This window comes from Meiothermus sp., from assembly GCF_037443965.1.
GTDB lineage: Bacteria > Deinococcota > Deinococci > Deinococcales > Thermaceae > Meiothermus.
On sequence record NZ_JBBINI010000001.1, the window covers coordinates 1 to 56125 of the forward strand.

Annotated in this window: 54 protein-coding genes and 4 tRNA genes (1 of these 58 cut by a window edge); 15 read left to right on the forward strand and 43 right to left on the reverse strand. The window is 63.3% G+C overall.

The window, feature by feature from the left end:
* Positions 1–80 precede the first annotated feature (80 nt).
* The 15 genes from WKI89_RS00005 to WKI89_RS00075 all read right to left on the reverse strand — a co-directional run bounded on the left by WKI89_RS00005 (position 81) and on the right by WKI89_RS00075 (position 15770).
* A complete protein-coding gene (locus WKI89_RS00005) occupies positions 81–1223 on the reverse strand; it encodes an Eco57I restriction-modification methylase domain-containing protein (protein WP_337867161.1) in 1143 nt (380 codons plus the stop codon).
* The gene (locus WKI89_RS00010) at positions 1213–1869 is read right to left on the reverse strand and encodes a DNA methyltransferase (protein ID WP_337867162.1); all 657 of its coding nucleotides are present in this window, start codon (positions 1867–1869) and stop codon (positions 1213–1215) included. The genes WKI89_RS00005 and WKI89_RS00010 overlap by 11 nt, the downstream gene beginning before the upstream one ends.
* Before the next feature lie 152 nt (positions 1870–2021).
* Complete coding sequence (locus WKI89_RS00015; RefSeq protein WP_337867163.1) at positions 2022–2498, reverse strand: hypothetical protein; 477 nt, start codon at positions 2496–2498, stop codon at positions 2022–2024.
* Positions 2499–2985: 487 nt separating this feature from the next.
* The gene (locus tag WKI89_RS00020; RefSeq protein ID WP_337867164.1) at positions 2986–3909 is read right to left on the reverse strand and encodes an arginase family protein; all 924 of its coding nucleotides are present in this window, start codon (positions 3907–3909) and stop codon (positions 2986–2988) included.
* 68 nt (positions 3910–3977) lie between these two features.
* The gene (locus WKI89_RS00025; protein WP_337867165.1) at positions 3978–5024 is read right to left on the reverse strand and encodes a phosphotransferase family protein; all 1047 of its coding nucleotides are present in this window, start codon (positions 5022–5024) and stop codon (positions 3978–3980) included.
* 15 nt (positions 5025–5039) lie between these two features.
* Entirely contained in the window at positions 5040–6233 is a 1194-nt protein-coding gene (locus tag WKI89_RS00030) for an acyl-CoA dehydrogenase family protein (RefSeq protein WP_337867166.1), read from the reverse strand.
* Between the two features lie 40 nt (positions 6234–6273).
* A complete protein-coding gene (locus WKI89_RS00035) occupies positions 6274–6819 on the reverse strand; it encodes a Uma2 family endonuclease (RefSeq protein WP_337867167.1) in 546 nt (181 codons plus the stop codon).
* A 67-nt stretch (positions 6820–6886) separates the two neighbouring features.
* Positions 6887–8632: an acyl-CoA dehydrogenase family protein gene (locus WKI89_RS00040; protein ID WP_337867168.1), complete on the reverse strand. Its 1746-nt coding sequence runs from the start codon at positions 8630–8632 to the stop codon at positions 6887–6889.
* Between the two features lie 509 nt (positions 8633–9141).
* Positions 9142–9345, reverse strand: coding sequence for a nucleoside deaminase (locus tag WKI89_RS00045; RefSeq protein ID WP_337867169.1), 204 nt, complete (start codon positions 9343–9345; stop codon positions 9142–9144).
* Positions 9346–9661: 316 nt separating this feature from the next.
* On the reverse strand, positions 9662–10336 hold the full coding sequence (locus WKI89_RS00050; protein WP_337867170.1) for an ankyrin repeat domain-containing protein: 675 nt from the start codon (positions 10334–10336) through the stop codon (positions 9662–9664).
* Positions 10336–10740, reverse strand: a complete 405-nt coding sequence (locus WKI89_RS00055) for an ankyrin repeat domain-containing protein (protein WP_337867171.1) — start codon at positions 10738–10740, stop codon at positions 10336–10338. Before WKI89_RS00055 ends, WKI89_RS00050 begins: the two co-directional genes overlap by 1 nt.
* A 6-nt stretch (positions 10741–10746) precedes the next feature.
* Positions 10747–11412: a hypothetical protein gene (locus WKI89_RS00060; RefSeq protein WP_337867172.1), complete on the reverse strand. Its 666-nt coding sequence runs from the start codon at positions 11410–11412 to the stop codon at positions 10747–10749.
* Positions 11413–11546: 134 nt separating this feature from the next.
* Positions 11547–12719, reverse strand: coding sequence for a thiolase family protein (locus WKI89_RS00065; protein ID WP_337867173.1), 1173 nt, complete (start codon positions 12717–12719; stop codon positions 11547–11549).
* Positions 12720–12864: 145 nt separating this feature from the next.
* Positions 12865–13479, reverse strand: a complete 615-nt coding sequence (locus WKI89_RS00070) for an SGNH/GDSL hydrolase family protein (RefSeq protein ID WP_337867174.1) — start codon at positions 13477–13479, stop codon at positions 12865–12867.
* Entirely contained in the window at positions 13479–15770 is a 2292-nt protein-coding gene (locus WKI89_RS00075; RefSeq protein ID WP_337867175.1) for a 3-hydroxyacyl-CoA dehydrogenase/enoyl-CoA hydratase family protein, read from the reverse strand. Before WKI89_RS00075 ends, WKI89_RS00070 begins: the two co-directional genes overlap by 1 nt.
* Before the next feature lie 154 nt (positions 15771–15924).
* Between WKI89_RS00075 and WKI89_RS00080 the strand changes: the two genes are divergently transcribed.
* Together WKI89_RS00080 and WKI89_RS00085 are read left to right on the forward strand one after the other, a co-directional pair.
* Positions 15925–16332, forward strand: a complete 408-nt coding sequence (locus WKI89_RS00080) for a PD-(D/E)XK nuclease superfamily protein (RefSeq protein ID WP_337867176.1) — start codon at positions 15925–15927, stop codon at positions 16330–16332.
* Positions 16333–16340: 8 nt separating this feature from the next.
* Positions 16341–17141: a Dam family site-specific DNA-(adenine-N6)-methyltransferase gene (locus tag WKI89_RS00085; protein ID WP_337867177.1), complete on the forward strand. Its 801-nt coding sequence runs from the start codon at positions 16341–16343 to the stop codon at positions 17139–17141.
* On the opposite strand, the gene WKI89_RS00090 is transcribed toward WKI89_RS00085, so the two are convergent.
* The 25 genes from WKI89_RS00090 to hemL form a co-directional block, all read right to left on the reverse strand.
* Positions 17128–17694, reverse strand: coding sequence for an NUDIX domain-containing protein (locus tag WKI89_RS00090; protein WP_337867178.1), 567 nt, complete (start codon positions 17692–17694; stop codon positions 17128–17130). The two genes, WKI89_RS00085 and WKI89_RS00090, sit on opposite strands and share 14 nt — an antisense overlap.
* Positions 17695–17699: 5 nt before the next feature.
* Complete coding sequence (gene guaD, locus WKI89_RS00095; RefSeq protein ID WP_337867179.1) at positions 17700–18992, reverse strand: guanine deaminase; 1293 nt, start codon at positions 18990–18992, stop codon at positions 17700–17702.
* Positions 18993–18998: 6 nt separating this feature from the next.
* Positions 18999–20744 (reverse strand): adenine deaminase, encoded by a 1746-nt coding sequence (gene ade, locus WKI89_RS00100; RefSeq protein WP_337867180.1) that lies wholly within the window; start codon positions 20742–20744, stop codon positions 18999–19001.
* Positions 20745–20851: 107 nt separating this feature from the next.
* A complete protein-coding gene (locus WKI89_RS00105; protein ID WP_337867181.1) occupies positions 20852–22000 on the reverse strand; it encodes a BMP family ABC transporter substrate-binding protein in 1149 nt (382 codons plus the stop codon).
* 47 nt (positions 22001–22047) lie between these two features.
* Positions 22048–22920: an ABC transporter permease gene (locus WKI89_RS00110; protein ID WP_337867182.1), complete on the reverse strand. Its 873-nt coding sequence runs from the start codon at positions 22918–22920 to the stop codon at positions 22048–22050.
* Between the two features lie 8 nt (positions 22921–22928).
* The gene (locus WKI89_RS00115; protein WP_337867183.1) at positions 22929–23339 is read right to left on the reverse strand and encodes a TA system VapC family ribonuclease toxin; all 411 of its coding nucleotides are present in this window, start codon (positions 23337–23339) and stop codon (positions 22929–22931) included.
* Complete coding sequence (locus WKI89_RS00120) at positions 23326–23562, reverse strand: hypothetical protein (RefSeq protein ID WP_337867184.1); 237 nt, start codon at positions 23560–23562, stop codon at positions 23326–23328. The genes WKI89_RS00115 and WKI89_RS00120 overlap by 14 nt, the downstream gene beginning before the upstream one ends.
* A 54-nt stretch (positions 23563–23616) precedes the next feature.
* Positions 23617–24672 carry an ABC transporter permease gene (locus WKI89_RS00125; protein ID WP_337867185.1) on the reverse strand — a complete coding sequence of 352 codons (1056 nt, stop codon included), beginning with the start codon at positions 24670–24672 and terminating at the stop codon, positions 23617–23619.
* Positions 24669–26165: an ABC transporter ATP-binding protein gene (locus WKI89_RS00130; RefSeq protein WP_337867186.1), complete on the reverse strand. Its 1497-nt coding sequence runs from the start codon at positions 26163–26165 to the stop codon at positions 24669–24671. The genes WKI89_RS00125 and WKI89_RS00130 overlap by 4 nt, the downstream gene beginning before the upstream one ends.
* Positions 26166–26199: 34 nt before the next feature.
* Positions 26200–27039, reverse strand: coding sequence for a xanthine dehydrogenase accessory protein XdhC (gene xdhC, locus WKI89_RS00135; RefSeq protein WP_337867187.1), 840 nt, complete (start codon positions 27037–27039; stop codon positions 26200–26202).
* Between the two features lie 51 nt (positions 27040–27090).
* Positions 27091–27477, reverse strand: coding sequence for a type II toxin-antitoxin system VapC family toxin (locus WKI89_RS00140; RefSeq protein WP_337867188.1), 387 nt, complete (start codon positions 27475–27477; stop codon positions 27091–27093).
* Positions 27474–27704 carry a type II toxin-antitoxin system Phd/YefM family antitoxin gene (locus tag WKI89_RS00145; RefSeq protein ID WP_337867189.1) on the reverse strand — a complete coding sequence of 77 codons (231 nt, stop codon included), beginning with the start codon at positions 27702–27704 and terminating at the stop codon, positions 27474–27476. Before WKI89_RS00145 ends, WKI89_RS00140 begins: the two co-directional genes overlap by 4 nt.
* A gap of 31 nt (positions 27705–27735) precedes the next feature.
* A complete protein-coding gene (gene xdhB, locus WKI89_RS00150; RefSeq protein WP_337867190.1) occupies positions 27736–30054 on the reverse strand; it encodes a xanthine dehydrogenase molybdopterin binding subunit in 2319 nt (772 codons plus the stop codon).
* Positions 30051–31436, reverse strand: coding sequence for an FAD binding domain-containing protein (locus WKI89_RS00155; protein WP_337867191.1), 1386 nt, complete (start codon positions 31434–31436; stop codon positions 30051–30053). The genes xdhB and WKI89_RS00155 overlap by 4 nt, the downstream gene beginning before the upstream one ends.
* A gap of 337 nt (positions 31437–31773) precedes the next feature.
* On the reverse strand, positions 31774–33066 hold the full coding sequence (locus tag WKI89_RS00160) for a M20 family metallo-hydrolase (RefSeq protein WP_337867192.1): 1293 nt from the start codon (positions 33064–33066) through the stop codon (positions 31774–31776).
* 249 nt (positions 33067–33315) lie between these two features.
* Positions 33316–34065, reverse strand: coding sequence for a (S)-ureidoglycine aminohydrolase (allE, locus tag WKI89_RS00165; protein WP_337867193.1), 750 nt, complete (start codon positions 34063–34065; stop codon positions 33316–33318).
* Between the two features lie 25 nt (positions 34066–34090).
* Positions 34091–35455: an allantoinase gene (locus WKI89_RS00170; RefSeq protein ID WP_337867194.1), complete on the reverse strand. Its 1365-nt coding sequence runs from the start codon at positions 35453–35455 to the stop codon at positions 34091–34093.
* Positions 35456–35464: 9 nt separating this feature from the next.
* The gene (locus WKI89_RS00175; RefSeq protein WP_337867195.1) at positions 35465–36784 is read right to left on the reverse strand and encodes an allantoate amidohydrolase; all 1320 of its coding nucleotides are present in this window, start codon (positions 36782–36784) and stop codon (positions 35465–35467) included.
* A 93-nt stretch (positions 36785–36877) separates the two neighbouring features.
* Complete coding sequence (uraH, locus tag WKI89_RS00180) at positions 36878–37234, reverse strand: hydroxyisourate hydrolase (protein ID WP_337867196.1); 357 nt, start codon at positions 37232–37234, stop codon at positions 36878–36880.
* 9 nt (positions 37235–37243) lie between these two features.
* Complete coding sequence (locus WKI89_RS00185; RefSeq protein ID WP_337867197.1) at positions 37244–38560, reverse strand: urate hydroxylase PuuD; 1317 nt, start codon at positions 38558–38560, stop codon at positions 37244–37246.
* A gap of 113 nt (positions 38561–38673) precedes the next feature.
* Positions 38674–39165, reverse strand: a complete 492-nt coding sequence (gene uraD / locus WKI89_RS00190; RefSeq protein ID WP_337867198.1) for a 2-oxo-4-hydroxy-4-carboxy-5-ureidoimidazoline decarboxylase — start codon at positions 39163–39165, stop codon at positions 38674–38676.
* Between the two features lie 2 nt (positions 39166–39167).
* Positions 39168–39932, reverse strand: coding sequence for an ABC transporter permease (locus WKI89_RS00195; RefSeq protein ID WP_337867199.1), 765 nt, complete (start codon positions 39930–39932; stop codon positions 39168–39170).
* Positions 39929–40732: an ABC transporter ATP-binding protein gene (locus WKI89_RS00200; RefSeq protein ID WP_337867200.1), complete on the reverse strand. Its 804-nt coding sequence runs from the start codon at positions 40730–40732 to the stop codon at positions 39929–39931. Before WKI89_RS00200 ends, WKI89_RS00195 begins: the two co-directional genes overlap by 4 nt.
* Positions 40733–40784: 52 nt before the next feature.
* A complete protein-coding gene (locus tag WKI89_RS00205; RefSeq protein ID WP_337867201.1) occupies positions 40785–41804 on the reverse strand; it encodes an ABC transporter substrate-binding protein in 1020 nt (339 codons plus the stop codon).
* Between the two features lie 187 nt (positions 41805–41991).
* Complete coding sequence (gene hemL / locus WKI89_RS00210; RefSeq protein ID WP_337867202.1) at positions 41992–43314, reverse strand: glutamate-1-semialdehyde 2,1-aminomutase; 1323 nt, start codon at positions 43312–43314, stop codon at positions 41992–41994.
* A gap of 169 nt (positions 43315–43483) precedes the next feature.
* Here hemL and WKI89_RS00215 point away from each other — a divergent pair, with 169 nt between their 5' ends.
* Genes WKI89_RS00215 through hemG form a run of 10 tightly spaced genes read left to right on the forward strand, consistent with a single transcriptional unit; the run spans position 43484 to position 53323 of the window.
* Complete coding sequence (locus WKI89_RS00215; RefSeq protein ID WP_337867203.1) at positions 43484–44653, forward strand: NAD(P)-binding domain-containing protein; 1170 nt, start codon at positions 43484–43486, stop codon at positions 44651–44653.
* Positions 44646–45548, forward strand: coding sequence for a hydroxymethylbilane synthase (hemC, locus tag WKI89_RS00220; protein WP_337867204.1), 903 nt, complete (start codon positions 44646–44648; stop codon positions 45546–45548). The genes WKI89_RS00215 and hemC overlap by 8 nt, the downstream gene beginning before the upstream one ends.
* On the forward strand, positions 45533–46213 hold the full coding sequence (locus tag WKI89_RS00225; RefSeq protein WP_337867205.1) for a uroporphyrinogen-III synthase: 681 nt from the start codon (positions 45533–45535) through the stop codon (positions 46211–46213). Before hemC ends, WKI89_RS00225 begins: the two co-directional genes overlap by 16 nt.
* The gene (gene hemB, locus WKI89_RS00230) at positions 46201–47238 is read left to right on the forward strand and encodes a porphobilinogen synthase (RefSeq protein ID WP_337867206.1); all 1038 of its coding nucleotides are present in this window, start codon (positions 46201–46203) and stop codon (positions 47236–47238) included. The genes WKI89_RS00225 and hemB overlap by 13 nt, the downstream gene beginning before the upstream one ends.
* 10 nt (positions 47239–47248) lie before the next feature.
* On the forward strand, positions 47249–48388 hold the full coding sequence (locus WKI89_RS00235; RefSeq protein ID WP_337867207.1) for a HAMP domain-containing sensor histidine kinase: 1140 nt from the start codon (positions 47249–47251) through the stop codon (positions 48386–48388).
* A complete protein-coding gene (locus tag WKI89_RS00240; RefSeq protein WP_337867208.1) occupies positions 48385–49110 on the forward strand; it encodes a response regulator transcription factor in 726 nt (241 codons plus the stop codon). Before WKI89_RS00235 ends, WKI89_RS00240 begins: the two co-directional genes overlap by 4 nt.
* Positions 49107–50162: a uroporphyrinogen decarboxylase gene (hemE, locus tag WKI89_RS00245; RefSeq protein WP_337867209.1), complete on the forward strand. Its 1056-nt coding sequence runs from the start codon at positions 49107–49109 to the stop codon at positions 50160–50162. Before WKI89_RS00240 ends, hemE begins: the two co-directional genes overlap by 4 nt.
* Positions 50159–50941: a chlorite dismutase family protein gene (locus WKI89_RS00250; RefSeq protein WP_337867210.1), complete on the forward strand. Its 783-nt coding sequence runs from the start codon at positions 50159–50161 to the stop codon at positions 50939–50941. Before hemE ends, WKI89_RS00250 begins: the two co-directional genes overlap by 4 nt.
* A 23-nt stretch (positions 50942–50964) precedes the next feature.
* Positions 50965–51951: a ferrochelatase gene (gene hemH, locus WKI89_RS00255; protein ID WP_337867211.1), complete on the forward strand. Its 987-nt coding sequence runs from the start codon at positions 50965–50967 to the stop codon at positions 51949–51951.
* The gene (gene hemG / locus WKI89_RS00260; RefSeq protein ID WP_337867212.1) at positions 51944–53323 is read left to right on the forward strand and encodes a protoporphyrinogen oxidase; all 1380 of its coding nucleotides are present in this window, start codon (positions 51944–51946) and stop codon (positions 53321–53323) included. Before hemH ends, hemG begins: the two co-directional genes overlap by 8 nt.
* Positions 53324–53532: 209 nt before the next feature.
* Here hemG and WKI89_RS00265 read toward each other — a convergent pair.
* The 3 genes from WKI89_RS00265 to WKI89_RS00275 form a co-directional block, all read right to left on the reverse strand.
* Positions 53533–53608, reverse strand: a tRNA-Arg gene (locus tag WKI89_RS00265).
* A gap of 209 nt (positions 53609–53817) precedes the next feature.
* Positions 53818–53893: transfer RNA gene (locus tag WKI89_RS00270), tRNA-Gly, on the reverse strand.
* Between the two features lie 37 nt (positions 53894–53930).
* Positions 53931–54007: transfer RNA gene (locus WKI89_RS00275), tRNA-Pro, on the reverse strand.
* Between the two features lie 116 nt (positions 54008–54123).
* Here WKI89_RS00275 and WKI89_RS00280 point away from each other — a divergent pair.
* From WKI89_RS00280 to WKI89_RS00290, 3 genes are all read left to right on the forward strand, one after another.
* A tRNA-Lys gene (locus WKI89_RS00280) sits at positions 54124–54199 on the forward strand.
* Positions 54200–54458: 259 nt separating this feature from the next.
* Positions 54459–55784, forward strand: coding sequence for an HD-GYP domain-containing protein (locus tag WKI89_RS00285; RefSeq protein WP_337867213.1), 1326 nt, complete (start codon positions 54459–54461; stop codon positions 55782–55784).
* Positions 55785–56111: 327 nt separating this feature from the next.
* Positions 56112–56125: the 5' portion of a DUF815 domain-containing protein gene (locus WKI89_RS00290; protein WP_337867214.1), read on the forward strand. The gene runs 1051 nt beyond the window's last position; only the first 14 of its 1065 coding nucleotides appear in the window; the start codon lies at positions 56112–56114; its stop codon lies off the right edge, out of view.

Genomic DNA, 56125 nt, shown 5'->3' on the forward strand with positions numbered 1-56125 from the left:
GGCCCGGTCGTTTGCAGGTTTCCTGGCGCGGGTGAACCTGATTCTGCTGGTGCACAACCTCATCCGCAGCCGTCTTCTGCTCAGGATGGCGGGGGTGGAAGGGTAGACTGCAGGTAGCACACGAAGGCATATGTTACACCCGTACTCCCATACATCTTGACTGAACCAGAGAAAGGATGATCTCTGCCTTTTGCATATGTACGTAAGCCAAAAGGTTTCTGCGAGCTTACTAGTTTACTAAAACTATCTTCTTCAAAGGCACGCACCTTACGAAAAATTTGAATAGCCTCGTTGTATCGAATGAAAGTGTCACACCCATCCTCCAGCAAAGGACGTTGCAGTGTTGAAGAATTACCCTCTACAATGTTGGTGATCTTGCAGAGGCCTTTATTGTCTCTATCCCATAGGAAGTAGCATACTCCCCCGCTCAGATCAATTCCCGGAAAACATTCCGCTGCATCTGGGAAATCAACAAGAATTCGTAGAGAATGGTCGTTCAACATGGATTTCCGAAAACTGTCCAAGGCCCGTCCACCTGTAAACCAGCGGGAAGGAATAATCATCGTAAGATACCGTGGATTCAGCTTTTTGGCTTGCTCAACAAACTTTTGATAGATCGGAATTGCACTTGCCTTTGCTCCCCCATCACTCAACTGATACGGCGGGTTGCCGACAATGACATCGAATTGCATATTAAAAATCTCCTTTGGATTATCCGTGTGAATGAACTCGTAGGCGTGGCTTTCCAGGTCTGGGCCGCGGTCGTATTCGCTTTGGCTGGCGCCGCACCAGGTGCAGCGGCCCTCTTGCCAGGTGTGTTCTATGCGCTTATAGCGGATGTTCCCTTGTTCATCGCTAAAGCCTTCCACCACCGAGTACTTGCCGTTGGCGCTCTTGGAACAGTACACGCTGCGGCGTGAAAGCAGGGCGGTGATTTCGGTGATGGCGAGGCCGAACAACTGTTTGGTGAAGATGTGATTGATGCGCGCCTGCCGGTCGGGGATGGCTTCTTCCAGCCCCGCCAGCAAACGCTTGGCAATCTCGCGCAAGAAGACGCCGGTCTTGCAAGCCGGGTCGAGAAAGGTCGCATTCGGGTCGCGCCAGATCTCCGCGGGCAGCAAATCGAGCATCTGGTTGACGATGTTGGGCGGGGTAAAGACCTCGTCGCTGCTCAGGTTGGCGAGACAGGAGATAACATCGGGGTTGTAATTGCTAATCGTCATAGGCTTCGGCTATCTCCAGAAAATGAACTGGCGGAAAATCTGCAATCGGAGAAGGGATAAAAACCTCTTCTCCCGCATCGGAAAACAGGGGCAATTCGCGCAGGCTGGCTTGCTCAATCAATTCCTTATACACAAAATCCCTCCGTTTTATCTTGCTGCCATTCACCAGAGACCACTCGGAAAAGACAATCGGCTCAGGATGTTCGCCAACTGTCTTGAGCGATAAGGCATCGCCCCACAGGATATTTCTTCCCAGGATGTAGCGCAGGGACCGGCGGCAAGCCTCTTTGGCTTTGCTCTTAAACAAAGCGGTATAACGCGCATCGGCCATCTCGAAGAGCCGCTGGCGGCAGGCGATGACATTGTCTTCCAAAATATCAATGCCGTATATAGAAGAGACGGCCAGTACCAGATTGCGCTCAAAGTCCAACTGGCTGCGGCGGTAGGTTTTTTCCACTTGGTTCAGTTTGCGGCGCAGAATTTCCACCAGAAAATTCCCCGTTCCGCAGGCAGGTTCCAAAAAGCGCGAAACGATGCGCTCGGTTTCCTGCTTCACCAGGTCGAGCATGGCATTCACGATTTCGGGGCTGGTGAAAACCTCGCCGTAATCGGCAACGCGTTGTTCGGATTTGATCTGTTCGTTCATAAGTCTACTACTTTGCATTCTTCGGGGGCTAACGGTTTGCGCTTAAGCCGCTGCGCGGAGCGAGCGCGAAGCGCGAGCGGAGCGCAGTCGGCTTGAAGCGCGGGTTGGGCGGCAACCTTGGAATTGAGGCTTCACCGGCATTTGCGGACCCCTTACTCAAAGATGCCAAGAATGTCCCAACGGTCTTTCCATTGCTCAAGCCTGTCCTCATCAATCGAGTGATGCGTTGAATCTGGATTTCCGGGACGTATGCCACCGTGCTTCTCCAGATAGGTTTGATGTGCCTGGTAGATATCGCCTCTTATCCACCACTCTGGGACAATCCAGTAACGTGGGGATGTTTGCGCATCACCCAAGTCAACAAATACCCAAAAGCTATGTTCGTCGTCTCTGGGTGCCATCGGCTGACTGCCAACGATACTCGAATGCCAATTCTTCCCCCCACGCTTTGTCTTGACTTGGATGTGAATGGTGCGACTTTCTTCACTGTTGCACGCAATGAGGTCGATCCTGGGCATATTCCCGGCAAAAGGCACGGCGAATGCACCTCGTTTGTTCAATTCGGCAACAACGAAATACTCGCCAGCTCGCGCAACTTGTTGATTCCTTGCTCCACGCGACCCTGCCATCACAGAACATTCCCTCCACTGTTCGGATACAGCCGCCCAACTAGTGGTTATACCGCACCAGCGGTATAACACTCTCCTGACAGGAGTTATACCGAAGTGGCGAGTGCCGATAAACCACCAAAGCTCTATTCACCCAAAAACCCGTCCTTTCTTGCACTTGGTGCGAGCGGCCATTGGAGTTTGTCATCTGGCTCTCAGCACCAAGCAGTCCAAGGTGTTTTACATTACCGATTTTATCCGATTCAACGGCAGAAAGCATCCAAAACTCAGAGACTTTCGGCTTCCATACACTTATACGCATTCCGGCAGTATCGTTCACTTTTGAAAGTCTAAACGATACTGCCGAAATGCTTTTCTACTCCCTTCGGTCCGCTTGAATCCTTCACCCTTGACTACGCAGGGCGGTGAAAGATTCAAGCGGAAACGGTATTGTCCATTCAAAACAAACCAATTTCCGCCGTATTGGAGAGGTGGACCTCGCTTGTCCTCACACCCCACGCTCCCACGTCGCTAGCACCTCGGCCAAGAGCCGCGCCCCCACCAGCGCTGAAAGGCCGCTGGGGTCAAGGTTAGGGGCCAGTTCCACCAGATCGAAGCCCACGAGTTCGTTTTGCGCGATGGTTTGCCGTACCACCTGCATGGCCTCAGCGTAGCTCAGGCCCTCCACCTCGGGGCTGCTGGTGCCGGGCAAAATAGAGGGGTCGAGCACGTCGGCGTCGAAGCTGATGTAAACCTTCTTGCCCTTGGGAAGTTGTGCCAGTACCCAGGGCAGGTTCTCCTGTACCCTGGAGGCGGTAATCAGGGCGTGACCCCGGTCTTTGGCCGCCTGGTAGGCCTCGGGGCTGGTGCGCAGGCCGCGCAGCCCCACCACGGTGATCTGCTTGAGCCCTGGAACATCCTCCACCGCCCGGCGGAAGGGGCTGCTGTTGGAAAAGCGGGTGGCGTTGCGGCTATCCGAGAAGTCCAGGTGTGCGTCGAGCTGGACGATGTGGAGCTCCTCGAGGTCGTCGTAGGCCCGCAAAATCGGGTAGGTGACCGAGTGGTCGCCCCCCACAAACACCGGCAGTTTCACCCGCTCGCGCAGCGCGCGGGCCGCCTCGGTGATGCGGCGGAAGGTCTCGGGGTACTCGAGCTGGGCCGGGTCTACGTCGCCCGCGTCCACCAGGTGCATCCCCTTGAGGCGGTAGGTCTCGGTCTCGAGGTCGAACCACCCCTCCGGCCCCGGTGCGTAGCGTCCGCTGGCCTCGCGCAGGGCATTAGGAGCAAAACGGGCACCGGGGCGATAGCCCACCGCAAAGTCGTAGGGCAGACCCAGCAGCCCCACCTCGGCCTGCCAGGGCTCAGTAAGGGGCCGGTAAGGCGCTTTGAAAAAGGTGGCCGGGCCGGTAAAGGCGAGTTCGGTATATCGCATAAGGCATACCCCTGGTTTGCATTGCTGGGATTTTTACAACAGCGCCCAGCAACACGCCATACAAACGTCTAAACCTCGCCCGTGGCGATGGCTTTCTGTATCTTCTGACCAATTTCGCGGATCAGGTGTATCAGCACCGCAAAGCGCTGGTCGCGGGTGTAGCCCTTCTGGTAGCGGGCAAAAATCTGCTGCATAATCACGCCCACCTTAAAGAGCCCAAACACGTAATAAAACACAATGTTGTCCACACTACGACCGCTGCGGGCCGCGTAGGCCGCGACCAGCTCGGCCCGGCGCAGGTTGCCCGGCAGGTGGGTCAGGCCAAAGCGCTTAAGGCCCGGCGGGTCGTCCGGCTCTGCCCAGTAGCCCAGGGTGGTGCCCAGGTCCATCAGGGGGTCGCCCAGGGTGGCCATCTCCCAGTCCAGCACGGCCACTACCTGGGTAAGGTCGGCGGGGTTCAGCACCAGGTTGTCGTATTTGAAGTCGTTGTGGATGAGGGCAGCGCTCGAGCCTGGCGGGGTGTGACCGGCCAGCCACTCCATGGCCTGCTCCATACCGGGGATCTCCTCGGTGAGGGCCTTCTGGTAGCGCTCCGTCCAGCCCCGCACCTGCCGCTCCACATAGCCCTCGGGCCGCCCCAGGTCGCCCAGGCCGGCTTTCTGATAGTCCAGGTGGTGCAGCTCGACCAGGGCCTCGAGCGCGGCCTCACAGATCCTGCGCATGCGCTCGGGGGTCAGGCCGGGCGGGGGCTGGGTGCGCAGAATCACCCCGTGCAGCCGCTCCATCAGGTAAAAGGGGGCCCCCAGTACGCCCTCGTCGGCACAGTACAGGAGGGGCCGGGGCACCTTGGGGTAGACCGGCTTGAGGGCCGAGAGAATCCGGTACTCCCGGGCCATGTCGTGGGCGGTCTTGATGTTGGCCCCAAACGGCGGGCGACGCAGCACCAGCTCCTGCTCGCCCAGCCTGAGCAGGTAGGTCAGGTTGGAAAAACCGCTGGGAAACTGCAGCACCTCGAGGCGGCCTTCGGCCCCTGGCAGGTGCTCCAGCAGGTAGGCTTGCAGCCGCGCAATGTCCAGCTCTTCGCCGGGTCGGGTGGGGGCGGGTTGGTCGGTCATGGCAGTACGCTTGGGTTAGAGAGAGATATCCAGGCCATAGTCCTTGAGCAGGGCTCGAGCCACCACGGTCTTGTGGACTTCGTCGGCCCCGTCGTAGATGCGGGCGGCCCGTTCGTGGCGGTAGAAGAACGAGAGCGGCAGGTCGTCGGACATCCCCAGGCCCCCGTGCACCTGGATGGCCCGATCCAGCACCCGCTGCAACACCCCGGCCACAAAGAATTTGATGAGCGAGATTTCCACTCGAGCCCCCTCGGCCCCTTTTTGCTCGACCTTCTCGGCAGCGTCCAGCACCATCAGCCGGGCTGCGTGAATCTCGGCCTGGGACTCGGCAATCAGGTGCTGGATGGCCTGGCGCGAACCCAGGGGCTTGCCGGGGGCAAGCTCGCGCCGGGCGGCGTAGGCGCACATCAGCTCGAGGCTGCGCTGGGCGATGCCAATCCAGCGCATGCAGTGGTGGATGCGCCCCGGCCCCAGCCGCTCCTGGGCGATGGCGAAGCCCTTGCCGCGCGCGCCCAGCAGGTTCTCCTGGGGCACCCGCACGTTTTCCAGCCGAATCTCGGAGTGGCTCATCCAGTCCTCGCCTTCCTCGCCCATCACCGAAATTTTGCGCACCTGCTGGAAGCCAGGGGTATCGGTGGGCACGATAATCTGGCTGGCCCGGGCGTAGGGGTTGGGCTGGTCGGGGTCGGTGATGCACATCACGATGCAGAAGCTCGAGCCCTCGAAGCCGGTGGTGTACCACTTGTGCCCGTTGATGACCCACTGGCCGCCCTCGAGCACCGCCCGTGTGTTCATCCAGACCGGGTTGGAACCGGGGTACTCGGGCTCGGTCATGCCAAAGGAACTGCGAATCTCCCCCTTGACCAAAGGCTCCAGAAAGCGCGCTTTCTGCTCCGGCGTGCCGTGCTTGAGCAGCACCTCCATATTGCCGATGTCGGGGGCCTGGGTGTTGAAAACATAGTGGCCCAGGGGGCTGCGGCCCAGCTCCTCGCTCAGGCGGGCGAAGGCCCCCAGGCCCAGGCCCAGACCCAGCGGCTTTTGCAGCGGGGGCAGCCACCAGCCCTTTTCCTTTACCTTTTGCCGAAGCCGCTGTAGCTCGGGCAGAACAGCCTTGAAGCCATGCTTCAGGAAGATGGGCTCGAGGGGCAGCACCTCGGCCTCGAGGAACCTGCGAACTTCCAGCGCCAGGTCGGTGGTTTGTGCGGTCATTTGGCTTTAGTCTACCGCGTGGAGTTTGGTAATGGCAGGCTCAGGCTACCCCGAAGATATCCTCCAGGCGCACCTCGAGGCCCAGGCAGGCCACTTGCGCTGCGCCTGACTCCAACCACACGCCCTGCCAGTGCTGGCTGCGTTCGAAGACCTCGAGGCTGCGGGTGGCTGGGTCTACAATCCAGTAGGTTTGCAGGGTCTCGATGCTTTTGTAGGCTTGCAGCTTTTCGCGGCGGTCGGTAGCCTCGGTGTTGGGCGAGGTCACCTCGGCAATAAAGCAGGGGTACTGGAAAATGTGGCTGTCGGTGTCGCGCGGGTCACGCAGCACCATCACATCGGGGTAGTAGTAGCGGTTGAGCTGGGGCAGCCAGAGCTTGACCCCCTCAACGGCCATCCGGCAGCCCGCCGCCTTTAGCCTCGGCTTGATCACCAGCGCAATGTTCAGGACGGTCTCGTTGTGCTCCAGCGACTCGCCCGGCATCGCGTAGACAATACCATCCACGTACTCGTGCCTGGCTTCGGATTGCGCCTCGAAGCGAAGGTACTCCTCCGGACTTACGTTGGTGGGCAGCGGCCGGGAAGGCATAAGGCGATTGTAGCATCGAAAAGACAGGGGGCGCATAGCCATGCGCCCCCAAAGGATATGGGAGAATTCAGGCCTTGGGCTGGGGATAGCCGCCCGCTTCCAGCACCTTCTGGGCAATCCGGCGGCGCAGCGCCACCAGGTCGGCGGGGTCGTGCTTGGTCAGGCGGCGGGCTGCCGAGGCCATCAGACGCATATCGTCGCCCTCGGCCAGGCGCGGCAGAATCGAGAGCGCCGCGGCCTGGGCCCGGTCGAGGGCCTGGTACAGGTAGAGCGCGGCCATCTCGGCATACACCCCACCACCCAGCCGGCGGGCCCGCAGCAGGGCGCTTTCGGCAGCGAACACATCTATCAGGATGTCGGCGGCCACCGCCAGCACCTCCTGCTCTTCTTCGATCTGCTTGCCGTACTTGAGAGCAGCCAGACCCAGCACCGCCAGGGCCAGCTTTTTGAGGCCCTCGAGCTGGGCCAGTTCCTTGTCCTCCGGCTCCTCGAAGCTGGGCTCCAGCAGCTCCTTTTGCAGCTTCATGGCCGCGTCGAAGAGGGGCAGCTCGCCCTTCATGGCCCGGCGCAAAAGCATGCCCGGAATCAGCAGGCGGTTAATTTCGTTGGTGCCCTCGAAGATGCGGTTGATGCGGCTATCGCGGTAAGCCCGCTCGATCTCGTACTCGGCGGAGTAGCCGTAGCCCCCGTGAATCTGTACGCCTTCGTCCACCACGTAGTCCAGCACCTCGGAGCCCAGCACCTTGATGATGCTGGCCTCAATGGCATACTCCTCGATGCCCGCCAGCACCGCCTCGGCGGCGTTGGCTTTGTCCAGGCTGCTCAGGGCCTGGTCAATCATGCCCATGGTGCGGTAGACCGCACTCTCACCGGCAAAAATGCGCGTGGCCATCTCGGAAAGCTTCTGCTGGATCAGGCCGAAGTTGGCGATGGGCTGACCAAAAGCAACGCGCTCCTGGGCGTACTTGGCCGAGAGCGCCAGGGCCCCCTTAGACCCCCCAATGGCCCCCGCGCCCAGCTTGTAGCGCCCCACGTTGAGCACGTTGAAGGCGATCTTGTGGCCTTTGCCCAGCTCGCCCAGCACGTTCTCGACCGGCACCTTCACGTCTTCCAGGAAGACCTGGCGGGTGCTCGAGGCCTTGATGCCCATCTTCTTCTCTTCACCGCCCAGGCGCAGGCCGGGGGTGTCGCGCTCGACCAGGAAGGCGGTGAGGCCCTCCGGGGTTTTGGCGAACACCGTGAAGAGGTGGGCAAAACCGGCGTTGGAGATCCACATCTTGGTACCGTTCAGGATGTAGTGCTTGCCATCAGCGGAAAGCTCGGCGCGGGTCTTGGCCCCCATGGCGTCGGAGCCGGACTGTGGCTCGGTCAGGCAGTAGGCGGCAATTAGCTCGCCCGAGACCAGTTTGGCCAGATATTTGTCTTTCTGCTCCTTGGTGCCCCAGTAGACCAGCGGCAGCAGGCCGATGGAGGTCTGCACCCCGTAGGTCACGCTGAAGCCGCCGGTGCCGGCCAGGGCCTCGGCAATCACCGTGCTGACGGTTTTGGGCAGGTCGAGGCCGCCGTACTCCTCGCCGACCTCTACGCCCAATAGGCCCAGTTCACCGGCCTTTCGGAGCAGTGGGATGTTGTGCTCGAGTTCACCATGCTCCAGGGCCTCGGCCACCGGGCGGTACTCTTTTTCCACAAACTGCCGCACGGTCTCCTGAATCATGCGGGTGGTGTCGTCGAAGTCTTCAGGGGTGAAGATCTGCTCGGGCTTCTCCAGGAGCCAGCCGCCGCCTTTGGTTGAGAGTTTTTTGTCTGCGATCATGGTAAACACCTCGTCTCGGCTCAAAAACTTATACTGAGTATAAAGTTTAGCCGAAAGGGCGGGTTGCGTCAATCGGCAGAAATACAAACAGCCTCCCCATGCAGCGAGCTCACCCCGCATTTCGTTCATCCGCAAAGCCCCCCTGGGAGGGGGCTCTATAAGCTGCGCCAGGGTGAATTGGCAAAACCAGCGGAATCGGCAAGGCGTACCTGACGCAATTCCCCAACTGATCTTTGGGGATCGGATCTCGCATTTCAACTATAGAGACACTTGGTAGTTTGGTAAGTTAAAGATTGATATGCAGTGAAGTTCCCCAAATGAAGCGCTCAAAGCAACTCCCAGATATTAGGGGAGCCAAATCCATCCCAGGAATTAAGTTACCGGAGCACTTAGAAAGCTCTTATGTGCGCAACCGGGTCGGGGTCGTCAACGTCAGGGGGTCTTGACCCTCAGCAAGAGGGATACTTCGGCACCCCAGCATCGGTGACCTCTATGCCGAAGCACATCCTCTAGACCCCCGCCCAGTACGCCGCAGTCTCGCACATCTTGCAGGGCCTCGAGGTGGAGTACAACTCGCAGCCGCGCAGATCACGGGTTCCCAGGCGTTTCGCCGCGTCGCGTATGGCTTCCATCTCGGCGTGGGCCGTTGGATCGCGGCTCAGTACCACGCGGCTGAGGCCTTCACCCACCACCTGCCCATCTCTGATACGCATTTCGGTAGTATCGTTCACTTCGGCAAGCCTAAACGATACTACCGAAATGCTTTTCTACTCCCTTCGGTCGGCTTGAATCCTTCACCTCTGACTGCGGCGGGCGGTGAAGGATTCAAGCGGAAACGGTGTGACCACCACCGCGCCATAGGCTTGGTCGCCCGCACCCACGGCCTGCTGGCGCAGCTCGGCGGCACGGCACATAAAGCGCTGTTGCTCTGGCCTGGAGTACCTGGGAGCTTGGGCCAAGACCGGTTGCTTCAGAAAAGGGTGGGGTTAGGGCTATAAAAATCTTCAGTACCCGGCGTCGCTGCATGGCTCACCTCGCTCCTGCTGCTTGCAGAATGCGAACCATCTCGCTATAGCCACGCTGTCTGGCCAGGGCCAGGGGGGTGGTTTGGGAACGATCCCCCAGGTTCACATTGGCCCCGGCAGCCACCAAGGCCCGCACCACGGCGGTGTGCCGGGGACCGCCATCACCCAACACGATTGCTTCGATTAAGGCGGTCCAGCCCAGGTTATTCACATGGTCAAGCGGAGCTTTGGCCGCGATCAGGGTCTGCACCGTTTCGACGTGGCCCAGGTGCGCCGCAGCGATCAGGGCGGTGCCGTCGTAGGGGCTGGTGACGTTGCGGGGGCTGGCCCCCGCCGCCAGCCCTATGCGGATCATCTCCACATCGTTGCGCACAGCGGCGATGGTGATGAGATCGTAGCGCTGGCGATCGAGGGCGTTGGGATCGGCGCCGGCACCCAGCAAGACCCGCGCCACCGCGTGGTGCCCGAGGTGGGCCGCCACCAGCAAGGGGGTACGTCCGTGCTCGTCGCGCGTATCCGGTTTAACCCCAGCTTTGAGCAGCCGCTCGACCTCCGCCAGCCTGCCTACCGCTACCGCTGCGAGCAGTCCACTGTAGCCCCGCACCTCGGCCTGGCTGGGGGGAACCTGCGCCAACGCGAGGGCCAGGCCGGATAGCAGACCCAGCATCAGGGGCCTCATCAGCGACCTCCAGCCTGCTCCAAGAGCCGGATCATCGAGCTGTAGCCCCGCCTGCGGGCGTGTTGCAGTGGGGTCACGCCGTCGCGGTCGGCCAGGTTGGGGTTGGCCCCCGCCGCCAGCAGCAGCCGCACAATCTCGGTGTGGCGGCTTCCCCCATCGCCCAGGATGACGGCCTCGGCAAAACTCGAGAGCGTGGCCCCGCTCACCCCGGTTTTGTCCAGCGCCACCAGGCTCGAGAGCACAGCCTCATGCTGCTCCGTTTTTTGCGAAAGGATACGGTGCAGAATGCGGGCATCCTGGTCGAAATCAGCCCGCACCTGGTTGGTGGCCGAAATACTCCACAGCCCACAGAGCGCCAAGCCCAGCAGGGCCAAGGCATACCAGGGCGCTTTAGGGCGGCGCATAAGGTATTATCGCACCGTAACCCAGGCCCCCTCAACCACCGATTTGCCTTCTCTAAGGTCAGTCACCTCCCACTGCAAGGGATACTGTCCAGGAGCCGCACCGGTTGGAACCCTGAGTACATAGACAAAACGGTACTGAGTATCAAACTCGTAAACCAGCGTGTATCGTCCCGACACGCCACCCAAAACCGGACGATGGTTCCAGACCGCATCGGTAGGCTTGCACTCGAGCTGACCTCGAGCCTCTACCACATCTAGGCTCCAGCCCGCCGGAAGCTGGATAGGCCGTACCTGCACGGTGAAACTCATGAGGCCCTGCCCTCTGGTACTGGTAAAACACCACAACCGATTCGGCTGACCCAAATCCTTGAGCACATAGTCCGGCTGATTGCCCCAAACCAGTACACTAGGACGGCTTATCACCTCATACGAACGACCCAGAAGATCGTGGGTTGCGGCATCAAACACATACGTCACCCGCCAACCAATCGGGTCATAGCTCTTACTGAAATACCCGTTTTGCCCCGCCGAAACACTTATGGTTGGAGATGTATTGAGGTTGAGAGGTGCGAAGGCTCCACTTCCCAGCGGAGCGGGCACACAAGCGGCCAACATCAAAAGTCCTATTACCAGAACAAGGCGCATCATCTCACCCCCCGATTTATAGCTCATGGCACTCTTCAATGCGGTTTAGCCCGAAACCAGCTTCAAACCTCAAATACGACTTGCTCTCGAGAGCTTGCTTCTGGATAGCAAGCCTGCTAGGCCGAGAGTGCGACTGCCACCACCGAACTTGGTCGCACCCCCTAAGCCCTGGGATACACCTCGAACACCCCCGCCGCCCCCATGCCACCGCCGATACACATCGTCACCATACCCAGCCCACCCCCACGCTTGCCCAGTTCGTGCACGAGTTGGGTGGTGAGCTTAGCCCCCGTTGCGCCCAGTGGGTGCCCCAGCGCAATGGCGCCACCGTTGACATTCACCTTGTCGGGGTTCATCTGTAGCTCTCCCATCACCGCCAGCACCTGCGCGGCAAAGGCTTCGTTGAATTCGATCAGCTTTAGGTCATCCATCCCAATACCGGCTTTGGCCAGGGCCTTGGGCACCGCTTTGATGGGCCCTACACCCATGATGTCGGGGTCAACCCCCCCGGTTGCAAAGCTGATGAACTTGGCCAGGGGTTTTAGACCCAGTTCTTTGGCCTTATCGGCGCTCATGAGAAGCAGGGCCGCCGCCCCATCCGAATAAGGCGAGGCATTACCGGCCGTTACGCTGCCGCCCTCCTTGAAAGCCGGGCGCAGTTTGGTTAGGCGCTCGAGGCTGGTATCGGCGCGGGGCAACTCGTCCTTGGCAAAGTGGACTTCCTCCACGGTGCGCTTGCTACCCTTCCAGCTCACCTTCTTGACCGGGATGGGCACAATCTGATCGTCGAAGGCCTTGCTCTCCTGCGCTTTTAGGGCTTTCTGGTGGCTTCGGTAGGCCCAGGCGTCCTGGTCGGCACGGCCCACGCCCCAACGCTCCGCGACCCGCTCGGCGGTGAAACCCATACCAATGTAGGCCTCGGTCAGTTCGGGGTGAAGCACGGTGTGATAGCCCGACATCGGCACCTGGCTCATCATCTCTACCCCACCAGCCAACACCACCTCGTTCATGCCACTCAGGATGGCTTGGGCCGCATACGCTACGCTCTGCAGGCCCGAAGAGCAGAAACGGTTGATGGTGGCTGCCGACACCTCTACTGGAAATCCTGCCCGCAACATCGATAGCCGCGCCACATTCAGGCCTTGGCTGGCTTCGGGCATGGCGCAACCCCACTGGATGTCTTCGATCATAGCCGGGTTCACACCGGCCTTCTCGGCAGCCGCTTTCATCACCGTTGCCGACAAATCAATCGGATGAACCGAGGCCAAGGAACCATCGCTCTTGCCGCGCCCTACGGCACTGCGAACTGCACTTACGATTACGGCTTCTTTCATGGCTGCTCCTAAAAGTTATACTGAGTCAAAGTTTATTGTAAGGCGGCCCCTGGATTCAAGTCGAAGGCCACAATCGGGGGGATGGTTGAACATCGGAGGCAGCATCCCTTATTTCGTCCACGCAGGTTGACGGTTGGCATTGTGCTCAAACACCTTTATCTGGCTTTTCTGAGCGTTTTGCGTCTTTGCGGCGGATGTAGAGGGTCTTCTCGAAACTGGCGTGAATCACGCCGTCTTTATCCACTAGCTCGAGCGGGTACACCCGGTCTACTGAGGGGTTTTGTGCAGCGAGTTCGCGGATGATGCGATTGGTAGCTTCCAGGTTGCGCTCCAGCCGCTGGCGAAAGCCGCCGGGCAAATCCAGGTGCAACGTGAAGTTGGGTAAGGTTGCCGTGAATATTCGCGCCCCGATGCTTTGAAATGCCCCCAACATCAGCTCGAGTTCTGCCCTCACCCGTTCGGTGCTGAAGGGGCCCCGCAGGCAGTCGTTGGCTCCGGCCACAATGCTCACAAAGTCGGGCTGTAGGTTCAGGGCGCGTTGCATCTGCTGTGCACGAACCTCGGCGACGCGGAGACCCCGCTCGGCCAGGTTGGTGTACTTCAGGCTGGGGTTGGCCCCCCGCATCCACAGGGCCAACCAATGGTGGGCTGAGTACAAGGGAATTTCCGGGGTCTGTCGAGGCAGATATCCGCTCGGCCCTGGAGTGTCGCCCACGCCCTCGGTGAAACTGTCGCCGAGAGCCACAAAGCATCGAATCATCAATTCCTCAGCGGCTTCCCAGTCTTGAGGGTGTGCGCGATGCGCTCCTGGGTTTTCTTAGTTCCCAGCAGTTTGAGGAAACCCTCGCGCTCCAAATCCAGGATGTCTTGCTCGGTGACCTCGCGGGCAGGCCCGTCGCCACCGCACAGCACATAGGCCACTGCATTTCCTACCACCACATCATGCTCGCTGGCCTGCTTGGCCTCTTGGAATTGCCATAGCGCATAGCGCAGGTTGCCAATGCCTTCGGCTCCCAGTGCCCGAATCTTCATGGGGGGCTGCGGCACATAGTCTGGGGCCATGAACAGCACCCGCCGCTTGGCGTCGGCAATCAAGCGGTCGCGGTTCATGCTGATGCCATCGCTCAGGCGCAAAAAGCCCATGTTGCGGGCCTCGAGGGCGCTGGTGCTGGTCTGGGCCAGCATGATCATCTGGAAGGCCCGTTTAACCCCTTCGAACAGGTCAACCTCGGGCCCGTAGGCCGCAAGCTCCTGGGTAAAGCGGAAGAGCATCTCCTTGGTGCCACCCCCACCAGGCAACAAGCCCACCCCGGTCTCAACCAGGCCCATGTAAAGCTCAGCGTGGGCCTGAATAGCGCTGCTGTGCAGGCTGAACTCGGCCCCGCCGCCCAGGGTCAGGCCGAAGGGCGCGGCCACTACCGGGAAGGGTGAACGGCGCAGGCGCATGGAGGTCTGTTGGAAGCGGCGGGTGGCCAGCTCGAGGTCATCCCAGGCTCCCTCCTGGGCGGCCATCAGCACCAGCGCCAGGTTGGCCCCGGCGCTAAAGGTGCGGGGGTCTTCGTGCCCGATCACCAGACCCGCATAGCCGTTGGCGTCTACCCAGTCCAGTGCTTTGTGCAGCCCCGAGATGGAGCCGTCCCCCCAGGTGCCCATCTTGGCCCGGTTTTCGAAGAGGGCCACCCCATCACCCAGGTCAAGCAGGGCGTACTCCTTACCTTCCAGCAGGGTCTTGCCGGCCTGCTTGACCGTCTGCAGGCGGATCACCCCTTCCTCTGCCTGGATGGGGTGGTACTGCCCATCGAAGCCCAGGTAGTGCCCGTCCTTGTAGAAGCTGCCCTGGGCCTTTTTGAGGAGTTCGGGCTCGGACAGGCCCAGCTCGGCGAAGCCCTTGCGCAGGTAGTCCAGACCCACCGCGTCCATGTTCTTGAAGGGGCCCTGCTCCCAGGCGAAGCCCCACTCCAGCGCCCGGTCTACCGAGACGATGTCGTAGGCGATTTCCTGGGCTTTCTCGAGGGCATAATGGGCGTTAATTAAGAACAGCTTGCGGGCGAAAGCCCCGTACTTACCGGGCAGCTCGCCCACCTTTTGCAGACGGGCGTTGAGGGGTAAGTCTTTGATGGCCCCGATCTCGTCGGTGCGGAGCTTGGTCTGGGGCTTGTACTCACCGCTGGTGTAGTCGTAGGTGTAGATGTCCTTGCCCACCTTCTTATAGAAGCCGGCCCCGGCCTTCTCGCCCAGGTGGCCCTGCTGGATCAGGTTCTCCACCCAGTCGGGCATGCGGAAGTCCTCGCCGGTGGTGTGCGAAAGCTCGGTAGAGACCAGCTTGAGCACGTCCAGACCGGAGATGTCGCCGGTGCGGAAAGTGGCGCTCTTGGGGCGGCCCACCAGCGGGCCGGTGAGGGCGTCCACCTCATCAATGGTGAGGCCCTCCGAGATCATCAGCCGCATGGCCTGGGCCATCCCAAACACCCCCAGCCGGTTGGCGATGAAGCCGGGAGCGTCCTTGCAGATGACCGTGCCCTTGCCCAGAATACGCTCGCCAAAGCGCCGCATGGCCTCCAGCACCGCCGGGTCGGTCTCAGGGGTGGGAATCAGCTCCAAAAGGTGCAAGTAGCGCACCGGAGCGAAGAAGTGCGTCCCCAAGAAGCGCTTGCGGAAGGCCTCACCCCGCCCCTCCAGCAGGGTTTTCATGGGGATGCCGGAGGTGTTGGAGCTCACAATGGCCTGGGTGCCCAGGGCCTCGAGCCGGGCAAACAGGGCCTGCTTGGGCTCCGGTTTCTCGATGATGACCTCCACGATCCAGTCGCAGTCTTTCAGTTTTTCCAGCTCGTCGGTGGTGCCTAGCTCGATTAGGGAGGCCCGGCTTTTGTCCATGAAGCTGGCTGGCTTGCTCTTGAGCTGACGCTCGAGGCCTTTTTTGACCAGCTCGAGCTTGTCCTCCTGGCCGGGGATGTCCAGCATCACCACCGGCACCCCCGCCGAGGCCGCCAGTGCTGCAATCGCACCGCCCATGGTACCTGAACCCACCACACCGATCTTCTTGATTCGCATTCTGTCCTCCAGGCGAAAAAGGTTATAGCTTTGGGTTAGCTATTTTTATACCGAGTCAAAGTTTATAACAACCGGATAGCCAAGTCTAGCAGGTTCGGTTCTGTCTTCTTCAGATGATCTGTTCAGATAATGGTTCCTATCATAAACTCTTGGTATGTCCGCAAACCTACGTGAGCGAATCAAGTTTTTACTGGAACAAATCCTAAAAAACTGTGGACTGAACGATTATGTAGTGCAAGAGGAGTACCTCTCCCCATTAGGAAGTGCCATTCGAGAAACCAGCAGAAGGGTAGATATTGCTGTTCTGCGAAAGGAGAACGGTGAACTCAAACCCTACCTCTACATCGAGTGTAAAGAACAAAAAACCAGTGGCTCGGCAGAAGACAAGCTGTTTCGGGCCCTTGAAGAAGCCAAACGAGACCGTTTGTTGGGTGTTCATTCCATCGTTGTGTTTTCCGGGGCAGGCTTTCGCCAATCCTACGAACGCTGGGCTATGGTTGAGGGGTTCGTGCGCGAGGAATACGCCGATCTTTGGTTCAAGCGGTTTTTTTGTAGAGAATGAGGTGACCAATGGTAGCCGAACCGCTTTTTGGGGCTTACCTACCTCCACCGCTCAAGTGGGCTGGAGGGAAACGCTGGCTGGTGAAACACCTCCAGCCGTACTGGTCTAAACACCGCGACCGGCTTTTCGTCGAGCCCTTTGTTGGCGGGATGGGGATCACTTTGGGCCTGAGACCCAGATCAGCTCTGCTAAACGATACCAATCCACATCTGATCAACTTTTATCAGTGGGTTCGACGTGGGCTGCAAATTTCGATACCAATGGTTTACGAGCGGGAATTCTATCTAGACTATCGCAAGCGTTTCAATCAGCTCATACGTGAGAAAAGAGCCAATACTGCCGAGGCGGCGGCGCTGTTCTACTATCTCAACCGAACGGGCTACAACGGGCTGTGTCGCTTCAACGCCTCGGGTGAGTTTAATGTGCCGTTTGGAAAGTATAAGACGGTCAACTACCAGACTGATTTCTCAGGCTACAAAGAGGTTTTCCGCGACTGGGAGTTTAAGACCGGCGACTTCAGCGAACTTGCAATTGACCCCGACGCTTTCGTGTACGCCGACCCGCCTTATGACGTTGAATTCACACAGTACAGTCCGGGAGGGTTTTCCTGGGATGATCAGGTTCGTCTGGTGGAGTACCTAGAGAAGCATCGCGGCCCCGTGATAATTTCCAACCAACTCACCGCTCGAATTCACGAACTCTACACCAAAGCGGGCTATGCAATCATTGTCCTGCCAGCGCCCCGCCGTATCAGTTGTGACGGAAACCGCCAAGATGCCCTCGAGGTTCTAGCTTTCAAAAACATCTAACCCTGAGCCAGTCCACCACCACCTTCGACCAGCCCTCGAGCCCCTCGTACACCTGCTGCACCTCTTCCAGCAGGGCCAGGCGGCCCTCGAGCTTCTCCGGTTCCATCACCCGGGGTTCTTCTTCGGCCTCTACCAAAAACACCACGCCCGCGTGCACCCGGCTCACCGGGCTGTCGGCCATGACGATAAAGCCCACCGGCTGCGCGGCGTAGGCCCGAATCCCTACCTCTTCCAAAAGTTCGCGGCGCAGCCCATCCAAGACCGGGTTGCCGCCCACATCCTGGGGGTTGATATGCCCACCCACCCCCAGGGTGTAGCGGTTGTGGAGCCGGGCCTCGCCCCCGCCTCTGCGGCGCATCAGGAAAAGCCGGCCCCGGTAGCGCACCACCGCATAGGGGATGATCTGGCGGTGGGTGGGGTCTTCCTCGGCCTGGGGGCGCTCGAGGAAAAACCCTTCCTGCTCAATTCTCCGTAAGAGCGCGGCCTCGAGCGGGATGAGAGAAGCCTGGGCCGCTGGAAACACCGAGGCCGGAAGCACATACACCTGTTCCATGCGGGTCAAGATACCATCACTTCGCGGCCCTCGAGCCAGACCTTGTGCACCTGGGCCTCGCCGTGCAGGGTGAAGAGCGAGCCCAGCAAGTCCTCTGCCGAGTCCAGGTGGCGGAAGTGCACCTCGAGGGCACTGCCGGGCTCGGGCCTGACCCAGATCACGTCAGCAGCCTTGCCGGGGGTCAAACTCCCCACGGTCTCACCCAGGCCCAGCACCTCGGCCCCGGCCAGGGTGGCCAGGTAGAGCAGGTGGGCCGGGGTCAGGCCCACCCCCTCGAGGGCGTAGCGCTGGGCCAGGTAGGCCATCAGGCCCTCCTTGAGCAGGCTGAACCCGGTGCCGCCCCCCACGTCCGAGCCCAACCCGAAGCGAACCCCATGCCGCAGGTGTCGGTTCATGGGGAAGATGCCGCTGCCGATAAAGGCATTGGAGCTGGGGCAGTGGGCGATGGCCGCCCGGGCCTCGGCCAGGCGGGCCAGTTCGGGTTCGGTGGGGTGGACGTTGTGGGCAAAGACCGAGCGCTCGGTGACCAGGCCAAAGCGGTCGTAGGTGTGCAGGTAGTGCTGGCTCCAGGGGAAAAGCTCGGCTACGGTGCGAATCTCCTCGAGGTTCTCGTTGATGTGGGTGGTGAAGTAGAGGTCGGGGTGCTCCTGCAAGAGCGCCTGGCAGACCTCGAGCAGCCCCTCCGAGGCCGAGAGGGCAAAACGCGGGGTCACCGCGTAGCGCAACCGGCCCCGGCCATGAAAACGCTGGATGAGCATCTTCTGCTCGGCGTAGCTCTGCTCGGGGGTGGTGTGCAGCTCGGGGCGCAGCAGGCGGTCGGAGCAAACCTGCCCTGCGATAATGCGCAGGCCCACGTCCTCAGCGGCCCCAAACAGGTTGGCGGTGGCCCCCTGAAAGTGCGAACCGAAGACCAACGCGGTGGTGGTGCCGTTGCGCAAGAGGAGCTGGACGAACTCGCGGGCCAGCTCACGAGCCAGCTTGTTATCGGAAAGACGGGCCTCCAAAGGCAGGGTGCGCTTTTCCAGCCAGTCCAGCAGGGAGTAGCCCATCGCGCCAATCACCCGGGTTTGCGGGTAGTGCACGTGGGTGTCCACCAGCCCCGGCAGCAGCACCCCTTCGCGGCAGTCCTGCACCGGGGCCTCGGGGTATTGCTTTCGAACCTCGGAAAAGCTGCCTAGCGCAATAATCTGCCCATCCCGCAAGGCCAGTCCGCCATCGGAAAAAGCCTCGAGGGCCTCGGCAGCTTGGAAAGGGTTTTGGGGTGTGTGAAGAATCAGGCCACGCAGCAGAACGGTCATGCCGACCTATTCTACATAGAGCTCCACCCGCGCTCCCTGACGCACGTCCACCAGGCCGTGGTCGGTTAGGCGCAGCTCAGGGATCACCGCCAGGCCCAGGAAGGAAAGCACCATGTAGGGGTCGGGCAGGGTCACCCCCAGGGTTTTGGCGGCGGCCTCGAGGGCCTGTAGCTTGGCGTCCACCACCTCCAGCGGCTCGTCGGTGATCAAACCGGCAATGGGCAGGGCTAGCTCGGCCAGCACCTGGCCGTCGGCCACCGCCACCATCCCCCCGCCCAGGGCCCAAAGCCGCCGGGCCGCCGTTACGATGTCGGCGTCCGAGACCCCTACTGCCATCAGGTTGTGGTGGTCGTGGCCCACCGTGCAGGCCAGGGCCCCCTTCTGCAGGCCAAACGCGGTCACCAGGCCCTTGCCGATCTGGCCGTTTTTGCCGTGGCGCTCAAAACACACCAGCTTGGCCAGGTCGCGGCTGGGGTCGGCCACCACCTCCCCATCGCGCACGGTGGGCTCGAGGCGCTCCTCGGCGGTCAGCACCTGGTGCGGTATGGCCCGGATCACCCGCACCTTTCCCGCGCTAGCCGGTATTTGCAGGTCTTGGGGGTGCAGGTCGGGCAGCCGGACGGTCTGCGAAACCGCGCTCGAGGCCACCGTTTTGGGAAGAGACACTTCCAGCCGCCCTTCCCGGGCCACCAGACGGCCCTGCTGGTAGACAGCCTGGGCCCGGAAACCGTGCAGATCGTCCAGCACCACCAGGTCGGCCTGGAAGCCGGGGGCGATAGCGCCCCGGCGCAAAAGACGGTAGTGGCGGGCGGTGTTCCAGCTTCCGGCCCGGATGGCATAAGCCGGGTCAACCCCCAGCCGGATGGCCTTGCGCACCAGGAAGTCCACCCCACCCTCCCTGAGCAGGTCGGAGGGCAGGCGGTCGTCGGTTACCAGGCCGATGCGCTCGCCGTGTTCCGGGCGCAGCAGGGGGGCCAGGGCCTCCAGGTTGCGGGTGGTGGAACCTTCACGCACCATCAGGAAGCAGCCGGCCTCGAGCTTGGCCCGCCCTTCCTCCAGGGTGGTGCTCTCGTGGTCGGAGGCGATGCCGCTGGTCAGGTAGCCCTGCAGCGCAGGCCCCATCAGGGTGGGGGCGTGGCCCTCGGGCGACTTGCGAAAGCGCTCGGCCAGCAGCACCTTGCCAAGCTCGTTTGCCTCGGCGGCCAGGATGGCCGGAAAGCTCATCAGCTCGGCCACCCCCACCACCCTCGGGTGGGCCAGCAGCCGCTCGATTTCGGCCAGCCCCAGCACCGCACCGCTGGTCTCGAGGGGCGTGGAGGGCACCGAGGAGGGCACGGTGATCCAGACCTCGAGGGGCAGCCCCTCGCTGGCCTGCATCAGCCACTCGATCCCCGGCACACCCGCCACATTGGCGATCTCGTGGGGGTCGGTAACCACCCCGGTCACCCCCCGGGGCACCACCCCCTTGGCGTACTCCGCTGGCGAGACCAGAGAGGACTCGAGGTGCACGTGCCCGTCAATCAGGCCGGGGGCCACCCAGCGGCCCTCCAGATCCACCACCTCGGCTGCCGGGGCCTGGGCATACGCCGGCCCCACCGCGGCAACCAGCCGCCCGGCCAGCAGGACATGGGTCTGCTCAATTTCCAGCGTAAACACATTGACCAGCCGCGCATTTTTGAGCAGCAGGCTTCCCGGCTGACGGCCCATTGCCACGTCCACTGCGTACTGGAGATCGGATAGCTGGAGGTTCATGTTCTGCGCATGGTACAAGCAAGCCCAGGCCCCTCGCAAGCACAGGCCCGCCCCACCAAAAAAACTGGCCTGGACAGACCAGGCCAGGTAAAAGGCTTTCGCTGAGATTATTTGGGCTCGTCCGGCACCTGGCCCACCACCCCAGGGGCCACCCACTGCATCTCGTTGAGCTCCTTCACGGTCATCTTGCGCCCCGCCGGCACGCGCAGCACCCCGTTGCGGTCGCGGATGGGGCCGGTGAAGGGATCCCATCGGGGGTTGGCGCTCTGGATGTCTTTGTACAGCTCCATCACCCGGTCGTAGACGCTCACTTTCCTGCCGCTTACGGTCATGCTGGCCTGCTTCAGGGCCGCCTCGAACTTGGGGTTGATGGGCATGCCCACCTGGGCCCCCAGCATCACCGCTTTCTCGCGGGCCAGCCACCAGTAGTCCACGTTTTGCAGGTTCTTGGGGGTGTAGGTGCCGTTCTGCACCTTCTTCAGGATATCAATGTAAATGACGCTCCAGTCCACTAGCTGCCCCGAGACCACATAGTCGGGCGCATACTTGTACATCGAGTTGTAATGGCTGAAGCTGGGCACCCGGCGCCGGGCCGCGGTCTGGATGACCGTGGCGGTGTCCTCGGTAAAGGCCAGGATATCGTTGCCCTCGGCCATCAGGGCCTCGGCGGCCTCGCGGGCCTTCACGGGGTCGTACCAGGCGTTGATCCACTTGACGTTCACGGTGGCCCGCGGATTGACCGCCCGCACCCCCAGGGCAAAGGCCGAGATGTGGCGCTTGAGCTCGGGGATGGGGAAAGCCGCCACGTAGCCCACCTTGCCGCTCTTGGTGAGGGCGCCCGCCATCAGGCCGTTCAGGTAGTAGATCTGGTAGAAGTCGGCCATGTAGGTGAGCATGTTGGGAGCCCGCTTAAAGCCGGAGGCGTGGGCAAAGATCACCTCGGGGTACTTCTTGGCGGCCTCGAGGGTTGGATCCATGAAATCGAAAGAGGTGGTGAAGATTACGTTGCAGCCACCCGCAACCAGCCGGTCTACCGTGGCCAGGGTGTCGGCGGGCTTGACCGACTCGACAAACTGCGTTTGGAGGCCTGGAATAGCTTTCTCGGCAGCCCGACGGGCTTCATCGTGGGCAAAAGTCCAGCCCACATCACCTACCGGCCCTACATAGATGAAGCAGGCTTTGAGGTTGGACTGCTGGGCCATCCCCAGGCCAAGCAGCAGCGCCATCACGGTACCAATCAACCAAGTCTTTCGCATACATCCCCCTCCAACCAGCCCACCCCACATGCCCTTGTGGGCAGGCTTTAGCGTTCACCCCGCCGATAGGGCTTTCCCAGCGCTTCAGGAGCATTGCCTTGCTGCCCGCGCAGCCCGGACAAAGCCAGCACAAGTATAACCAGAAGGTAGGGCAGGCTCGCAAACACCTCCGTGGGAATGGCCACCTGACCCTGAAGCCGGAACTGCAGGTAGTACAGAAGCCCGAAGAAGACCGCTCCAAACACAGCGCGTAGGGGGCTCCAGCCCACAAAAATCACCAGCGCCACCGCAATCCAGCCCAGCCCTGCGGTCATACCATCGGTCCAGGCAGGGCGGTAGACCAGCGAAAGGTAGGCCCCGGCCAGCCCGGCCAGCGACCCACCCGCCGCCACCGCAGCGTAGCGCACCCGCAGTACGTTGATGCCCAGCAGGTCGGCAGCCGCCGGATTCTCGCCCACTGAACGCAGCGAGAGGCCCAGCCGGGTGGCATAAAACACAAAGGTGAGCAGCGCTGCCAGGGCGATGGCCCCCAGGGTGAAGGGCCACTCGGGGGGTTGGTTGAAGAGCGGCATCCCCTCAAAGCGCTTGCCCAGGAGCCCCGCCGTACCCAGGCCCACCATGGTCAGGGCCAGACCCGAGACAAACTGGTTGGCCTGCAGGGTAATGGTTACAAAGCCGTGCAGCAAGGCAGCTAGCGCCCCGGCCAGCATGGCCGCCAGCACCGCTAGCCAGAGGTTGCCATCGCCTGCCCCGCTGCCATAGGCCACCGCAAAACCGGCCAGGGCCCCCAGGGCCATCATGCCCTCCACCCCCAGGTTCACCACCCCGGCCCGCTCGTTCAGGATGGCCCCCAGGCAGGCCATCAAGAGGGGGGTGCCAAAGGATAGGGCTCGAGCCAGAGCGTTGATGATCTCTTCCATACACGCAGTTACAACAACACGTAGCTTAGACCATCGAAGCGCCTAAAGTCTTGGTCGAAGGTAATAAGCTGGCAACCTCCAGCAATGGCAAAAGCGGCCAGGTAGGCGTCCATCCACAGCCGGGGGGTGATTCCGTTCTGTACCAGCGTTCGCAGCACATTGTCGAGCCCCTGGGGCTCCTCTAGCAGCCGCACACCACTCTCGAGCCTCATTTTCCAGTACACCGACCAAGCCTCTTTAACCTCGAGCGGTTTGTTCCCCATCGCCACGGAATTGGTGAGCAAGCGCAGCAACCCCAAAGCAACCACACGATTCAAGGCAATTTCACCCGACTTCTCCCAAAACCCCAGCGCCTTGGGGTGAAAAGGATGCTCTGGTACCAGCAACGCGAACCAGAAATTGGTATCAGGAAGGTTCATGGCCCTCGAGGAGCTGCCACAACTCGGCGTGTGTGTAGGGCTTTATCTTGCGCCCCGCTTTAGGCACAACGGGTAGGGTACGCTGAGCTGAGCTGGTGGCCTGACGGTTCAAACCCTCCTCCAAACACCTGAGCACAATTTCCCTTAGGGTTTTCCCCTCGTGAATTGCCTGTAGCTTGAGGCGCTTGTAAAGGTCATCCGGCAAATCCAGCGTGGTTCGCACAAAAGCATATTAGCATAAACCCATCAGACCGGGGTTGGGGTCTTCCAGCACTTTTTACCTGCCCCAGCGAACACGGTAGCGCAAAAACAGTTCCGAGCCAATCAGGCAGAACAGAATCACCCCGCTGAAAACATCCACGATGCGGAAGGGCATATTCAGGCTGACCTTCAGCAGGTCGCCCCCAGCCAGCACCAGGCCCATCAGCGGGGCGGTGAGGAGCACCAGGGCCGGGTGGCCTCGAGCCAGCCAGGCCACGATGATGGCGGTAAAGCCGTAGCCAGAGGAAAGCTGGCTGGGCTCGATGAGCCGGTGGTGGATGCCGGCGATCTCCCCCACCCCGGCCAGACCGGCCAGGCCCCCAGTGATCAGGGCCAGCAGCAGCAGCACCCGGCCCTGGGCAATCCCCAGGTAGCGGGCGGCCCCAGGGTTCTCGCCCACGATGCGCATGCGGAAGCCCAGGGTGGTGCGGAAGAGCACGAGCTGCAAGACCAGGGCCAGCAGCACCCCCAGCAGCAGGGTGGGCCAGTGCACGCTCGAGCCCGCCCAGACCGGAATCTGCTGGTACTCGGCGAAGCGGTCGGAGTAGATGTAGCCCCGCACATCCTTGCCCCGCCAGGGGCCGTTGATCAGGAAGATGACCAGCGACTGGGCCACGTAGTTGAGCATCAGGGTGGAGAGGATCTCGTTGACGCTGAAGCGCAGCCGCAGCCAGGCTGCCAGGCCGCACCACAGCGCCCCGCCCAGAGCGCCGGCCAGCACCATGGTCGGCAGGCTCAGGGGCGCCGGCAAGGGCACGAAGAGGGCCACCCCCGCGGCCTGCACCGCCCCCAGCAAAAGCTGGCCCTCGGCCCCGATGTTGTAGAACTGGGTGCGAAAAGCCAGGGTCAGGCCCACCCCAATCAGCAGCAGGGGGATGCTGCGTCGGAGGATTTCCTGCCAGCCCTTGGCGTCCAGCAAGGTGCCGGTGAGCATGGTACGGTAGACCTCGAGCGGGTTCTGCCCATAGGCCACAAACACCGCGCCCACCAGCACAAAGGCCAGCCCCAGCGCAGCCAGCGTGACCCCCAGCACCCGCCCGGGCGAGGCATTCGCCAGGGGCTCGAGCCTCACGCCGCACCCCCGGCCATCCACAGGCCAATGGCCTCGCGCGAGACTTCTTCCACCGCAAATGGCCCCTGCAAGGCCCCCCGGTAGAGCACCCCGATCCGGTCGGAGAGCGAGAGCAGCTCCTCCAGGTCTTCCGAGACCAACAGCACCGCTGCCCCCTGCTGGGTTTTTTCCAGCAAGACCCGGTGCACCTGCTCGGTGGCCCCGATATCGAGGCCGTAGGTGGGGTGCACAGCCAGAATCAAACGGGGCTGCCCGGCCAGCTCGCGGGCCAGGATGACCTTCTGGATGTTGCCGCCAGAAAGCAGCCTCGAGGGGGTGCCAAGGCTGGGGGTGGCGATGGCGTAGGCCTGCACCCGCTGCCGGGCCACCTCCGCAAAGGCCCGGGGGTTGAGCCAGCCGGCGCGGGCCCAGGGGGGCCGGTCGAAGGTGCGCAGGGCCAGGTTCTCGGCCACGCTCATGCTGGGCACGGTGCCCATCTGGATGCGATCTTCGGGGATGTGGGCCACCCCCAGGTCAAACAACCGGGCCGGCTGGGCCGGTAGGGGCTGTCCTAGGAGCCGCACCGAGCCCGCCTCGATGCTTCGGAGGCCCGCCAGCACCTCCACCAGCTCGCTCTGGCCGTTGCCCGCCACCCCGGCCAGACCCAGAATCTCTCCTCCACGCAGCGTAAAAGAAACCCCCCGCAAGGCTGGGATGTTGCGGCTCGAGCGGGCCTTGAGGTCTTCGACCTCGAGCACCACCTCGCCCATGGGGGTGGCTTGCCGCTTGCGCTCGAAACTCACGCTGCGCCCCACCATCAGCTCGGCCAGCCTGGGTTTGCTGGCCTCTTCCCTGGGCAAACTGCCCACCACCCGGCCTCGGCGCAGCACCGTGCAGCGGTCGGCGATGGACAGAACCTCCTCGAGCTTGTGGGAGATGAAGATAAGCGACTTGCCCGCCGCCCGCAGCTCGCGCATAACCCTGAACAAAGCCTCAGCCTCCTGGGGGGTGAGCACGCTGGTCGGCTCGTCCAGGATGAGCACCTTGGCCCCCCGCAGCAAAGCCCGCACGATCTCCACCCGCTGCTTCTCGCCCGGTGAGAGCTGGTGCACCCGCGCCTTGGGGTCAATTTGCAGGCCGTAGCCCTGGGCGATCCGCTCGATCAAGGGCCCGATGCGCTGGGCCGGCAAGAGAGGACTGCCGATGCCCAAAGCCAGGTTTTCGGCCACGGTGTGTCGGCCCACCAGCGTGGGGTGCTGGGGCACCAAGCCGATGCCCAGCCGGAGCGCGTCCATGGGCGAGGCAATGCGCACCGGACGGCCCTCCACCCGGATCTCTCCTTCGTCGGGGCGGTAGAGACCATAAAGAATAGAGACCAGCGTGGACTTGCCAGCCCCATTCTCCCCCAAGAGCGCCAGCACCTCGCCGGGGTAGACCTCGAGGCTCACCCCGTCGTTGGCAACCACACCCGGAAAACGCTTGGTGATGTTTTTCAGCTCGAGCAGCGCCGACATTGCCGCAAATCATACAGAAAGCTGGTAGCTGGGGCTAGCCAGCCTGCTCTTCCCGAACCGGCTTCCCGGGGGGCGCTTCCTCAAAAAGCAGCGGCAGCAACTGGGCCGCCGTGGCGATGGCGATGGCCTCCGGGGCTTTGCTCTTGACCCCCGGCAGGCCGATGGGGGTGGTGACCCGCCGCAGGTCCTGGTCGGAAAAACCCTGGGCCTTTAGCCTCTGCCGGAAGCGGGCCCACTTGCCAGCACTCCCGATAAGGCCGATATAACCCAGGTCGGGCCGGCGCAGGGCCCTCTCGAGCACGAACAGATCCTCGGCGTGGTCGTGGGTCATGACCACCAGGTGCGAGCCCGACGGCAGGTCGTTCACCACTGCGTCCGGGATGGGGGCGTGGAAGGCTTTGAGCTCGGCTTGGCCGTGCTGAAGGGGAGCCAGGCGCGCTTCGGCCAGCATGGGAGCCCTCGAGTCCACCAGCCAAAGCGCTAGCGGGCAGATCGAGAGCACCTGGGCCAGGGCCAGCCCCACATGCCCCACCCCGAAGAGGGCCACGGTAGGCCGGGCCGGCACCACCCGCTCGAGCAGGATGCTCACCTCGCCCCCACAGCACTGCACACCGTACTCGGCAGGGGCCTGCTCGGTGAGCCGCAGGGTGTGCATCTGCGGACTGGCCGTACCTCCCGCCAGCATCTGCCGGGCCAGCCCAATGGCGGTGGCCTCGAGGTTCCCACCCCCAATGGTGCCGTACACCTCCTCCGCTGTCACCAGCATCTTGGCCCCAGCCTCGCGCGGCGCATGGCCGCGCACCGCCACCAGGGTGACCAGCACCAGGGGCTGCTTGCGCTCGGTTAGTTGGGCCAGGTGCTCGAACCAGCGCATAATTTCCTCGGCCAAGACCCATAAAAAGTAGACAGCTGCATGGGACTCTGTTTACCAGACCACCTCGATTGAAAAGGCCTCGAAGACTGGGTCGGCGGTAAGTAAGAGCAACCCTTCCAGCGAAGCCTGGGCCGCCAGCATCCGGTCGAAGGGATCGCGGTGCTCGACAGGCCAAGCTCCGGCTTTCAGCACATGGGTGCGGGTAACCGGAAGTTCTGCAGCCTGCAACGAGTAAACCGCTTGCTCAAAATGCTCGACCAGGTAACTAACATGAGGAATCTTGCCCAAGCGGTGCTTGGTGGCAATTTCCCAGGCGCTTGCCGCACTTAGAAATATCTCAGTCTGCAGATTTTCAAGCAACCTTTTTGCAGTTTTGGAGAGCCTCTCGGGCTCAAATAAAGCCCATAGAAAGACGTGGGTATCGAGCAAAACCTTCACTCCCAGCCCCTCAACTCTTCCTCAGGAAGCGGCTCAAAAAAGGCTTTGTCCACTTTCCCTAGCCCTTTCATAGCCCCCAACTTACGCTTCTTGGGCTTCTCCAGGGGCACCAGTCGGGCGCAGGGCTGGCCGTTCTTGGCTAGGATGATCTCCTCCCCCGCCCGAACCCGCTCGAGCAGGCTCGAGAGGTGCGTTTTGGCTTCATGTACATTAATTACCTTCGACATAGACTTAGTCTAGTCCAATAAACTAAGTTTATCAATCTCCAGACACCAAGGCCCCTTGCCGCACCTGCTCAATGGCCCAGTAGACCGCCTCGGGCGTGGCCGGCGAGGCCAGCTCCACGTAGCCCCCCGCACCAAAAGCCGCCACCGCATCGCGCAGGGCCTCGCGCACCGAGATGGCCAGCATCAGGGGGGGCTCCCCCACCGCCTTGGAGCCGTACACCACCCCGGTCTCGGTGGCCTTGGGCAGAAGCTTAGCATTGAACACCGGGGGCAGCTCGGAAAAGCTGGGCAGCTTGTAGGTGCTGGCCGAGCGGGTGGCCACACGGCCCTCCGCGTCCCAGCGCAGGTCTTCTAAGGTGAGCCAGCCCAGGCCCTGGATGAAGCCCCCTTCCACCTGGCCCAGGTCTACCAGCGGCGAGAGGGAGTCGCCCACATCGTGCAGGATGTCCACCCGGCGCAAAGCATACTGGCCGGTGAAGCCGTCCACCTCCACCTCGCTCACCGCCGCACCGTAGGCGAAGTAGTGGAAGGGCTTGCCCTGCATACGGGTTTTGTCCCAGTGCAGGCCCGGCGTGCGGTAAAAGCCGTCGGCAAAGAGCTGCACCCGCTGGGCGTAAGCAGCCCGCACCACCTCGGCAAAGGCCAGGCGCTCGTCGGGCTTCCAGATGCTCCAGACCTGGCCGTCCTCGAACACCACGTCGGCGGGGTTCACCCCGAAGCGCTGGGCCGCGACCCCGGCCAGCCGGGCCTTGATTTTCTCGCAGGCATCCTTGACCGCGGCCCCGTTCAGGTCGGCCCCGGTGGAGGCTGCGGTGGCCGAGGTGTTGGGGACTTTGTCGGTGCGGGTGGGCATCAGGCGGATGGCCTCGAGCGGCACCCCCAGGGCCTCGGCGGCAATCTGCTGAATCTTGGTATAAAGCCCCTGGCCCATCTCGGTGCCCCCATGGTTGACCTGTACCGAGCCGTCCTGGTAGACCAGCACCAGCGCTCCGGCCTGGTTGTAGGTGGTGAAGTTGAAGGAGATGCCGAACTTGACCGGGGTGATGGCCAGGCCCCGCTTGCGGTGGGGGTTCTGGGCGTTGAAAAGGGCGACCTCCTGGCGGCGGCGCTCGAGCTCGGCGCTGCTTTTGAGCTCGTTCCAGATCAGGCGGATGCGCTCCACGTCCTTAATCTCCTGGCCATAGTGGGTGGTGCAGGTCTGCGGGTCGTCGGACGGCCCGTAGAAGTTGCGCTCCCGCACCACCTCCGGCGGCAGCCCCAGGGTCTGGGCCACCTGGGTGAGTATCTCCTCGATGAAGACCATGCCCTGCGGCCCGCCAAAGCCCCTAAAGGCGGTCTGGGAGGTTTTGTGGGTCTTGCAGACCCGCCCGGTGGCCTCGAGGTGGGGGATGAAATAGGCGTTGTCAATGTGGCAGAGGGCTCGAGCCAACACAGGCTCGCTCAGGTCTTGCGACCAGCCCCCATCCGAGAAGAGCTCGATCTGTAGAGCCAGTAGCCGCCCCTCCTCGGAGCAGCCCACCTTCCAGCGGGCATAGAAGGGGTGGCGCTTGCCGGTCAGGGTGATGTCCAGCAGGCGCGAAAGCCGCACCCGCACCGGACGCCGGGTCAGGTAGGCCCCCAAGGCCGCCACCGCCGCATAGGGGTTGGCCTGCACCTCCTTGCCGCCAAAACCCCCGCCCATGCGGATACACTGCACCGTGACCTGGCTGCGCGGCAGGCCCAGCACCTGGGCCACCACCTCCTGGGTCTCGGAAGGGTGCTGGGTGGAGGAGTGCACCAGGATGTGGCCGGTCTCGTCGAGCTGGGCCAGCGAGGCCTGGGTCTCGAGGTAAAAGTGCTCCTGCCCCCCCAGGTAGAGCGCCCCCGACAGAACCCGCGCCGAGGCGCCGAAGCCCTGCTCGAGGTCGCCCCGGCGTACCTGCAAGGTGGCCCCCTGGAAACTCCCCTGGGCGATGGCCTCCTGGATGGTAAGGATGGCCGGCAGGGGTTCGTACTCCACCACCACCTGCGCCGCCCCCAGCCGCGCGGCCTCCTCGGTCTCGGCCAGCACCCAGGCCACCGCCTGGCCGTGGTACATCACCTCGGCAGGGAACAAAGGCTCGTCGCCCTTGATGCCAGCGTCGTTGAGGCCCGGCACCTCCTGGGCGGTGAGCACCCGCACCACCCCCGGCACCCGGTAGGCCGGTGCGGGCTCGAGGCGCAGCACGCGGGCATGGGCGTGGGGGGCCTGCACCGGCCAGGCGTGAAGGGTCTGGGGGTAGCGGGGCCACAGATCGTCGGTGTAGAGCGCCCGTCCGGTCACGTGTTCTCTGGCCGATTCGTGGGGAATTGCCTGGCCCACCACCTTCATACCCGCACCTCCGCAGTCTCGGCATAGAACTTGTGCAACAGGTTCCCCAGCATGGCCGTGCGGTAGGCCGCGCTTCCGCGGTGATCGTCGATGGGCTTGAACTCACCCCGGATCACCTCGGCCGCGGCCCGCACAGTGCGCCCGTCCCAGGGCTTGCCCTGCAAAAAGGCCTCGGTCTGGTAGGCCCGCACCGGGGTGGCAGCCACCCCACCCAGGCCAATGCGGATGTGCTGCACCAGGCCCGCTTCCAGCCGGAGGGCAAAGGCCGCAGCCACCGTGGAGATATCGTCCATACGCCGCTTGGCAACCTTGTAGAAGCGGGCCTGCGGGACCAGGGGCAGGGGGATGCGCACCGCACGGATGACCTCGCCGGGCTGCCGGGCAGTCTGGCGGTAGCCGGTGAAGAAGCGCTCGAGCGGCAGCACCCGCTCCCCTGCCGCGCTAGCAAGCACCACCTCGGCCCCCAGGGCCAGCAAGACCGGCGGGCCGTCGCCGATGGGCGAGGCGGTGCCCAGGTTGCCCCCCAAGGTGGCCCGGTTGCGAATCAGGCGCGAGGCAAACAGCGGAAACCACTCGGCCAGGAGGGGGATGCGGCCATTTAGCCAGTGCTCGGCCTCGCTCAGGGAAACCCCCGCACCGATCTCGATGCAATCCGGGCCCCAGCGCAGGGTCTGGAGTTCGGGCAGGGCGCTCAGGTCGAGGAATACCTCGGCTCGAGCGAAGCGCTGGTTGACCTCCACCACCACATCGGTGCCGCCGGCCACCAGCCGGGCCTGGGGATGGCGCTCCAGGGCCTGGAAAAGCTCGGGCAGGGAGGCCGGGCGCAGGTAGGTGGGGCCGGCCTGGTAGTGCAGGGGGCCCAGGGGTGGGGCGGTTTCCAGGCAGCGGCGGGCCAGGGGGTCATCGGGGGTGGGCTGGCCCAGCTCGAGCGCTGCGTCCCGGATGGGCCGGTAGCCGGTGCAGCGGCAGAGGTTGCCAGAGAGGGCCTCGAGGTCGAAGTCTTTGCGCCCCTTGCGGTAGTACTCCGCCGCCATGCTGACCACAAAGCCTGGCGTGCAGTAGCCGCATTGCGAGCCCCCTTGCAGCATGGCCTGCTGCGCGGGGTGTAGGTTGCCATTCCCGGAAAGCCCCTCTACCGTCCAGACCTCCTGGCCGGCCAGGCTAGGCAGCAACAACAAGCAGCCGTTGACCGCCTCGAGGCGCGAGCCCTCGCCATCGGGCTGTAGCAACAGCACCGCACAGGCCCCGCACTCTCCTTCTGCACAGCCTTCCTTGCTGCCCGTCCAACCTTGCTGGCGCAGCCAGGAAAGTGCGGTGGTATGTGGATCTACCCCAGAAACCCGAACCGTTTGCCCGTTCAACCTGAAACGTATTTCGCCCACCCAAGCCCTCCTAAAGGGTCTTCTGAAAGATCCGATCCGTGAGACGTCTGATACTACCAAGCCCTACCGCTGATTTTGGAACCGCAGGAAGCGCAAATACGCGGTTTGCTGCGACGAACCAGGGAGCGAAGCGTCTCGTGGGGTACACCATGAGATTCGCTGTGCTAGAAACCTCACAACGGGCTGCGAAATGCGCGACCGGCTTTCCCAAATAGAGGCACACCGAACCTCACCTGCCTATGGTCGCTCATTGTACAACCGGCCCCCACAACGAACTGTTGGATGATTTTACGAAACTGGCCGGACTGTGAGTTATAGGCCCTGCACGCAGAATTCTTCAGCCCTCGGGCAGTATGGCCTCCTCTTTCCCACTTCCCTTGTCCTCGGCCAGCGAGAGCTTGGCCAGCGTCAGGGCCAGCACATAGGTTCCCCTGGCGATGTCGTCGGGGGAAGCGTACTCGTCTGGGCGGTGGCTCACCCCCTCGCGGCAGGGTATGAAAAGCATGGCGGTTGGGGCAATGCGGGCCATAAACAGGGAGTCGTGATAGGCACGGCTGACCATTAGCTTGAACCTAACCCCAGCATCACCACAAGCCGCCACCAGCGCTTTTAGCACGTCCGAACCCGATTTGGCTGGCGGGTCAATGTTGATGATCTCCACGCTGTACCTAATCTCCCGCCGGGTGCAGACCTGTTCAACTCCTTGAATTACGTTGCGGATCACCTGGTCGCGGCGCGATTGTTCAACATCGCGCACATCAATCTCGAGCCTGACCCGGCTGGGCACGCTGTTGACCGCGTTGGGATAAACCTCGCAAAAGCCGGTGGTAGCCACGGTGTTGATGCTGCCGCTGTTTCTGGCAAAGGCTTCCACACCCAGAATAATCTCGGCGGCGGCGCAAAGCGCATCGTGCCGATCGGGCATCAGGACGGTTCCGGCATGGCCGCCCACCCCCTCCAGGTTAACCCGCAGGGAGGCCGGGGCCGCAATGGCCGTCACGATGCCCAGGGGTACACGCTCCTGCTCGAGCACCGGCCCTTGCTCAATGTGTAGTTCCACAAAAGCCGAGTAGTAGCCCTCGGGGAGGGCCACGTCTTCCAGGCGGCCCATATAGCCAGCCTCCCAGCGCACCTCCTCGAGGGTGCGCCCCTCCGGGTCTTTGAGCCCTCGCAGCGACTCGGCGTTCAAGACCCCGGCCAAAGCCCGGCTTCCCAGGCAGCCAATGCCAAAGCGGGTAGGCTCTTCGGCGGTAAAGATGAGCAGTTCAATCGAGCGACGGGGTTTGAAGCCGCTGCGTTGCAGGGAGCGGATGGCCTCCAGTCCTCCCAAAACGCCCACCGTGCCGTCGTACATGCCGGCATAGGGGATGGCGTCGAAGTGCGAGCCAGTGCCCACCGCAGGCAGGTTGGGCGCAGCGCCCTCCCAGCGGGCGAAGATGTTGCCCAGGCCATCCTCGCGTAGGTGCAGGCCCGCTTCTTCGCACAGCCCCTTGAGGTAGGCCCGCGCTTCCAGGTCGGGCTTGGTAAACAGGATGCGGGTAATGGCCGGCTTGGGGGTATCGGAAAACTCCGCCAGGGCCTCGAGTTCACGGACAATTCGTTCTTGATCTACCAGGGGTCGTACGATCATGGTTTACTCCAGCAATTTTTAGAAGACCTGCTTCAGCCGGGCTTGAAAAGAATCCATACCGGATTCAAAAAGACAATCGTCAATCAAAAATTCCGTGAGGCTGTCTTTTTGAATCCTAGAGCACTCCCTTCGGTCGGGTTGTTTCGTCGCTGTCTGGCGACGAAACAACCGAATCTGGTATCAGCACGAGAAGTTTACCGCACCTAGCCAAGCGGCCTCCACCGCCCAGGCACGGGCAAGGGGTCTGGGTCAGCCCAACAGCTCGAGCGAGTGGCGGTTGACGTCTTTGTAAATCAGATACTTGCTGGGTGTTTTGCCCAGCGCCCCGAACCACTGCGGGCAGTAGGAGGCCATCCAGATTACGTCGCCGGCCTGCACGGTGTACCAGCGGTCACCCAGCCGGTACACCCCACCGCCCTCGAGGAAGAGCAGGCCGTGCTCCATCACGTGGGTTTCCACCAAGGACAGGTGGGCACCGGGGGCAAAGGTCATGGTGTTGACCGCCATATCAAAAGAGGGGTTATCCGGCAAGAGCAGGCGCACCTGCAGGGCCTCATCGCCCAGGAGCGGGCTGCTGGGGATATCGGGCTCGTGGCCGCGCACCACCAGAGGAACCTCTACCCCGGCCAGGGCCTGGTAGGGCTTGTCGAATACCACCATCCGCGCGCGGGCGGCGGCCTCGAAACGGTGGGGGGTGTTGGCCGGCAGGTAGGCGTAATGGTGGGCCCCCAGGGTATGTCGGGCATCGCCCACCTCGAGCGCCACCGCACCTTCCAGCACATAGGCAAGCCGCTGGATATCCAGTAGGGTCATCTCGCCGGTGCCGCCGGCTTCCATCTCCACCGTGTACATCTTGAAGCGGGCCCCCAGCTCGGGCGAGATGTGGACGATGCAGGCGGTGTTTTTCCAGCCGGGCAGGGGGGCCCGCACAAAGGTATCAGGGGTGAATAAGGCGTGATCGGGGGCTACGCGGGTACGGGTAAAACCGGTCAGACTCATAGATGCCTCTGGGTGAACAGGCCCGTCAGGGTTCTGTCCCGAAGGGGATCGTCCCCTTAAGCAATCGAACCTCGCTGGGCTTTTCTATCTTACCCAAGGCATACACCCGCTGCCCCCGCAGCCAGGTTTCCCGCACCACGCCCACAAAGCGACGGCCCAGGTAGGGCGAGATGGGATGTCGCTGGTGCAGATCCTGGGGCCTCAGGGTGTAGGTCTGCTGCAGGTCTACCAGGGCAAAGTCGGCGTCATAGCCTTCGGCCAATAGGCCCTTGCCCACGAGGCCAAAACGCCGTGCCGGGTTGGCCGAGAGCAGGGCGGCCAGCCGCTCCAGGGCCAGCCCGCGCCGTTGCCAGCCTTCGGTTAGCAGCACGGCCAGGGTGGACTGCACCCCGGCAATCCCGCCCCACAGGGCAAAAAAGTCGTCGCCCTGCTTCATCGCGGGCGGGCTGGGGGAGTGGTCGGAGGCGATGATGTCCACCAGCCCCTGCGAAACCTGGTTCCACAGCAGGGTTTGCTGGTCGCTGGAGCGAAGGGGTGGGGCGCACTTGGCAAGGGCCCCCAGGCACTCCAAGTCTTCCTCGGTGAAGGCCAGGTAGTGGGGGCAGGTCTCAAGGCTCACGTCCACCCCTCTGGTTTTGGCCTCGGCGGCCAGCACCACCCCGGCCCCCGAGCTGATGTGCACGATGTGCAGCCGGCAGCCGGTTTCCTGCGCGAGCAGCAGGGCCCGCTGGATGGCCTCCAACTCGGTCAAGACCGGCCTCGAGGCCAGGTAGTCGTGCCAGGTGGTCTGGCCTTGCTGCCGCTTCTGCCGGGTAAAGTGAGCCGTCAGAGCGTCGGACTCGGCGTGGACGGCCACCGGTAGGCCCAGCCGGGCGGCGATGTGCATACCCTCGTACAGGCTGCCGTCGTCGCAGTGCGGAAACTCCGGCAGGCCGGAGTTCGACATAAAGGCCTTGAACCCGATCACCCCCCGCAGGGCCAGCTCGGGGAGGCGCTCGAGGTTCTGGGGGGTGAGCCCCCCCCACAGGGCGAAATCGGTGTGGGAGGAAGCCCGCATGGCCGCCAGCTTCTGGTCGAAGGAGGGGGCCTCGAGGGTGCAGGGCAGGGAGTTGAGCGGCATGTCGAAAAACGCCGTGCCGCCGCCGGCGGCCAGGGCCGCGCTGCCGGTGGCGATGCCCTCCCAGTGGGCCTGCCCCGGCTCGTTGAAGTGCACGTGCACGTCAATCAGACCCGGAAAGACGTGCAATCCCTCCGCGCGAACCTCCTGCCGGGCCGGTTCGGTAATTTCCGGGGCCATCTGCACGATCCGCCCATCCGCGACCACCAGGTCGGCCTGCCGCACTCCTTCGGGGGTGACCAGCTTTCCACCGCGCACGATTAGATCGAGCATTGTTACCTCCTAACCCACATGGGCCGCCAGCCTGTGCAAAAAGTCCAGGCCCACCCGCAAGGCGGCTTCCACATCCTGCGGCCAGACCGACTCCTCCGGGTGGTGCGAGAGGCCGCCGGGGCTGCGCAGGAACAGCATGGTGGCGGGGCAAAGGGTCGTCATAACCATGGCATCGTGCCCGGCCCCCGAGACCATCGGGTGCACCGGGTAGCCCTGGGCGCCCATGGCCTCGGCCAGCAGCGCGTTCAGACCGGGGTCGCAGGGCACGGCGGGCTGCTCGTACAGGGTGCGGTAGCCGAGCTCGAGGCCCCGGCGCTGGGCCACCTGCTGGGCCCGGGTGATCAGGTTAGCCACCGCCAGGCTGCGGATGTCGTCCTCGAGGTGGCGCACATCCAGGCTCATCTGCACCTCCCCCGGAATCACATTGGCCGCGCCGGGCAGGGCGGTAATCATGCCCACCGTAGCCACCAGGCCCGGCTCCTCGCGGGCCTCGCGCTCGACCAGGGTAATCCACTCGGCGGCCCCGGCCAGGGCGTCTTTGCGCAGGTGCATGGGCGCGGTGCCGGCGTGCCCGGCCTGGCCGCGGAAGGCCACCTCGAGCCGGCTCTGCCCCACGATGCCCTCCACCAGGCCGAGCGGATACCCCAGGGCCTCCAGCACCGGCCCCTGCTCGATGTGAAACTCCAGAAACCCCCTGACCTGGGCGGGGTTACAGGCGGCCTGGGGAATCTGGGCGGGCTCTAAGCCAAAGGCCCGGATGGCCGCCTCGACCGTCTGCCCCTCGGCGTCTTGCAGCTTTAGCAGCTCCGGCCCGAACCGCCCGACGATGGCCTTGCTCCCCAGAAAGGGCACCCCAAACCGCACCCCTTCCTCTTCCGAGAAGGCGATCACCTCAATGGCAAAGGGCAGCCTGCGGCCCTCCAGCCCTTTCACCACCGCCAGCGCCAGCGTGACCCCCAGTAGACCATCGAAACGGCCTGCATCGCGCACGGTGTCCACGTGCGAGCCCATCAGCAGGGCTGGGGCGTTGGGGGTCTGGCCGGGGTAGCGCCCAATCAGGTTCCCCACCGCGTCCACTCGCACCGTCATGCCCAGTTCCTGCATCCAGGCGGTAAGCAGCCGGTGCACCTCCCGCATGGGGGGAGAGAGGAAGGTGCGGGTCAGGCGGCCTGCTTCTTCGGACAGACGGCCCAGGGCCAGGCAGCGCTCGAGGGCTTCCTGGGCTAAGTGAGTATCGGAAAGATTCATGGTCAGGTCAGTTAGGATGCGTCCTTGTTCGTAGGGCTCTGGGCTTTGGTTGTGGGCCCCCGTATCCCTGATTTTCCCCATCCTGGGGCCCCCGCGGGAAGCGTAAATTGATGCTCGAAGCGGAAAACGTGGTTTGCTGCGACGGGGCAAGAGGCGAAGCCTCCCGTGGGGTACTCAGCTACCCCGGTAGGTGCTATAGCCGAAAGGCGAGAGCAACAACGGTACGTGGTAGTGTCCCTTAGCATCGGCGATGCCAAAACGGATCAATACCTCATCGAGAAAAGGGGGATCGGGCAGGTGCACCCCCTGGGCCTTGAAGTACGCCGCAACATGAAAGACCAGTTCATAGATGCCGGTTTGCAGGGTTTCACCAGAAAGCAGGGGCTGATCGGTGCGCCCATCGCTGTTGGTGCTGGTAGCGGTGAGGAAGCTGCGTTCGCCGGAAGAACCGATGCGGTAGAGCTCGAGGTCAAGCCCCGCCGCGGGGCGGCCGTGGGCGGTGTCCAGCACATGGGTCGAGAGCCGTGCCATGCCTTAATCCTACGGCCCCGGCGCACCCTGGGCTACCCAGGCCCCCAGCCGGGCCCGCTGCTCGGGGGTCATGGGCGGAACCCCCGGCACCAGCAGGGGCATGTACTGGGTGTCCACCGAAACCTGCTTGATTTTCTGTGCATACCCCACAATCTGCTCGGGGGTCTCGAGCATCACCCCGCCCGGCGCCGAGGCAAAGCCCGGCTGGGTGGGGCGGGCCGCGTGGCACATCTGGCAGTGCGCCGCCATGATGGCCTGCACCTCGGCAAAGGCTACAGGTAGCTGGCCCTGGGCTTCGGAGCTTTGGCGCGGGGCGGTCAGGTAGAAAGCCCCCAGGAGCAAAGCCGCCGCCAGCACCAGCAGGTAGGGCATGGCCCCGCCTTCAATCAAGGTTTTGTGGTGCTCTTTCTCGGTCACGTTGATGAAGTGCCGCACCGCCACCCCGGCCGCAAAGAGCAGGATCAGGATCAGCCAGTTCGCCCCCCCGCTGTAGGTCATGGGGAAGTGATGGGCGATCATGGTGAAGAGCACCGGCAGGGTGAGGTAGTTGTTGTGACGGGAGCGGAGCTGCACCCAGGCCACAAAGTTGGGGTCGAGGGCCTTGCCCTGCTGCGCGGCCTGCACCAGCTTTTTTTGCGAAGGGATGATCACAAAAAACACGTTGGCCGCCATGATGGTGCCGAGCATGGCCCCGATGTGCATGAAGGTGCCGCGCCCGCTGAAGACCTGCCCCAGCAGATAGGCCGCCAGCGCGACCAGCACCCCGCCCACCAGCAAAAACAAAGCCGGGCGGTAGAGCAGCTGGGTGCTGGAAAGCCCCACGTAAACCAGCCAGGCCGCCACCAGGCTTGCGATAGCCATCGCGATGGCCGCCCAGCCTGACAGGGTGCTGCCGGGGGCCAGCAGAATGGTGCGGGGGTCGGCGTAGTAGACGATGACGAGCAGCAAAAACCCCGTAACCCAGGTGAGGTAGGCGTCCCATTTGAACCAGTGCAGGTATCGGGGCAGCTCCTGGGGGGCGGTTTTGTACTTTTCCAGGTAGTAGATGCCACCGCCATGGATGGCCCAGATATTGCCGGAGAGCTCGGCCCGCACGCCCTGGCGCTCGAGGGCGTTCTCTAGAAAGATGAAGTAAAAGCTAGCCCCAATCCAGGCGATGCCGTAGATGATGTGCAGCCAGCGCACCACCAGGTTGAGCCACTCCCGGGCGTGGGCCTGCCAGCCGTTCGCCAGGGTGAGGGCCACCGCCAGGGCGAAGATGGCCAGGAGGGCCAGCACCCAAGGCCACTTAACGATTCGCAGTCGGTCTTGGTGGAGGGGGTTCATGGTCTTGGCTGATTCTATCGTGGTTTTCTCTTGCAGGTGCGGTAGCGTTTGCTGATTTTTAAGGATAGCAGCGTCCTTTCCCAAAAGCGCTCGGCGGCCAGACTGCTTTGCCGCTACCTCATCAGATCGGCCAGCCGGAAATGGGCAATTTTGAACACTTCTTCCAGGGCTGTCTGAAACTCAACGTCCGATGGGTTGTGGAGCCTCTGCTCCATGGCCTGGAAGATGTCGGCTTTGGTCTTGCCGCGCACCGCCAGGATGAAGGGGAAGCCGAATTGCTCGGTGTAGGCCCGGTTCAGGGCCTGGATGCGTTCGAACTCGGCGGGGGTAAGGGCATCCAGGCCAGCCCCCTTTTGCTCCGCCACCGAGGCGGGGGCCATGCGGGCGCGGCTGCCCAGGTCGGGGTGGGCCCGCAGGAGGGCGAGCTGGGCCTCCTTTGAGGCCTGCCGCACCACCTGCACCAGGCTTTGATGCAGGGCCTCGAGGCTGGCCCAAGGGCGCTGTGCCCAGGCTTGTTCGGCGATCCAGGGCGAGTGCTCGAAGACCCAGCCCACCCGTTCGACAAAGGCTTCTTTGGAGAGAAGATTTACTGCTTCAAGGTTCATGTTTAAGCATTCTGGCTGCGGTAGGCCCAGCCCACCAGGCGGCGTTCCAGGACGGCGAAGACCGCATAGAGCGCGATGCCCATGATTGCGATGAGCAGGAGCCCGCCGAAGACCAGCGGCACGTTGAACTGCGAGCTGGCCGAGGTCATCAGGTAGCCGATGCCCTTTTGCGAGGCGGCGATCTCGGAGATGACCGCGCCCACAAAGGCCAGGGTGATGGCCACCTTGAGCGAGGCGAAGAAGTAGGGCATGGAGAAGGGAATGGAGACCCTGGTAAAGGCCTCGAGGCGGCTCGAGCCCAGCACCCGCAGCACCTCCCGCAGCTCCGGCGGCACCGAGGCCAGCCCGGTAGCCACGTTCACCACGATGGGGAAGAACGAGATCAGAAAAGCGGTCAGGATAGCCGGCACCGTGCCGATGCCAAACCACAGCACCAGCACCGGCACCAAAGCCGCCTTGGGTACGCTATTAAAGCCCACCAGGATGGGATACAGCGCCAGGTTCAGGGGCTTGGAGGTGCCCACCGCCGCCCCCAGCAGCACCCCGGCCACCACCGCGAGCGCAAAGCCGGCCAGGGTGGTCCAGAGGGTCTGCCAGGCGTGGCCCAGCACCACCCCCCAGACCGGCAGCAGCGATTCGATGGCCTGCGAGGGGGCGGGCAGCACAAAGGGCGGAATCTTGAAGAGCCGCACCGAGAGCTCCCACAGCACAAACAAGCCCACGCTCGCCCCGGCGGCCATCAGGGTATCGCGGGTGCGGGGGTTCACGCGCCCACCCCTTTCAGGCCGCTGATCTGGGTACGCAGGCCCCCGATCTGCTCGCGCAGCTCCTTGACGATGTGGGCGAACTCGTCCTCGTAGGTGAGCTCGAGGGCCCTGGGGCGGGGAAACTCCACCCGGCGGGCATAGGCGATTTTGCCGGGGCGGGTGCTCATGGTGTAGATGATGTCGGAGAGGTACACCGCCTCGCGCAGGTCGTGGGTGACCAGAATGACGGTGGGCTTGCGGCTCATGTAGAGCACCTGCATGGCCTGCCACAGCTCCTCGCGGGTAAAGGCGTCGAGCGCCGAGAAAGGCTCATCGAGCATCAGGATTTCGGGCTGATGGATGAGCGCCCGGCACAGGCTGGCCCGCTGCTGCATCCCGCCCGAAAGCTCCCAGACGTGCGCATTCTCGAAACCCGCGAGGCCCACCGAGGCCATCAGCTCGCGGGCCGCCTCGATGTAGGGCTTGGGGTTCTGCCGGTACTGCTGCTTGTGCTGGGCCGAGACCTCGAGCGGCAACAGGATGTTTTGCAGGATGGTGCGCCAGGGCATCAGGGTGGGGTTCTGGAAGGCCATCCCGATGCCGGCGATGGGCCCCCGCACCACCTGACCGTGCACGGTGGCCTGGCCGCTGCTGGGGGGTCGCAGCCCCGAGATCACCCGCAAGAGCGTGGACTTCCCACAGCCCGAGGGCCCCACCAGGGCTACAAACTCCCCCTGAGCGATGGAGAGGTTGACCCCCTCCACGGCTAGGTAGCCGTTGTCGTAGCGCAGGCTCACGTTGCTGAGCTCAATAAAGGACATGGTTGTTCCTTGGCTAGAGTTTAGCCTGCTCGGGTTGGATGGTCAAAAAGGCTCATCGCGCCGGGCCGGTCACCCGCCGCTCGGCGATGGGGGGCAGGAAGCGGTCACTCCAGACCTGCTCCACCCGCAGGGTAGTGTTGAGGTCGAAGGCTTTGGCAACCGCGCGGATGTTGCGTTCCACCCGCTCCCGCCGCACCGAGCCCAGCCCGAAAGCCCGGCTGTCGGCGGTGAGGACGTGGGTGTTGAGGGCCAGCAGCAGCCGTTCGCGCTCGAGGGCCTCGTTGATGAGCCCATCCCGCCGCTTGACCGCCGCCACGCCCTCGTCGGGGTTGGCAATTACGTCTTTGAAGCCCTTGACCAGCGCCCGCAAGAAAGCCGCCACGGCCTGGGGGTTGGCCTGGGCGAAGTCGCGCCGCACCACCACCGCGTTGCCGTAGAGGTCCTGGGTGTAGTCGCCGTACTTGAAGACCACCATGTCCTCAGGCTTGACCCCCACGTTTTTGAGGTTGAGGAAGGAGGTGAAGTAAAAGCCGGTAATGCCGTCGGCCTGGCCGCGGGCCAGGGTGGGTTCGCGCAGCGGCACGTCCACGTTGATGAAGTTGACCTTGGAAGCGTCCAGGCCCACTGCCTCGGCAAACACCGGGAAGAGCCGGCGGCCCGCGTCGCCCGCAGGGGCGGCCAGGGTTTTGCCGGCTAAGTCGGTGGGGCGGGCGATGCCTTTGCCCCGGATGGCAAACACCGCGGCGGGGGTGGTGTTGTAGACCATAAACACCGCCAGGAGCTGGTTGTTGGGGTTCCGGGTGTTGAACTCGATGAGGGAGTTGAAGTCGGCAAAGCCCATGTCGTAGTTGCCGGCGGCAATTTTGCTGATGGCATCGGCAGAGCCAAAGCCCCGGTCAATGCTCACGTTCAGCCCTTCGGCGGTGTAGTAGCCCTTGTCCTGGGCCAGCAAAAAGGGCGCGGTGGGCCCCTGAAAGGCAAAGTCTAGGGTAAAACGCACGTTGGTGCGCGACTGGGCCAGGCCCAGGCCGGTCAGGAATAACAGCACTAGAAGCAAACCTCGAGTCCACATAAGCAAACCTCCCCGGTGTTTTTATACACCTGGGCCGAGTATAGGTAGATGCAGGGCGCAGTGTCAACGGCAGCTTTCAAAAGCCGCCACGGTCGTATCAACACTTTGAGCGGGAGCGGCCGTATTCCCGCATTAGTGTTATTGGGAAATGTCCTGGATGTCCGTATTTTTATAAACACACCCAGGTTCACCCCGCAAAGGCTGCGGGTTCTTTCAGTGCTTGGGCTACGGCCTCGAGGGTTTTTTCAAGCTCCTCCGGGCCGTGCGCCAGCGAGAAAAAGGCGGCCTCGAACTGGCTGGGGGGCCAGTAGACGCCCCGCTGCAGCAGGCCGTGGAAGAAGGCCTTGAAGCGCTCGGTATCGGAAGCCACAGCCTCGGTGTAGGTTTGTACAGGCCCCTCGCGGAAGAAAACCGTAATCATGGAGCCTACGCGGTTGATGGCGACCGGCAGCCCGGCCTCGGCAAACAGGGTTTGCAGGCCCTGCTCGAGCGCCGCGCCATAGGCCTCGAGCCGGGCGTAGGGCGGGTCCTGGAAAAGGGTCTCCAGGGTGGCCAGTCCGGCGGCCATGGAGAGGGGGTTCCCACTCAGGGTGCCGGCCTGGTAGACCGGGCCCAGCGGCGCCACCTGCTGCATGATCTTGGCCCGGCCCCCGTAGGCCCCCACCGGTAGCCCGCCCCCCAGAATCTTGCCCCAGCAGATGAGGTCGGGCTGCAGACCGAATAGTTCCACCGCGCCGCCCTTGGCCAGGCGGAAGCCAGTCATCACCTCGTCGGCGATCAACAGGGCCCCGTACTGCCGGGTCAGGCGGTGCAGGGCCTCGAGGAACGCCGGCGTGGGAATCAGCACCCCCGCGTTGCCCACCACCGGCTCGAAGATCACCGCGGCGATCTGCTCGCCGTAGCGCTGGAAGAGATCTTCCAGGGCCTGGGGCTCGTTGTAGTCGGCCACCAGGGTCAGCTCGGCGAAGGCCTGGGGCACCCCGGCGCTCGAGGGGGCGCTGCGGGCGCTGCCCCCACCCCCGGTGAGCAGGCCCGAGCCGGCCTGCACCAGGAGGCTGTCGGCATGGCCGTGGTAGTTGCCCCGGAACTTCACAATCAGGTCGCGCCCGGTGTAGCCCCGTGCCAGCCGCAGGGTGCTCATGGTGGCCTCGGTGCCGCTGCTCACAAAGCGCACCAGGTCGGCGCTGGGGTAGGCCGCCCGCACCCGCTGGGCCAGGCGTACCTCTCGCTCGGTGGGGGCCCCGTAGCTCAGCCCTTCGGCCAGGGCCTGCTGGATGGCCGCGATTACCGCCGGGTGGTTGTGCCCCAGAATCATGGGCCCCCAGGAGCCGATATAGTCCAGGAGCTGGTTGCCATCGGCATCCCAGAGGTAGGCCCCCTGGGCCCGCGCGATGAAGCGCGGCGTACCGCCTACGGCCTTGAAGGCCCGCACCGGCGAGTTCACCCCACCGGGTATCACTTGCTGGGCTTCTTTGAATAACTCCTCCGACCGCGTGATCGAGTGGTGCATGTGCAGAACTTAGCACCCTTTGGCCCTATGGACAACCCAGCGTTGCCGGGCACATCCCATGAGGGTGTCTCGAGTCCGTTTGGCACAGCAAATTGGCCAAAGATTGAAGGGCTGGGTGACAGTTTTGTGACACTTTTCTAAGCGTTTTGCTATTGATAATCAGTCTCGTATGGAGCGGCTGGCCCTAATTGGGGTTTCGCAGCGACGGGGAGGCGCAGAGACCCTGACCCAGTGGAGTATCTGGTGGCAAAACCATACTCCAGAGGTGGCCGCGCTGGCCGCGGAGTGGGTGCCCCTCCTCACCTGCAACCGCAGCGAGGTGGTGCTGGCCCTGAAGGAAGGGGTGGCGCTCGAGCATGCTCGGCAGGCCCTGATACCCCCCGAACTCCCCCGGGGTTATGCCTACCAGGGCGAGGCGGCCCTGGAGCACCTGGCCCGGGTGGCGGCCTCGCTCGACTCGGTGAACCCCGGCGAAGACCAGATCATGCGGCAGGTACGCCAGGCCTTTGAGGCAGCCCAAAAGGCCGGAAGCGTGGGCCCCCTGACCCACTTTGCTTTTCAGAGCGCGCTCAAGATCGCCAAGCGGGTTCGCCGGGAGGTGGAACTGGCCCCGGCCCAGGCCTCGCTGTTTAGCCTGGCCCGGCCGGCCCTAGAAGCCCTCCTGCAGGGCCCGGCCCGGGTGGCGGTGGTGGGTACCGGCGAGATGGGCAGCCTGGCGGCCCGGAGCCTGGCGGCCCTGCCCGGCATCGAGCTTTTGCTGGTGAACCGCACCCCCGAGAAAGCCCAGGCCCTGGCCGAAGCGCTGGGCGCTCGAGCCATGGCGCTCTCCGATTTTCTAAAAAACCCCCCCGAACTCGAGGCCCTGGTGGCCGCCACCCCGGTTGCTGGACTGTTTGGCGGCTCCTTTTTTCAGGCCCAGCCCCGGCTCAGGGTGGCGGTGGATCTGGGGATGCCGGCCAACATAGTCCCGGAGGCCGCCCGGGGGGTGGCGCTCTTCGACTTGAAGCTGCTGGAACGCTTGGGCGAGGAGCGCCGGGCGCGCCTGCGGGCCGAGCTGGCCAGGGCCGAGCTGATTGTGGCCCAGGAGCTGGAGCAGGTTCTGGTCGAGTGGGCCGAGCGGGCCATCGCGCCGGCCATCACCCAGATGCGCGAGGCCTACCGCCGTACCCTGGCCGAGCTGGTGGGTGAGCGGGTGGAACCCGAACTTATCGAGCGGCTGGCCCACCGCTTTGCGCATTTCCCGGTGAAGGGCCTGCGCGGCCTGGCCCGGCGGCACGGCCCCGAGGCCGCCGAGTACTTTTTGCAGGAGGCCGGTCTGCTGGAGGTGGGGCGTGGATAGGGTGCGCATTGCTACCCGCGGCAGCCGTCTGGCGCTGTGGCAGGCGGGCTGGGTGAAGGAGCAGCTCGAGCAGCAGGGCGCTCAGGTCGAGCTGGTAGTGGTGGAAACCCAGGGCGACCGAGAGGGCCTGCCCTTTGCCCAGATGCAAGGCCAGGGTTTTTTCACCAAGGCCGTGCAGGACGCAGTACTGAGCGGGGAGGCCGATCTGGCGGTGCATTCCTACAAAGACCTGCCCAGCGCCCGCCCAGCAGGTTTGGAAATCGCCGCCGTGCCCAAAAGAGAAGACCCCCGCGAGATTTTGCTGGTTCGCCCAGAAGCCCTGGACGAAGCAGCACCCGGCCTTCCCGTGCGTTTGGGCGGCCAGGCGGGCACCAGCGCCGCGCGGCGCCAGGCCCAGCTCAAGCAGCTCAGGCCCGACCTGAGCCTAAAGGAGTTGCGCGGGAATGTGCCGACCCGGGTGGATAAGCTCCGGCGCGGGGAGTACGACGCCATTTTGCTGGCCTATGCCGGCCTGAAGCGGCTCGAATTGGACTTGAGCGAGTTCTACACCCAGGTGCTGCCCACGGCGCTTGTGGTGCCGGCTCCAGCCCAGGGCGCTCTGGCCCTGGAGTGCCGCCAGGACGACCACCCGCTCAAAGCCCTGCTACAACCCCTGGACGACCTCCAGGCCCGCCGCACGGTGGGGGCCGAGCGGGGGCTCATGCAGAAGCTGGCCGGGGGCTGTCAGTTGGCCCTGGGGGCCTGGGCCCAGGAAACCCCGCAGGGCCTAGGGCTGCTGGCCTGGTATGAGGGAAGGCGCTACCAGGCCCTGGCCCCGACCCCCGAAGCCGTAGCGCAGGTGGTTTTTGACCAAATTCGCGCTGAGCATCCGGAGGTGATATGCGAATCGCCCTAACCCAGTCTGAAGGCCGTTTGGAAGGTTTGCAAGAGCGCCTGGAGGCGATGGGCCTCGAGGTGCTGCGCTTTCCGCTGGTTCAGACCCAGACCCTGCCCGCCGATTTAGCGTCGTTGGAGGACTGCCGCTGGTGGCTGTTTACCAGCGTGGCGGCGGTGCGGGCGGTGCTCGAGCTGGGAGGTAGCCTGCCAGGCCGCGCGTTGGGGGCGGTGGGCCGGGCCACCCAACAGGCCCTGGAAGAGGCCGGTGGCAGGGTAGACCTGGTCGCCCCCGAGGAGACCGCCGAGAGCCTGGCTGAAGCGTTTCTGGCCCTCAGGCCTTTTGGGTTTGTGGGCCTGCCCCAGGGTAACCGGGCGCGCCCGGTGCTGGCCCAGCGCCTGCGGGAAGCAGGTTACGTGGTGCGCAGTGTGGTGGTTTATCAGACCCAGACCCTGCCCTGGCCGTCCGATGACCCAATTCCCGAGCTGGTGCTGCTGACCAGCCCATCGGGGGTGGAAGCCTTGCCGGAGGCGGTTGGGCGCAAAGCCCATCTGCTGGCCCTGGGCCCCACCACGGCCGCGGCCCTGTCCGAACGGGGTTTCTCGCACACAGCGGTGCCGAAGCCCAGCGTGGAAGCCGTTCTGGAGACAGTCCGGTACATCCGAGGTGAATTATGCTCGATTTAGACAGCCCCAAAGTGCAATCCCTTGAGGCCCCACCCGACCTTGCGCGGCGCCCGCGCCGTTTGCGCACCAGCGCCGCCCTGCGCGAGAGCGTGGCCGAGACCCATCTGCACCCCACCGACTTCCTGGCGCCGTTCTTCATTATGCCGGGCCGGGATCTGGCCGAACCCATCGCCACGCTGCCCGGCATTCACCGCTACAGCGTGGATAGGTTCTTGCTCGAGGCCGAGCGCGCCCTCAAGCTGGGCCTGCGCAGCCTGCTGCTTTTTGGTGTGCTGCCCGATACCTGGAAGGATCCCTTCGGCCAGAGCGCCGCCGATCCCAACGGCCCGGTGCCCGAGGCCATTCGCCAGGCCCGCCGCGCCTTCGGTGAGGAGGTGGTCATCTACACCGACGTCTGCCTGTGCGCCCACACCACCCACGGCCACTGCGGGGTACTGAAGGAGACCCCTCGAGGGGTGCAGATTGACAACGACCGCTCGCTGCCGCGGCTGGCCGCCATGGCCCTGGCCCATGCCGAAGCCGGCGCCGATTTTGTGGCCCCTTCCGACATGATGGACGGGCGGGTGGGCTATCTGCGCCGCGCCCTCGATCAGGCCGGCCATACCGGGGTGGGCATCCTCTCCTATGCCGTCAAGTACGCCAGCGCTTTTTACGGCCCGTTCCGCGACGCAGCCAAGAGCGCGCCCAGCTTTGGCGACCGGGCCAGCTACCAGATGGACATCCGCAACGCCCGCGAGGCCCTGCGCGAAGCCGCCCTCGATGAAGCGGAAGGGGCCGATATGCTCATGGTTAAGCCCGCGCTGGCCTACCTCGACATTCTGGCCCGCCTGCGTTCGCAAACCCAACTGCCTTTGGTGGCCTACAACGTGAGCGGCGAGTACGCCATGCTCAAGGCGGCAGCCCGGGCCGGTGCGCTGGACGAGGCCCGGGCGGTGCGCGAGACCCTGGTGGCCATCAAGCGGGCCGGGGCCGACCTGATCATCAGCTACCACGCCCAGGAGGCCCTGGCCCAGGGCTGGATTTGAGGAGGCAGGCTTGCGCCACGGCTTGAACAAACTGTTTTCTGCACGAGGCCGGGTCTGGCTGGCCTTTGGTCTGGTGGTGGTGTTCTTGCTGGCCCAGGTGGCCTGGTGGATCGTCTTCCAGCGCAACACCATCCAGGAAAACATCGAGTACGCCGAGACCGCCTGGCTGCAGGAGGCTGCGCTGGTGCAGCAGCTTTGGGCGGCCACCGCCCCCGAGAAGCGCGAGGCGCTAAGGCTCGAGCTGCAAAAGGCTTTCCCGCACCTCGAGGTCGAGGGCGAGCGGGTGTATGTCAACCCCAAGCGGCTCCAGGCCTATCGCACCGAGCAGATGCGCCACCTGCGCATGTTTGCCTACGAGGGGCCGGTCTTCTTGCTGGTGATGCTTTTGGGGCTTTACATCATCGGGCGCAGCCTGCGCAGTGAGCAGGAGTTCAAGCGCCGCCAGCAGAACTTTCTGATGGCCGCCTCGCACGAGTTTCGCACCCCCATCAGCACCCTGCGCCTGCTGGCCCAGACCCTGGAGCTACGCGAACTCCCCCGCGAAAAACAGCTCGACTACCTCAAGCACATGTCCCACGAGATTGACCGTATGGAAGACCTTACCGAGCGGCTGCTGGCCACCTCGAGGCTGGCCCAGGGCATGGGGCAGATAAAGCCCGAACGCCACGACCTGAACCAGGCCGTAAGTCGCTGCCTGGCCCGCCAACAACAAACCCTGGTGGCCCGTGGAGCAACCCTGCACCTCGAGCCCTCCCCCACCCCGCTGCCGGTCGAGCTCGACCCCGAGGCCTTTAGCCTGGTGCTCTCCAACCTGCTCGACAACGCCGTCAAGTACAGCCCTGAGCCCCATAAGCCAGTCTGGGTGCGTCTGCGCAGCGAGGGCGGGCAGGCCCTGCTCGAGGTCGAAGACCGGGGGGTGGGGCTCTCCAAGAGCCAGCTACAACAAATTTTCGAGCCTTTCTACCGCGTGGGCGACGAACAGACCCGCCGCACCCGCGGGCTGGGCTTGGGCCTTTACCTGGTCAAAGGCCTCACCGAGCTGATGGGGGGCCGGGTTCGGGCCGAGGCCCTGCCACAGGGCAGCCGTTTTGTGCTTAGCTTTCCCCTGGCCGAAGCCCCAGGGCTGGTGGGTGAAAGGAGTCCTGCGTGAAGCCCAAGGTGCTGCTGGTTGAAGATGAGCCGGCTCTGGCCGGGGCCCTGGCCGATAACCTCGAGGGTGAAGGCTACGCGGTGGAAGTTGCCCCGGATGGTCGCGCGGCCCTCGAGCGCTGGGTTGCCTGGCACCCCGACCTGGTGGTGCTGGACGTGATGCTGCCGGGCCTGGATGGCCTGCAGGTCTGCCAGAAAATGCGGGCCCAGGGCCAGACCACCCCGGTGCTGTTCTTATCGGCCAGAGGGGCCCCCGAGGAGCGGGTCGAGGGGCTCAAGGTGGGGGGTGACGACTATCTGGCCAAACCCTTCCACCTGCCCGAGTTTTTGCTGCGCGTCAAGAATCTCCTGCGCCGCCGGGCCGAGACCCCAAGGGCGGTGTACGAGTTCGCCGGCCATCGGGTAGATTTTCGCGCCTGGACGGCCTACCTCCAGGATGGCCGCAAAGAGGCCCTGGGCGAACGCGAGATGGCCATCCTGCGCCTGCTGATCGAACGGGCCGGCGAGGTGGTGAGCCGCGACGAGATTCTCGACCGGGTCTGGGGGCAGGAGGTGTTTCCCAGCAGCCGCACCATTGACAACTTCGTGGTGCGCCTGCGCCGCCTGTTCGAGCCCGACCCGGCCCACCCGGTGCACTTTCACACGGTCTGGGGGGTGGGCTACCGCTTCACCCCTCAGCCCGAGTTCAAGTCCGAGACCACCTCCCTTAAGGAGCCAACTTGAAAAACCTCAACACCACCTCGAGCCCACTGTTTTTACGGGCGGCCTGGGGTGAAGATACCCCCCGCGCCCCCCTCTGGCTGATGCGCCAGGCCGGGCGCTACCTGCCCGAGTACCGCGCCATCAAGGCCCGGGCCAGTTTCTGGGAAATGGTGCGCACCCCCGAGCTGGCCGCCGAGATCACCCTACAGCCGCTGCGCCGCTTTCCGCTGGATGCGGCCATCCTCTTTAGCGACATCATGACCCCTTTGCCGGCCATGGGGGTGCCGATCGAGTTCAACCCCGGGCCGGTGGTGGCCGAGCCACTGCGCAGCCCGGCCCAGCTCGAGGCCCTGCGCCTGCCCGAAGCCCAGGAGATTGCCCCCTACGTGGCCGAGGCTATCCGATTGGTGCGGCGCGAGCTGGCCGGTAAACCCGTGGCCCTCATCGGCTTTGCCGGAGCCCCCCTGACCCTGGCCACCTACCTGGTGCAGGGAAGCGGCTCCAAGGACTACGAAGACTTCCGCGCTTTTCTTCGCCAGGAGCCCCACCTGGCCCACCAACTCTTACAAAAGCTCACCGAGCTGACCATCCGCTACCTGCGGATGCAGATCGAGGCCGGGGCTGAGGCCATCCAGCTCTTCGATTCCTGGGCCGGCCTGCACGACCCGGATACCTACCGCGCCTTTGGCCTGCCCTACAACCAGAAAGTTCTGTCGGCCCTGGCCGGCCTGGGCGTGCCGCGCATCTACCTGGCGGTGGGGGCCTCGCACCTCTACCCCTTGCTGGCCCTGCTGCCCTGCGAAGCGGTGAGCGTGGACTGGCGCCTAAGCCTGGCCCAGGTGCGCCCCTTCTTCCCGACCCACACCCTGCAAGGCAACCTCGACCCGGCGGTCTTGTTGGCCCCGCCCGAAGTCATTACCCAGGAAGCCCACAAAGTGCTCAGGGCTGGTCTGGGCGGCCCCCATATCTTCAACCTGGGCCATGGGGTGATCCGTACCACGCCCCCTGAACATGTAGCGCACCTAGTTGAGGTGGTGCATCAGTTCAACCGACACAGCGAGGAACCTGCATGAACGAGAAAGAAACCCGTGAGTACAAAGAGAAGGAAACCCGGCGCATGGTGGATCTAGATCCGGCTGGCCTGATCAGCCGCAAAGCCCCCGACCAGACCAAGCGGCAGTTCTTGAACTACGCCTTCTTCAAGCTCGACCTCGAGTTCAGAAGACAGAGCCCCGAATTCGTGGAGGCAGCCAAGGCCGAGTTTGCCGAGGTGTGCGATCGCTGGGCCCGGCGGGGCGAGGGCTTTATCCTGCGCACCTACAGCCTGGTGGGCACCCGCGCCGATGTGGACTTCATGCTCTGGCGCATCAGCTTTAATGTGCCCGACTTCCAGGCCATGCAGCGCGACCTCAACCGCACCGTCCTGGCCGGCTACCTGAGCCAGCCTTACTCGTTTCTCTCCATGCAAAAGCGTTCCATCTATGTGGATCGCTTCAACCCCGAGGGCGAGGGGGTGCACCTCCTGCCGGGGCAGGGCCAGTACCTGTTCGTCTACCCGTTTGTGAAAACCAGGGCCTGGTACGACCTGTCGCCCCAGGCCCGCCAGGGCATGATGGACGAACACATCTACGTTTCGGCCCCCTTTACCGGCGTTACCCTTAACACCTCCTACTCCTACGGCATCGACGACCAGGAATTTGTGGTGGCCTTCGACTCCAACTACCCCCAGGAGTTTGTGGATCTGGTACAGCGCCTGCGCTTCACCGAGGCCAGCCTCTACACCCTCCGCGATACCCCCATGTTTACCTGCATCAAAAAGGACATCCGCGAGGTGCTGGAGGATCTGGCCTGATGGCCCAATCATCGGGAGAACCCATGAACGTACTCTTAATGGCCTACGGCACCCCTTACCGGCAGGAAGAAATTGAGCCCTACTATACCGATATCCGGCGTGGGCGGCCCCCCAGCCCGGAGTTGCTAGCTGAGCTGGCCGAGCGCTACCACCTGATCGGGCGCAGCCCTCTGAGCGAGATCACCTTCGCCCAGGCGGTGCGCCTGGAGGCGGCCCTGAACGCCACCCTGCCCCTCTATCCACAGCCTTTCCAGAGCTCGCCGGGCCCCCGTGTGCGCGGCCCCGCGCGGGTCTACCTGGGCACCAAGCACTGGCACCCCTTCATCGCCGAGGCGGTGCTGGCCATGGCCGAGGATGGGGTCAAGCAAGCGGTGGGCATTGTGGCGGCGCCGCACTTTTCCTCCCGTAGCATCGCCGAGTACCGCGAGAAGGTGGAAAAAACCCTGGCCGAACTAGGCCACCCCTTCCGCTTCCGGCTGGTGGAGGCCTACCCCGACCATCCGGGCTATATTCAGGCCCTGGCCCAGCGGGTGCAGGAGCAGGTCTGGCGGCTGCGCGAGCCAGGGCGGGCCCTTTTCCTTTTCACGGCCCACTCAATACCCGAAAGATCGGCCCAGGATGGAATCTACCAGGCCCAGGTGCGCACCACTGCCGAGCGGGTGGTGCAGAAGCTGGGTCTGGCCTACTGGGACACCGCCTGGCAGTCGGCGGGCCGCACCCCGGAGCCCTGGATTGGGCCCGATGTAAACGAGCGGCTCGAGGAGGCCGCGGCCCAGGGCTACCGCGAGGTGGTGGTGACGGCGGTGGGCTTCCCCTCCGATCACCTCGAGGTCTTCTACGACCTCGACTACGAAGCCCAGAACACCGCGGCCCGGCTGGGCCTGCGCCTCTTGCGCACTCGCAGCCTGAACGCCGACCCCGATTACATCGAGGTGTTGCGCGACCTGGTGGTGCGGGAATGGACAGCCTTCGAGCAACCCAAAGCGGAAACGGCAGGACAGCATGGCTAGCGTGGTAGTGGTAGGGGGTGGGGCGGCCGGCCTTTCGGCGGCCTATTACCTGCACCGGGCGGCGCCCCATCTGCACATCACCCTGCTCGAGGCCGGGGCCCGGCTGGGCGGAAAAATAACCACCGTAGCTGAGCACGGCTTTGTGCTGGAGGGCGGCCCCGATGCGGTGGTGCGCTACAAGCCCTGGGCTGTGGCCCTGATGCAGCAGCTTGGGCTGGAAAACCAGATTATAGGCACCCAGCCCGCCCATCCCTCCGCGCTGATACACGACGGGCGCGAGGCCCTACCCATTCCTGCTGGGCTGCAGATGGTTATACCCGGCGACCTGAGCGCGCTGGCCCGGAGCCCTTTGCTGAGCCCTTTTGGTAAGGCTCGAGCGGCCCTGGATCTGCTCCTGCCCAGAGGAACGCCAGGGGATGAGCCTTTTGGGGCCTTTATCGAGCGCCGGCTGGGCCGGCAGGTCTGGGAGCGGCTGGTGGCCCCGCTTTCGGGTGGCATCTACGGCGGCGACCCCTACGAGCTTTCCACCCTGGCGGCTTTTCCTCAGCTCAAGGCCCTCGAGCAGCAGCACGGCAGCCTGATCCGGGGGGCCATGCGGCAGCGCAAAGAGCGCGGCAGCCGCGAAAAGGGGCAGCTTTTTGCCTCGCTCGAGGGCGGCCTGGGTACGCTGGTAGAGGCTATACAGGCCCGCCTGAGCCGGATAGAGGTCAGGCTCCAAACCGCGGTGGCCGCTCTGGAGCGCTCCGGTGGCTGGCGCATCCACACCACCCAGGGAAGCCTTCAAGCCGACACGCTGGTACTGGCGACCCCGGCCCCCGTCACCGGACGCCTGCTCGAGCCCCACCACCGGCAAGCAGCCTCGGCCTTGCAGCAGATTCCCTACGGCGCTTCCTCTACGGTAACCTTTGCCTTTGCCAAAGAGAAGCTACCGCCCCGGGTGGGCCATGGCATGCTCATAGCCGCCCACCGCGGCTTCAGCGTGCGCGGTTTCACCTGGGGCGACCAGAAGTGGCCGGGCCGCGCCCCTGAGGGCTACGGCCTGGTGCGCGCCTATTTTTCCGGCCAGGAAGCCAGTAAAGAAGAACTGGCCCAGCTTGCCCTGCGCGACCTGGCCCGTCTGTGGGGCCAGGTGCCCGAACCTCTGTACACCTGGGTATTTCACTGGCCGGAGGGCCTGCCCCGCTACACGGTGGGCCACCAAGAACGCGCGGCCCAGGCCCTTAGGGCCGAAGAGCTCCCGGGCTTATTCCTGGCCGGCGCGGCCTACCATGGCGTCGGGCTGCCCGAGGTGATCCGAATGGGGCAGGAAGTGGCTGGGCGGGTGCTGGCTTACACAGACACGCTGGCCCGGGATGGGACACCGGTGGGATGATACCGGTTCCGCTTGAACCCTTCACCTTTGGGTGTAATCAAAGGTGAGGGGTTCAAGCCGACCGAAGGGAGTAGGAGTGCATTCCGGTGGTATCGTTTAGGCTTTCAAAAACGATACTATTGGAAGGCGTATAAAAGGGGTTGCAAGTCTGCGGTTATCAAAACACCAAACCGGGGTTGCTGTGACCCCGGTTTTTTGCGTTCTAGACGTGGCGCGCCCGAGAGGATTCGAACCCCTGACCTACCGCTTAGAAGGCGGCTGCTCTATCCACTGAGCTACGAGCGCATACAGGCCCAAACCGAGCCAGCGATAGTTTAGCAGACTTATTGAAATCGTAGAATTCGGCCGTTCGCGAAAAATAGACGCTACCTCGAGAGGACTGGCTCCAACCAACCCAGCTTTCCTCTGCACCTAATAGAACCAGGAAGCGCTGCAAACTACTTTGTGCGGAGTGTCGCCTGGAACTATAAGAGCCGCCCTCTCGGGCGGCTTTTTGGAGCGGGAGACGGGATTCGAACCCGCGACATTCAGCTTGGAAGGCTGACGCTCTACCAACTGAGCTACTCCCGCACGCTGCTGTATGCGCACTGGGGATTTCAGAAGCGCTTGGTCGGGGAGACTGGATTCGAACCAGCGACCCTCTGCTCCCAAAGCAGATGCGCTACCAGACTGCGCTACTCCCCGATTGTACACCTGGCTTGGGCACCAAAGCGCAAGTTCAAAGATAGCACGGCAAGGTAAAAACGGTCAAACAACGTATTGACAAAGCCCCGCACAATCACTATATTTATGTGTTGCTTGGGCTGTTAGCTCAATTGGCAGAGCAACTGACTCTTAATCAGTGGGTTACAGGTTCGATTCCTGTACAGCCCACCAAGCAAACTGGGCAGGATTGTCAAAGAACCAGGGTCAATAGCCCTGGTTTTGCTCTTTTGGGCATCGTTACAAAACTGGTTACGATATCTTGATATCCATAATCAAACTTGGGTTCAAATAACCAAACAGCCCGCAATCCCGGTGCTACATTTAGTGCAACGTGCGAGCTATGGCAATGGTCAATCAAAAAATACTGCAGAACCAAAACCTCTTGAGTCTGCTAGGATTGCTTATCTGGGGCGTGGTTTCATTCCTCTACTTGCCTGATACCTACCAGGCCTTTAGCTTTCTTTTTCTCATTCCTTGGGTCTGGAAAGATGGCCCGCAGGGCATGCGCTGGGTGGTTCCACTGGTGCTTATTTACACCATTGTCCAGCACATGTATCCCATTTCCAACCTGAGTCTGGATAGCTTACTGGTCACAATGCTACCGGGGTTGGTGGCGCTGGGTTTTGTGGCCTGGTTGCGTGAAAGGGATCGGCACTCGCAGAAGGAACTCGAGGACTCGCTGCGCTTCATGCACCTGCTCGAGGAGGGCAGCCTGAACATCAGCACGGCCAACGACCCCTTGGAACTTACCGAAAGTGCGATGTCTTCCCTCTACAACCTCAACATTGCACCACACCTGGCCTTCGTGCGGTTCCGCGAAGGCAAGCCGGTGGTGGTCAGCGCACGGGGAGCCCTCGAGCGCTACCGGGGGCGTCACCTACCACAGCAAAAACTCAGCACCCATGCCAGTCTTACCGACACCTTTGTGGTAGGCAACTACCTCGAAGGCATCCCCGAGAGCGCCGGCTGGTCCACGGCTGCGGTTCCGGTCTCGGCCCGGCATAAACGCCCCTTGGGAGTGGTGATTCTAGCTCGAGAAGGCAGCAAACCCTTCCAATCGGACGAAAAAGCCATGGCCAACTCGCTGGCCCGCGTCATGGGAGCCCAGCTTGGGCAGATGGAAGCCCTCAAGCACCTCGAGGACGCCTACGACGGCACGCTCCGGGCCCTGGGCCTGGCCTTGGAATTCCGCGACCACGAAACCCAAGGCCACACCAAACGGGTAGTCGCCTGGGCCGATCAACTGGCCCAAGACCTGAACCTAGATGCCTCTACTCGGAAATTCCTTCGTTGGGGCGCCTATCTACACGATATTGGGAAGCTTTCCATCTCCGACAGCATTCTTCGCAAACCCGACAAACTCGACGAGGAAGAATGGGAGATTATGAAAAGCCACGTGGTGATGGGCTGGGAAATGCTCTCGCGGGTGCCTTTTCTACCCCAGGAAACCCTCGAGGTGGTGCGCCACCATCACGAGAACTGGGACGGTAGCGGTTACCCAGACGGCCTGAAAGGTCAGGACATCCCCCTCCTGGCCCGTATCTTTGCGGTAGTAGATACCTTCGATGCCCTCTATAGCCCTCGCCCCTACAAGCGGGCCTGGAAACCTGCGGAAATTATCGAGGAGCTCCATCGGCTCAAGGGTAAAAAGCTCGACCCCAAACTGGTGGATATCTTCATCAAACGGATTACTTCCCCTTCCGGCAAAGAAGCCATGGAGGTTGCCAACCCCAGCAAACACAACGTCAAAGCATAAGGGTCTGGTAGCCAAGAGGCCAGATGATCTGCAGCCAGCAGCACAGCAAATCCCACCGTTCAACAGGCCGAATCCAAATCGAAAAAATGTACTCAGCATTTGGAATGGTTCCAAGGTATATCTGTCTGGATAATTGTCTCCATAGTTGAAATGCGAGAACCGATCCCCAAAGACCAGTGGGGAATTGCGTCAGGTACGCCTTGCCGATTCCGCTGGTTTTGCCAATCTACCCTGGCGTAACTTAAGACCTGGCAGACAGGCACGCCCTTGTTGCAGCAAATACCCCGTTCCACTTCGCCCAGTAGCGTCACGATAAAATAGCCTACAATGCAGCTATTTCC

Coding starts and splice junctions, on each gene's coding strand:
- WKI89_RS00005 (WP_337867161.1), bottom strand. CDS start 1,223: ATGACGATTAGCAATTACAACCCCGATGTTATCTCCTGTCTCGCCAAC.
- WKI89_RS00010 (WP_337867162.1), bottom strand. CDS start 1,869: ATGAACGAACAGATCAAATCCGAACAACGCGTTGCCGATTACGGCGAG.
- WKI89_RS00015 (WP_337867163.1), bottom strand. CDS start 2,498: ATGGCAGGGTCGCGTGGAGCAAGGAATCAACAAGTTGCGCGAGCTGGC.
- WKI89_RS00020 (WP_337867164.1), bottom strand. CDS start 3,909: ATGCGATATACCGAACTCGCCTTTACCGGCCCGGCCACCTTTTTCAAA.
- WKI89_RS00025 (WP_337867165.1), bottom strand. CDS start 5,024: ATGACCGACCAACCCGCCCCCACCCGACCCGGCGAAGAGCTGGACATT.
- WKI89_RS00030 (WP_337867166.1), bottom strand. CDS start 6,233: ATGACCGCACAAACCACCGACCTGGCGCTGGAAGTTCGCAGGTTCCTC.
- WKI89_RS00035 (WP_337867167.1), bottom strand. CDS start 6,819: ATGCCTTCCCGGCCGCTGCCCACCAACGTAAGTCCGGAGGAGTACCTT.
- WKI89_RS00040 (WP_337867168.1), bottom strand. CDS start 8,632: ATGATCGCAGACAAAAAACTCTCAACCAAAGGCGGCGGCTGGCTCCTG.
- WKI89_RS00045 (WP_337867169.1), bottom strand. CDS start 9,345: ATGCGTATCAGAGATGGGCAGGTGGTGGGTGAAGGCCTCAGCCGCGTG.
- WKI89_RS00050 (WP_337867170.1), bottom strand. CDS start 10,336: ATGAGGCCCCTGATGCTGGGTCTGCTATCCGGCCTGGCCCTCGCGTTG.
- WKI89_RS00055 (WP_337867171.1), bottom strand. CDS start 10,740: ATGCGCCGCCCTAAAGCGCCCTGGTATGCCTTGGCCCTGCTGGGCTTG.
- WKI89_RS00060 (WP_337867172.1), bottom strand. CDS start 11,412: ATGAGCTATAAATCGGGGGGTGAGATGATGCGCCTTGTTCTGGTAATA.
- WKI89_RS00065 (WP_337867173.1), bottom strand. CDS start 12,719: ATGAAAGAAGCCGTAATCGTAAGTGCAGTTCGCAGTGCCGTAGGGCGC.
- WKI89_RS00070 (WP_337867174.1), bottom strand. CDS start 13,479: ATGATTCGATGCTTTGTGGCTCTCGGCGACAGTTTCACCGAGGGCGTG.
- WKI89_RS00075 (WP_337867175.1), bottom strand. CDS start 15,770: ATGCGAATCAAGAAGATCGGTGTGGTGGGTTCAGGTACCATGGGCGGT.
- WKI89_RS00080 (WP_337867176.1), top strand. CDS start 15,925: ATGTCCGCAAACCTACGTGAGCGAATCAAGTTTTTACTGGAACAAATC.
- WKI89_RS00085 (WP_337867177.1), top strand. CDS start 16,341: ATGGTAGCCGAACCGCTTTTTGGGGCTTACCTACCTCCACCGCTCAAG.
- WKI89_RS00090 (WP_337867178.1), bottom strand. CDS start 17,694: ATGGAACAGGTGTATGTGCTTCCGGCCTCGGTGTTTCCAGCGGCCCAG.
- guaD (WP_337867179.1), bottom strand. CDS start 18,992: ATGACCGTTCTGCTGCGTGGCCTGATTCTTCACACACCCCAAAACCCT.
- ade (WP_337867180.1), bottom strand. CDS start 20,744: ATGAACCTCCAGCTATCCGATCTCCAGTACGCAGTGGACGTGGCAATG.
- WKI89_RS00105 (WP_337867181.1), bottom strand. CDS start 22,000: ATGCGAAAGACTTGGTTGATTGGTACCGTGATGGCGCTGCTGCTTGGC.
- WKI89_RS00110 (WP_337867182.1), bottom strand. CDS start 22,920: ATGGAAGAGATCATCAACGCTCTGGCTCGAGCCCTATCCTTTGGCACC.
- WKI89_RS00115 (WP_337867183.1), bottom strand. CDS start 23,339: ATGAACCTTCCTGATACCAATTTCTGGTTCGCGTTGCTGGTACCAGAG.
- WKI89_RS00130 (WP_337867186.1), bottom strand. CDS start 26,165: ATGTCGGCGCTGCTCGAGCTGAAAAACATCACCAAGCGTTTTCCGGGT.
- xdhC (WP_337867187.1), bottom strand. CDS start 27,039: ATGCGCTGGTTCGAGCACCTGGCCCAACTAACCGAGCGCAAGCAGCCC.
- WKI89_RS00145 (WP_337867189.1), bottom strand. CDS start 27,704: ATGTCGAAGGTAATTAATGTACATGAAGCCAAAACGCACCTCTCGAGC.
- xdhB (WP_337867190.1), bottom strand. CDS start 30,054: ATGAAGGTGGTGGGCCAGGCAATTCCCCACGAATCGGCCAGAGAACAC.
- WKI89_RS00160 (WP_337867192.1), bottom strand. CDS start 33,066: ATGATCGTACGACCCCTGGTAGATCAAGAACGAATTGTCCGTGAACTC.
- allE (WP_337867193.1), bottom strand. CDS start 34,065: ATGAGTCTGACCGGTTTTACCCGTACCCGCGTAGCCCCCGATCACGCC.
- WKI89_RS00170 (WP_337867194.1), bottom strand. CDS start 35,455: ATGCTCGATCTAATCGTGCGCGGTGGAAAGCTGGTCACCCCCGAAGGA.
- WKI89_RS00175 (WP_337867195.1), bottom strand. CDS start 36,784: ATGGGGAAAATCAGGGATACGGGGGCCCACAACCAAAGCCCAGAGCCC.
- uraH (WP_337867196.1), bottom strand. CDS start 37,234: ATGGCACGGCTCTCGACCCATGTGCTGGACACCGCCCACGGCCGCCCC.
- WKI89_RS00185 (WP_337867197.1), bottom strand. CDS start 38,560: ATGAACCCCCTCCACCAAGACCGACTGCGAATCGTTAAGTGGCCTTGG.
- uraD (WP_337867198.1), bottom strand. CDS start 39,165: ATGAACCTTGAAGCAGTAAATCTTCTCTCCAAAGAAGCCTTTGTCGAA.
- WKI89_RS00200 (WP_337867200.1), bottom strand. CDS start 40,732: ATGTCCTTTATTGAGCTCAGCAACGTGAGCCTGCGCTACGACAACGGC.
- WKI89_RS00205 (WP_337867201.1), bottom strand. CDS start 41,804: ATGTGGACTCGAGGTTTGCTTCTAGTGCTGTTATTCCTGACCGGCCTG.
- hemL (WP_337867202.1), bottom strand. CDS start 43,314: ATGCACCACTCGATCACGCGGTCGGAGGAGTTATTCAAAGAAGCCCAG.
- WKI89_RS00215 (WP_337867203.1), top strand. CDS start 43,484: ATGGAGCGGCTGGCCCTAATTGGGGTTTCGCAGCGACGGGGAGGCGCA.
- WKI89_RS00225 (WP_337867205.1), top strand. CDS start 45,533: ATGCGAATCGCCCTAACCCAGTCTGAAGGCCGTTTGGAAGGTTTGCAA.
- hemB (WP_337867206.1), top strand. CDS start 46,201: ATGCTCGATTTAGACAGCCCCAAAGTGCAATCCCTTGAGGCCCCACCC.
- WKI89_RS00250 (WP_337867210.1), top strand. CDS start 50,159: ATGAACGAGAAAGAAACCCGTGAGTACAAAGAGAAGGAAACCCGGCGC.
- hemH (WP_337867211.1), top strand. CDS start 50,965: ATGAACGTACTCTTAATGGCCTACGGCACCCCTTACCGGCAGGAAGAA.
- hemG (WP_337867212.1), top strand. CDS start 51,944: ATGGCTAGCGTGGTAGTGGTAGGGGGTGGGGCGGCCGGCCTTTCGGCG.